45 protein-coding genes and 1 tRNA gene (1 of these 46 running past the window's edge) are annotated in these 57671 nt (G+C 68.9%); 17 read left to right on the forward strand and 29 right to left on the reverse strand.

Annotated elements, in window-relative coordinates; genetic code table 11:
• Both RCO38_RS05400 and RCO38_RS05405 read left to right on the forward strand, forming a co-directional pair.
• Positions 1–898: the 3' end of an ATP-binding cassette domain-containing protein gene (locus RCO38_RS05400; protein ID WP_308327244.1), read on the forward strand. It extends 1004 nt beyond the left edge of the window; 898 of the gene's 1902 nt are visible here — the last part of the coding sequence; its start codon lies beyond the left edge, outside the window; its stop codon occupies positions 896–898.
• Positions 899–933: 35 nt separating this feature from the next.
• Entirely contained in the window at positions 934–3096 is a 2163-nt protein-coding gene (locus RCO38_RS05405; protein ID WP_308327245.1) for an ATP-binding protein, read from the forward strand.
• Here RCO38_RS05405 and RCO38_RS05410 read toward each other — a convergent pair.
• Positions 3074–4489, reverse strand: coding sequence for an aminotransferase-like domain-containing protein (locus tag RCO38_RS05410; protein ID WP_308327246.1), 1416 nt, complete (start codon positions 4487–4489; stop codon positions 3074–3076). The genes RCO38_RS05405 and RCO38_RS05410 overlap by 23 nt on opposite strands.
• A 167-nt stretch (positions 4490–4656) precedes the next feature.
• On the opposite strand from RCO38_RS05410, the gene RCO38_RS05415 reads away from it, so the two are divergent.
• Genes RCO38_RS05415 through RCO38_RS05440 form a run of 6 tightly spaced genes read left to right on the forward strand, consistent with a single transcriptional unit; the run spans position 4657 to position 9930 of the window.
• Positions 4657–5310, forward strand: coding sequence for a LysE family translocator (locus tag RCO38_RS05415; RefSeq protein ID WP_308327247.1), 654 nt, complete (start codon positions 4657–4659; stop codon positions 5308–5310).
• Entirely contained in the window at positions 5307–6251 is a 945-nt protein-coding gene (locus RCO38_RS05420) for a DMT family transporter (protein WP_308327248.1), read from the forward strand. The genes RCO38_RS05415 and RCO38_RS05420 overlap by 4 nt, the downstream gene beginning before the upstream one ends.
• A 59-nt stretch (positions 6252–6310) precedes the next feature.
• Positions 6311–7447: an aminotransferase-like domain-containing protein gene (locus RCO38_RS05425; protein ID WP_308327339.1), complete on the forward strand. Its 1137-nt coding sequence runs from the start codon at positions 6311–6313 to the stop codon at positions 7445–7447.
• Between the two features lie 4 nt (positions 7448–7451).
• Positions 7452–8069 carry a glutathione S-transferase family protein gene (locus RCO38_RS05430; protein ID WP_308327250.1) on the forward strand — a complete coding sequence of 206 codons (618 nt, stop codon included), beginning with the start codon at positions 7452–7454 and terminating at the stop codon, positions 8067–8069.
• 17 nt (positions 8070–8086) lie between these two features.
• A complete protein-coding gene (locus RCO38_RS05435) occupies positions 8087–8962 on the forward strand; it encodes a PhzF family phenazine biosynthesis protein (RefSeq protein WP_308327251.1) in 876 nt (291 codons plus the stop codon).
• Positions 8962–9930: a threonine dehydratase gene (locus RCO38_RS05440; protein ID WP_308327252.1), complete on the forward strand. Its 969-nt coding sequence runs from the start codon at positions 8962–8964 to the stop codon at positions 9928–9930. Before RCO38_RS05435 ends, RCO38_RS05440 begins: the two co-directional genes overlap by 1 nt.
• Positions 9931–9935: 5 nt before the next feature.
• Here RCO38_RS05440 and RCO38_RS05445 read toward each other — a convergent pair whose 3' ends face one another.
• Positions 9936–12230, reverse strand: a complete 2295-nt coding sequence (locus RCO38_RS05445) for a hybrid sensor histidine kinase/response regulator (RefSeq protein ID WP_308327253.1) — start codon at positions 12228–12230, stop codon at positions 9936–9938.
• A gap of 192 nt (positions 12231–12422) precedes the next feature.
• On the opposite strand from RCO38_RS05445, the gene RCO38_RS05450 reads away from it, so the two are divergent.
• Entirely contained in the window at positions 12423–13106 is a 684-nt protein-coding gene (locus RCO38_RS05450; protein WP_308327254.1) for a histidine phosphatase family protein, read from the forward strand.
• An 86-nt stretch (positions 13107–13192) separates the two neighbouring features.
• Here the strand turns inward: RCO38_RS05450 and RCO38_RS05455 are convergent, their stop codons facing one another.
• On the reverse strand, positions 13193–14026 hold the full coding sequence (locus tag RCO38_RS05455; protein ID WP_308327255.1) for a creatininase family protein: 834 nt from the start codon (positions 14024–14026) through the stop codon (positions 13193–13195).
• 25 nt (positions 14027–14051) lie between these two features.
• Positions 14052–15266, reverse strand: a complete 1215-nt coding sequence (locus RCO38_RS05460) for a cyclopropane-fatty-acyl-phospholipid synthase family protein (RefSeq protein ID WP_308327256.1) — start codon at positions 15264–15266, stop codon at positions 14052–14054.
• 168 nt (positions 15267–15434) lie between these two features.
• Here RCO38_RS05460 and RCO38_RS05465 point away from each other — a divergent pair, with 168 nt between their 5' ends.
• Positions 15435–17642 (forward strand): protein-disulfide reductase DsbD family protein, encoded by a 2208-nt coding sequence (locus RCO38_RS05465; protein ID WP_374694510.1) that lies wholly within the window; start codon positions 15435–15437, stop codon positions 17640–17642.
• An 11-nt stretch (positions 17643–17653) separates the two neighbouring features.
• On the opposite strand, the gene RCO38_RS05470 is transcribed toward RCO38_RS05465, so the two are convergent.
• The 4 genes from RCO38_RS05470 to RCO38_RS05485 all read right to left on the reverse strand — a co-directional run bounded on the left by RCO38_RS05470 (position 17654) and on the right by RCO38_RS05485 (position 19262).
• A complete protein-coding gene (locus RCO38_RS05470) occupies positions 17654–17929 on the reverse strand; it encodes a DUF2164 domain-containing protein (protein WP_308327257.1) in 276 nt (91 codons plus the stop codon).
• A 13-nt stretch (positions 17930–17942) separates the two neighbouring features.
• Entirely contained in the window at positions 17943–18434 is a 492-nt protein-coding gene (locus RCO38_RS05475; RefSeq protein ID WP_308327258.1) for a CYTH domain-containing protein, read from the reverse strand.
• A 15-nt stretch (positions 18435–18449) separates the two neighbouring features.
• The gene (locus tag RCO38_RS05480; RefSeq protein WP_308327259.1) at positions 18450–18662 is read right to left on the reverse strand and encodes a DUF4287 domain-containing protein; all 213 of its coding nucleotides are present in this window, start codon (positions 18660–18662) and stop codon (positions 18450–18452) included.
• Between the two features lie 183 nt (positions 18663–18845).
• Positions 18846–19262, reverse strand: coding sequence for an SRPBCC family protein (locus RCO38_RS05485; RefSeq protein ID WP_308327260.1), 417 nt, complete (start codon positions 19260–19262; stop codon positions 18846–18848).
• Positions 19263–19515: 253 nt separating this feature from the next.
• Here RCO38_RS05485 and hemE point away from each other — a divergent pair, with 253 nt between their 5' ends.
• A complete protein-coding gene (gene hemE, locus RCO38_RS05490; RefSeq protein WP_308327261.1) occupies positions 19516–20613 on the forward strand; it encodes a uroporphyrinogen decarboxylase in 1098 nt (365 codons plus the stop codon).
• A 390-nt stretch (positions 20614–21003) separates the two neighbouring features.
• Positions 21004–23115 carry a replication restart helicase PriA gene (priA, locus tag RCO38_RS05495; protein WP_308327262.1) on the forward strand — a complete coding sequence of 704 codons (2112 nt, stop codon included), beginning with the start codon at positions 21004–21006 and terminating at the stop codon, positions 23113–23115.
• A gap of 1 nt (position 23116) precedes the next feature.
• On the opposite strand, the gene RCO38_RS05500 is transcribed toward priA, so the two are convergent.
• The 5 genes from RCO38_RS05500 to peaA all read right to left on the reverse strand — a co-directional run bounded on the left by RCO38_RS05500 (position 23117) and on the right by peaA (position 28255).
• Positions 23117–23674, reverse strand: coding sequence for a histidine phosphatase family protein (locus tag RCO38_RS05500; protein ID WP_308327264.1), 558 nt, complete (start codon positions 23672–23674; stop codon positions 23117–23119).
• Between the two features lie 72 nt (positions 23675–23746).
• Positions 23747–24874 (reverse strand): quinohemoprotein amine dehydrogenase subunit beta, encoded by a 1128-nt coding sequence (gene peaD / locus RCO38_RS05505; protein ID WP_308327265.1) that lies wholly within the window; start codon positions 24872–24874, stop codon positions 23747–23749.
• 20 nt (positions 24875–24894) lie between these two features.
• Positions 24895–25215: a quinohemoprotein amine dehydrogenase subunit gamma gene (gene qhpC / locus RCO38_RS05510; protein ID WP_308327266.1), complete on the reverse strand. Its 321-nt coding sequence runs from the start codon at positions 25213–25215 to the stop codon at positions 24895–24897.
• Position 25216: 1 nt separating this feature from the next.
• Positions 25217–26647, reverse strand: a complete 1431-nt coding sequence (peaB, locus tag RCO38_RS05515) for a quinohemoprotein amine dehydrogenase maturation protein (RefSeq protein ID WP_308327267.1) — start codon at positions 26645–26647, stop codon at positions 25217–25219.
• Positions 26648–26671: 24 nt separating this feature from the next.
• Positions 26672–28255, reverse strand: coding sequence for a quinohemoprotein amine dehydrogenase subunit alpha (gene peaA / locus RCO38_RS05520; protein WP_308327268.1), 1584 nt, complete (start codon positions 28253–28255; stop codon positions 26672–26674).
• A 188-nt stretch (positions 28256–28443) separates the two neighbouring features.
• Here peaA and RCO38_RS05525 point away from each other — a divergent pair, with 188 nt between their 5' ends.
• On the forward strand, positions 28444–29439 hold the full coding sequence (locus RCO38_RS05525) for a helix-turn-helix domain-containing protein (protein ID WP_308327269.1): 996 nt from the start codon (positions 28444–28446) through the stop codon (positions 29437–29439).
• An 18-nt stretch (positions 29440–29457) separates the two neighbouring features.
• Here the strand turns inward: RCO38_RS05525 and qhpG are convergent, their stop codons facing one another.
• The 4 genes from qhpG to katG all read right to left on the reverse strand — a co-directional run bounded on the left by qhpG (position 29458) and on the right by katG (position 35570).
• Positions 29458–30816: a flavin-dependent monooxygenase QhpG gene (gene qhpG / locus RCO38_RS05530; RefSeq protein WP_308327270.1), complete on the reverse strand. Its 1359-nt coding sequence runs from the start codon at positions 30814–30816 to the stop codon at positions 29458–29460.
• Positions 30813–31475 carry a subtilisin-like serine protease QhpE gene (gene qhpE, locus RCO38_RS05535; protein WP_308327271.1) on the reverse strand — a complete coding sequence of 221 codons (663 nt, stop codon included), beginning with the start codon at positions 31473–31475 and terminating at the stop codon, positions 30813–30815. Before qhpE ends, qhpG begins: the two co-directional genes overlap by 4 nt.
• Positions 31468–33207 carry an ABC transporter ATP-binding protein gene (locus RCO38_RS05540; RefSeq protein WP_308327272.1) on the reverse strand — a complete coding sequence of 580 codons (1740 nt, stop codon included), beginning with the start codon at positions 33205–33207 and terminating at the stop codon, positions 31468–31470. Before RCO38_RS05540 ends, qhpE begins: the two co-directional genes overlap by 8 nt.
• 167 nt (positions 33208–33374) lie before the next feature.
• Positions 33375–35570: a catalase/peroxidase HPI gene (gene katG / locus RCO38_RS05545; RefSeq protein WP_308327273.1), complete on the reverse strand. Its 2196-nt coding sequence runs from the start codon at positions 35568–35570 to the stop codon at positions 33375–33377.
• A 325-nt stretch (positions 35571–35895) separates the two neighbouring features.
• Here katG and RCO38_RS05550 point away from each other — a divergent pair, with 325 nt between their 5' ends.
• A complete protein-coding gene (locus RCO38_RS05550; RefSeq protein WP_308327274.1) occupies positions 35896–36411 on the forward strand; it encodes a hypothetical protein in 516 nt (171 codons plus the stop codon).
• Between the two features lie 10 nt (positions 36412–36421).
• Positions 36422–37759 carry a hypothetical protein gene (locus RCO38_RS05555; protein WP_308327275.1) on the forward strand — a complete coding sequence of 446 codons (1338 nt, stop codon included), beginning with the start codon at positions 36422–36424 and terminating at the stop codon, positions 37757–37759.
• Positions 37760–37769: 10 nt separating this feature from the next.
• Here RCO38_RS05555 and RCO38_RS05560 read toward each other — a convergent pair whose 3' ends face one another.
• The gene (locus RCO38_RS05560) at positions 37770–38732 is read right to left on the reverse strand and encodes an AEC family transporter (protein ID WP_308327276.1); all 963 of its coding nucleotides are present in this window, start codon (positions 38730–38732) and stop codon (positions 37770–37772) included.
• 113 nt (positions 38733–38845) lie between these two features.
• Here RCO38_RS05560 and RCO38_RS05565 point away from each other — a divergent pair, with 113 nt between their 5' ends.
• Both RCO38_RS05565 and RCO38_RS05570 read left to right on the forward strand, forming a co-directional pair.
• Positions 38846–40918 (forward strand): ATP-dependent helicase, encoded by a 2073-nt coding sequence (locus RCO38_RS05565; RefSeq protein WP_308327277.1) that lies wholly within the window; start codon positions 38846–38848, stop codon positions 40916–40918.
• Complete coding sequence (locus tag RCO38_RS05570) at positions 40915–41403, forward strand: hypothetical protein (protein WP_308327278.1); 489 nt, start codon at positions 40915–40917, stop codon at positions 41401–41403. The genes RCO38_RS05565 and RCO38_RS05570 overlap by 4 nt, the downstream gene beginning before the upstream one ends.
• A 12-nt stretch (positions 41404–41415) precedes the next feature.
• On the opposite strand, the gene RCO38_RS05575 is transcribed toward RCO38_RS05570, so the two are convergent.
• The 11 genes from RCO38_RS05575 to rpoB form a co-directional block, all read right to left on the reverse strand.
• Entirely contained in the window at positions 41416–41814 is a 399-nt protein-coding gene (locus RCO38_RS05575; protein ID WP_308327279.1) for a hypothetical protein, read from the reverse strand.
• The gene (locus RCO38_RS05580) at positions 41804–42229 is read right to left on the reverse strand and encodes a YkgJ family cysteine cluster protein (RefSeq protein WP_308327280.1); all 426 of its coding nucleotides are present in this window, start codon (positions 42227–42229) and stop codon (positions 41804–41806) included. The genes RCO38_RS05575 and RCO38_RS05580 overlap by 11 nt, the downstream gene beginning before the upstream one ends.
• 53 nt (positions 42230–42282) lie before the next feature.
• Positions 42283–42358: transfer RNA gene (locus RCO38_RS05585), tRNA-Phe, on the reverse strand.
• A 41-nt stretch (positions 42359–42399) separates the two neighbouring features.
• The gene (locus RCO38_RS05590) at positions 42400–43092 is read right to left on the reverse strand and encodes a response regulator (RefSeq protein WP_308327281.1); all 693 of its coding nucleotides are present in this window, start codon (positions 43090–43092) and stop codon (positions 42400–42402) included.
• A gap of 30 nt (positions 43093–43122) precedes the next feature.
• Entirely contained in the window at positions 43123–45375 is a 2253-nt protein-coding gene (locus tag RCO38_RS05595; protein WP_308327282.1) for a sensor histidine kinase, read from the reverse strand.
• Positions 45376–45395: 20 nt separating this feature from the next.
• Positions 45396–46046, reverse strand: coding sequence for a DUF4390 domain-containing protein (locus RCO38_RS05600; protein ID WP_308327283.1), 651 nt, complete (start codon positions 46044–46046; stop codon positions 45396–45398).
• Positions 46047–46065: 19 nt separating this feature from the next.
• Positions 46066–47403 (reverse strand): 16S rRNA (cytosine(967)-C(5))-methyltransferase RsmB, encoded by a 1338-nt coding sequence (gene rsmB / locus RCO38_RS05605; RefSeq protein ID WP_374694511.1) that lies wholly within the window; start codon positions 47401–47403, stop codon positions 46066–46068.
• Between the two features lie 4 nt (positions 47404–47407).
• Complete coding sequence (locus tag RCO38_RS05610) at positions 47408–48391, reverse strand: M48 family metalloprotease (RefSeq protein WP_308327284.1); 984 nt, start codon at positions 48389–48391, stop codon at positions 47408–47410.
• A gap of 19 nt (positions 48392–48410) precedes the next feature.
• On the reverse strand, positions 48411–49004 hold the full coding sequence (locus RCO38_RS05615) for a LemA family protein (RefSeq protein ID WP_308327285.1): 594 nt from the start codon (positions 49002–49004) through the stop codon (positions 48411–48413).
• Between the two features lie 161 nt (positions 49005–49165).
• Complete coding sequence (rpoC, locus tag RCO38_RS05620; protein WP_308327286.1) at positions 49166–53380, reverse strand: DNA-directed RNA polymerase subunit beta'; 4215 nt, start codon at positions 53378–53380, stop codon at positions 49166–49168.
• Positions 53381–53406: 26 nt separating this feature from the next.
• Complete coding sequence (rpoB, locus tag RCO38_RS05625) at positions 53407–57531, reverse strand: DNA-directed RNA polymerase subunit beta (RefSeq protein ID WP_308327287.1); 4125 nt, start codon at positions 57529–57531, stop codon at positions 53407–53409.
• Positions 57532–57671: the final 140 nt, after the last annotated feature.

Genomic DNA, 57671 nt, shown 5'->3' on the forward strand with positions numbered 1-57671 from the left:
CACCATCCTGCGCGGAGACAAGGTGGGCCTCATCGGCCCCAATGGCGCCGGCAAGACCACACTGCTCAAGATGATCCTCGGTGAGCTTCCCCCAGACACCGGAACGGTGCGTCAGGGCAGCCAGATCAGCGTGGCCTATTTCGATCAACTCCGCGACCAGGTGAACCTGGACGCCACGCTGGAGGATTTCATCAGCCCGGGCAGTGAGTGGATCGAGATCGGCAACCGCCGCACCCATGTCAAGAGCTACCTGAACGACTTCCTGTTCTCCCCTGCCCGGGCCAACGCCCCGGTACGCACGCTCTCGGGAGGCGAGCGCAACCGCCTGCTGCTGGCGCGCCTGTTCGCGCGACCGGCCAACGTGCTGGTGCTGGACGAGCCGACCAACGACCTCGACATCGACACCCTGGAGCTGCTGGAAGAACTGCTGCAACAGTACGAAGGCACGGTGTTCCTGGTCAGTCACGACCGCCGCTTCCTGGACAACGTGGTCACCAGCACCATCGTCAGCGAAGGAAACGGTGTCTGGCGCGAGTACGTGGGCGACGTGCAGGACTGGCTCACCCAGTCGGCGCGCGCCCAGGAGTTGCAGCGCCAGCGGGCCCCTGAACCCGTGGCCAAGCCCCAGGAAGCGGCGGCACCTGTCCCGGCCCCCACCAGCGCCCCAGCCTTGGGCAAACGCAAGCTCAGCTACAGGGAACAGCGCGAGTTCGACGCTCTGCCCGCGAAGATCCAGGCACTGGAGGACGAACAGGCCGAAATCGACAAGGTCCTTGCCGGCGGTCAGCTGTTCGCGACCGACGCAGCCCGCGCGACTCAACTGAGCGCCCGCCATGCCGAAATAGAAGAAGAGTGGATGCAGGCCCTGGAGCGCTGGCAGGCGCTGGGCGGCACCTGAACACCCGGGCGACCGGCCGTCGCCCCAGCAACAACATGCCCGACATTCCCCAACGCCTCGCCCTGGACCTGCAGCGCGCGCAGCAGGACCTCCAGCGCGAACGCGAGCGCACGCAGAAGCTGCTGGCGGAACTGGACCGCCAGAACGCCGAGCTCGACCGCCTGCGCAGTTCGGTGCACCGCGAGTCGAACAGCCGCCTGCTGGCCGAAGAGGCGCTGGACGAGACCCGCGACCGGCTGCAGCTGGCCGTTGAGGCGGCCCGGCTGGCACTCTGGGACTGGCAACTGCCCACACCCCAGGTGTTCCTGACAGCGCGCTGGGGCGAGATGTTGGCCGATGTCGCCATGGAGGGCAACTGGAGCATGGCCGACCTGCAGGCCCGCATCCACCCCGACGACCGCAAAGCCTTCGATGACCTGCACCGGACGCTGCTGTCCAACGAGCGGCGGCACGCGGTGTCGCAATACCGCGTGCGCACCAGCGACGGCTGGCTGTGGGTCGAGAACCACGCGATGGTGGCCGAGCACGATGCCCGCGGCCGGCCGCTGCGCCTGATGGGCACGCTGGCCGACATCGGCGAGCGCAAACGCGCCGAGGCCGAGGGCGAGCGGGCGCGCCAGCTGGCCGAGCAGGCGAGCCGGGCCAAGAGCGAGTTCCTGGCCAACATCAGCCACGAGGTGCGCACGCCGCTGAACGCCCTGATGGGCCTGACCCGGCTGTTGATGGACTCGCCGCTGAACCCGGAGCAGAAGAACTGGCTGGAGCTGATGGACAGCTCGGCCCATGCCCTGCTGGGCCTGCTCAACGACGTGTTGGACCTCTCGCGCATCGAGGCCGGCAAGCTCAGCATCGAGCGGGTGCGTTTCGACCTGCGCCAGGTGCTGCAGGACGTGGGCGCGCTGTACGCCGAACAGGCCCGCGCCAAGCCGCTGGACTGGTCGCTGGACATGGCGCCCGGCCTGCCCCAGCACATGCAGGGCGACCCGGGGCGGTTGCGACAGGTGCTGTCCAACCTGCTGTCGAACGCCCTGAAGTTCACCCCGCGCGGCGGGTGCATCCATGTCACCGCCGACGTCGTGCATCAGGGCGCCGTCTCCCGGCTGCGCCTGCAGGTGCAGGACAGCGGAGTCGGCATCTCGCCCAAGCAGCAGGTCACCATTTTCGACGCCTTCACACAGGCCGACGCCTCGACGGCACGCCGTTTCGGCGGCAGCGGCCTGGGTCTGGCGATCTGCTCGCGCCTGGTGCGGCTGATGGGCGGCGAGATCGGCCTGCAGAGTGCGCTGGGTCAGGGCAGCACCTTCACGGTGACCCTGCCGCTGAACGACACAACCGCCACCGAGAACGCCACGCTGACCGCGCCCACCGAACTGGACGAGATGGCACAGGTCGGTGACCGCTTCGCCGGTCTGCGGGTGCTGGTGGCCGAAGACCATCCGGTCAACGAGCTGCTGATGCGCCAGCTGCTGCAGCGCCTGGGCTGTACCGTGCTGCTGGCGCGCGACGGCGAACAGGCGGTGGAGCAGTGGTCGCACGGCGGGATCGATCTGGTGCTGATGGATGTGCAGATGCCCGGCACCAACGGCCTGCAGGCGACCCACCGCATCCGCGAGCTGGAGAAGACGCTTGGGCGGCCACACACCCCCATCGTGGCGGTGACCGCCAACGCCATGAACGGTGACCGGGAAGCCTGCCTCGCGGCGGGCATGGACGGGTACACCCCCAAACCTGTGGGTCCGAAGGCGCTGATGCGAGCCTTGGACGAGGCGCTGCGTGTCCCGGGCCAACCGGTGCCGCCGGTCGCTCCGCGCGACGAACCTGCACCGGAACCGCACACACCTTCGGCGGCCGGTGCGCTGGACGTGGCCAAGCTGCGCCGCAGGCTGGATGGTGACGAAGAGACCCTGCGCCAGCTGGCCCAGGCCATGCGAACCGACCTGTCCCAGCGACTGCGGCAACTGGACGGGGCGCTGCAGACGCAGGATGCCGACCGGGCGGTGGCCCACGCCCACGGCCTCAAGGGTTCACTGGGCAGTATGACGGCCGAGCGAGGTGCGCGGCTGGCCAAGGGCCTGGAGCTGGCGGCACTGGCCCGCGACTGGCACCTGTTCGAGCGCGCCCTGCCACTGATGCAGGCCGAGGCCCAGGCGCTGGACAAGGCCCTCGCGGCGCTGCTCAGCTCGCCACCAGGCGCCTGAACACCTTCCAGAACGCCGCGTCCTGCGTGGTCGCGAAGTTGATGCGCATCAGCGTGCTGGGCGCGCGCGCCGCGTGGAACAGCGCGCCGGGCGCGATCAGGTAGTCCTCGTCCAGCATGCGCTGCGCCAGCGCCTCGGTGTCCACGCCGGTGTCGACCCAGCCGAACAGGCCAGAGGGCTCGGCCACGAAGCGGCAGCCCGACGCCTGTGCCAGCTTCACGCTTCGGGTGCGCGCGGCGTCCAGCCGGGTGCGGATGCGCTCGGCGTGGCGACGCAGCTGGCCGCTCTCGATGCAGTGCGCCAGCGCGCGCTCCAGCAGGCTGGGCGTGGTCAGCGTGGCCAGCAGCTTGGTGTCCAGCAGGCGCTCGGTCAGCTCGGGCGGCGCCACCAGGTAGCCCACGCGCCAGTTGGGCGCCAGGATCTTGGCGAAACCGCTGACATAGATGGTGCGCCGCAGGCCGTCGAGCACGCTCATACGGGTGGCGTGTTCGGGTGCGATGTGGCTGTAGGTATCGTCCTCGACGATGTGGAAGTCGTGCTGCTGGGCCAGCTGCAGCACGCGGTGCGCACTGGCGGGCGAGAGGCAGTAACCCGTGGGGTTGTGCAGCACGCTCACGCTGACGAAGAGCTTGGGCGCGTGGGCCTCGCAGTAGCGCGCCATCACCGCCAGGTCCGGCCCGGCCGGGCCGCGCGGCACCGGCAGGATGCGCATGCCCAGCGCGTCGAGCCGGGCGAACTCCACCGCCCAGCCCGGTTCCTCCACCATCACGGCATCGCCCGGCTTGAGCAGGGTGCGGCTGACGATGTCCAGCGCGTGGGTGGCGCCCACGGTGGTGATGATCTGCGCCGGATCCGCTGGCAGGCCCAGGCCCTGCAGCCGCGCGGCCAGCACGCGGCGCAGGTGGCCATCGCCCATGGGCTCGCCGTAGCGCAGCGAGCTTTCGGCCAGCGCCTTCTGGCCGCTGACCTTGCGCACCGCGGCGGGCATGAAGGTCGATTCGAGCCATTCGGGCGGCAGCACGCCCATGCCGGGCTGCGGCAAGCTGCCGCCGGGGTGGAACATGCCGCGGATCAGCGTGGCGGCCGACAGCGGCGCCGCCATCCGCGGGGTGGCCGGCGCCACCGGTGCCGCGCCGCCGGCGTCGCGCAAGGGCGCCCGCTCGCGCACGAAGAAGCCCCGGTGCGGCCGCGCCTCCACCAGTCCCTGGGCCAGCAGCAGGTCGTAGGCCGCCACCACGGTGGACGGATTCAGGCCATGCTGGGCCGCGCACTGGCGCACGCTGGGCAAGCGCGCGCCGGGCGCCAGCAGGCGGTCACGGATGCGGGCGGCAAATCGCTCGGCCAGCTGTTCGGTGAGGGTCTGCGCAGCGGTTCGCGTGAGTGATGCGACCACGGCAGTGTCCGGCGCGGTGTCTCTGGAATCCTTGCTATGGAACATGCGGTGTATGGCCCTCATGAACCACACAGATTCATTCCGTGACCCGGCCATCTGTATGGTTTGTGTATGGCCCGCAAGGATAAAGTGCATCGCATGTCCCCACAAGCCCCCACGGTGAAGCCATGACCGCCGGCGAGTTCAGCGCCCTGCTGGTGCTGGCCACGGCCACCAGTTTCACGCCCGGACCCAACACCACGCTGTCCACCGCGCTGGCGGCCAACGGCGGGCTGCCGCGCGCGCTGCGCTTCATCGCCGCGGTGCCGGTGGGCTGGGGCCTGCTGTTCACGCTGTGCGCCGCGGGCGTGGGGTCGCTGGTGGTGGCCGTGCCGGCGCTGCGCTGGGCCATCCTGCTGGGCGGCACGGTCTACCTGCTGTGGCTGGCGCGGCGGCTCTGGGGCAGCCGCTCGCTCAGTTCGGTGGACAGCGCACGGCTGAACGTGGGCTTCTGGCAGGGCGTGGGCCTGCAGTTCCTCAACATCAAGGCCTGGATGCTGGCGCTGTCCATCGTCGCAGGCTGGATCGCCGGCCAGGCCGACGCGCAGCAGCGCTTTGTGGCCGTGCTGCCGGTGCTGCTGGCCTTCGCCTTCGTCAGCAACCTCAGCTACGCGCTGGTCGGCTCCCTGCTGCGCCACTGGCTGGCCGGACCGGTGGTGGACGGCCAGCCCACGGGCGCGCGCCTGCTGATGTTCAACCGGCTGATGGCGCTGGCCCTGGTGCTGACCTCGGCATGGATGCTGTTGGGGGGCGCGGGCCTCTCGTTCGGGAGTGCCTCATGAGCCACAGCACCACACTGCCCTCCACGCGCATGAGCGACACCACCCTCGGCCTCTGGCTGGGCCTGGTCGGCGTCGTCGTGTTCGCGCTCACGCTGCCGATGACGCGCCTGGCCACCGGCACCGCCGACGCACCGCAGCTCTCACCCTGGTTCGTGACCTGGGCCCGCGCCGCACTGGCCGGCGGCCTGTCGGCGGCCTACCTGCTGGCCACGCGCTCGCGCCTGCCGACGGCGGCCGAACGCGGGCCGCTGCTGCTCTCGCTGGCGGGCAACGCCATCGGCTACCCGTTGCTGCTCGGCTGGGCGCTGCGCCACGTCACGGCCAGCCACGCCGCCGTCATCACCGCCCTGCTGCCGCTGGCCACCGCCGCGGTCGCCGCCTGGCTGATGCACCAGCGCGCGCGCCTGGGCTTCTGGCTGTTTGCGGTGCTGGGCAGCGCGCTGGTGGTGGCCTACAGCCTGATCCGCGCGGCGCAGGTGGGCCATGGTTTCGGCCTCACATGGGCCGACGCGCTGCTGGTCGGTGCGGTGCTGGCCGCGGCGCTGGGCTATGTGGGCGGCGCCAAGGCAACGCCTTCGCTGGGCGCCGAGCGCGTGATCAGCTGGGTCTGCGTGTTGGCCCTGCCACTGTCGGTGCCCGGCGCGCTGCTGACCTGGCCCGAGCAGCCGATTGCGCTGTCCGCCTGGCTGGCGCTGGGCTACGTGGGCGTGTTTTCCATGTGGGCCGGCTTCTTCGCCTGGTTCCGCGGCCTGGCCCTGGGCGGCGCACTGCGCGTGAGCCAGACCCAGCTGCTGCAACCCTTCGTCAGCATCCTGGCCGCCGTGCCACTGCTGGGAGAATCGCTGGACGCGATCACGCTGGGCTTTGCCCTCGCCGTGGTCGCCACCGTGTTCATGGGCCGGCGCATGGCCGCCCCCACCCCATCCCCCGCCAAGTCCTGATTGAGGAGACTGCCTTGACCACCACCACCACCTGGACGCTCGCGCAACGCGCCCACAAGATGAACCCTTCGGTGATCCGCGAGATCCTCAAGGTCACAGAGAAGCCCGGCATCATCAGCTTTGCCGGGGGTCTCCCTTCGCCCAAGACCTTCCCGGTCGACGCCTTTGCCGCCGCCTGTGCCGCCGTGCTCAGGACCGATGGCGCCGCCGCGCTGCAGTACGCCGCCAGCGAGGGCCTGCCGGCCCTGCGCGAGTGGATCGCGAAGCAGCTGCCCTGGGACGTCAGCCCCGACCAGGTGCTGATCACCACCGGCAGCCAGCAGGGCCTGGACCTGGTGGCCAAGGTGCTGATCGACGAAGGCAGCACGGTGCTGGTGGAGACACCCACCTACCTGGGCGCGCTGCAGGCCTTCACGCCGATGGAGCCCAAGATCGTCAGCGTGGACAGCGACGACGAGGGCATCGACGTCGGCGACCTGAAGCAGAAAGCGCCGGGCGCGCGCTTCCTGTACGTGCTGCCCAACTTCCAGAACCCCACCGGTCGCACCATGAGCGAGGCGCGCCGCCAGGCCCTGGTGGACGCAGCCCAGGCCGCGGGTCTGCCCATCGTGGAAGACAACCCCTACGGCGACCTGTGGTTCGACCAGCCGCCGCCCCCGCCGCTGACCGCGCGCCGTCCCGAAGGTTGCATCTACCTGGGTTCGTTCTCCAAGGTGCTGGCGCCCGGCCTGCGCCTGGGCTACGTGGTCGCCCCCAAGGCCATCATGCCCAAACTGCTGCAGGCCAAGCAGGCGGCCGACCTGCACAGCCCCAGCTTCAACCAGCGCATGGTGGCCGAGGTGCTCAAGGACGGCTTCATCGACCGCCACGTGCCCACCATCCGCGCGCTCTACAAACACCAGTGCGAGGTGATGCTGGCGGCGCTGAAGACGGAAATGGCCGACCTGGACGTGCAGTGGAACTCGCCCGTGGGCGGCATGTTCCTGTGGGCGCGCCTGCCCGAGGGTGTCAACGCCGTCGAGCTGCTGCCCCAGGCGGTGGACAAGGGCGTGGCCTTCGTGCCCGGCGCGGCGTTCTACGCCGACCACGGCGACCCGCGCACGCTGCGCCTGTCGTTCGTGACCGCGAGCGAAGAACAGATCCGCATCGGCATCCGCGCGCTGGCGGACGCCATCCGCGACGCCATCAAGGGTTGAGATCATGCTGCGCGTCTGGGGCCGCATCAGTTCGATCAACGTGCGCAAGGTGGTGCTGTGCGCGCAGGTGCTGGGACTCGAATTCGAGCGCATCGACGCCGGCCTGTCCTACGGCGTGGTGAACACGCCCGACTACCGCGCCAAGAACCCCAACGGCCTGGTGCCGCTGCTCGAAGACGGCGACTTCACGCTGTGGGAGTCGAACGCCATCGTTCGGTATCTCTGCGCACGTGAGGGATCGCTGCTTTATCCGCAAGACCTTCAGCGCCGCGCCGACGCCGAGCGCTGGATGGACTGGCAGCAGACCACGCTCAACCCGGCCGGCAGCCCCGGCTTCAAGCAGCTGATCCGCACACCCGAGGCGCAGCGCGACCCGGCCGTCGTCGCCGCTTCGGTGGCGGCCACCGAAGCGCTGTTCGCCCAGCTGGACGAACACCTCGCACGCCAGCCCTTCATGGCCGGCGACGCGCTGACCATGGCCGACATCCCGATCGCCTGCGAGGTGCACCGCTGGTGGGGCCTGCCGTTGCCGCGCCCGGCCTGGCCGCATCTGGAGCGCTGGTACGCACAGTGGCTGGCCATGCCCGCCAGCCGCGGCGTGCTGGACCTGCCCCTGTCCTGACCTCACGGAGAACCTTCATGCAGCAACGCCCGTTCAAACAGGTCGACGTGTTCACCACCACCCCCTACCGCGGCAACCCGCTGGCGGTGGTGCTCGACGGCAGCGGCCTGTCGACCGAGGCGATGCAGCACTTCACGAACTGGACCAACCTGTCGGAGTGCACCTTCCTGCTGCCGCCCACGCCCGAGGGCGCCGCCGCCGGTGCCGACTACCGCGTGCGCATCTTCTGCCCGGGCCGCGAGCTGCCGTTCGCCGGCCACCCCACGCTGGGCAGCTGCCACGCCTGGCTGGAGGCGGGTGGCGTGCCGCGGGGGGAATACGTGGTGCAGGAATGCGGGGTGGGGCTGGTAAGGATCCAACGCGACGGCGAGCGCCTCGCGTTCGCTGCGCCGCCCCTCATCAAGAGCGGTCCCCTGGACGAAGCCGACGTGCAACTCATCGCCCGCGGTCTGGGCGTGGCGCGCGCCGACATCACCGCCCACGCCTGGTGCGACAACGGCCCCAACTGGCGCGGCGTGATGCTGCGCAGCGCCGAACAGGTGCTGGCGCTGCGTCCCGACGCCACCGTGCTGGCGGGGCTGGACATCGGCGTGGTGGGCCCACGCGGCAAGGTGGGCGTGGTCGGCCCGCAGGACGCGGGCGACACGCAGTTCGAGGTGCGCGCCTTCTTCCCTGGCAACAACGGCATGGCCGAAGACCCGGTGACCGGCAGCCTGAACGCCGCGCTGGCGCAATGGCTGATCGGTGCCGGCCTGGCACCCGAACGCTACGTGGCCGCCCAGGGCACGGCCCTGGCGCGCGAGGGCCGCGTGCACATCGAGCGCGCGACGGACGACACGATCTGGGTCGGCGGTGCCAGCGTCACCTGCATCGACGGGACGGTGCAGCTGTGATGCACCTGCCCACCCTCGCCGACATCGAGGCCGCCGCCCAGGTGGTCTACCGCAGCTTCCCGCCCACACCCCAGTACCGCTGGGGCTTGCTGAGCGAACGGCTGGGCACCGACTGCTGGCTCAAGCACGAGAACCACACGCCCGTCGGCGCGTTCAAGATCCGCGGCGGCCTGACCTATTTCGAGCAGCTCAGGCAGCGCGGCGAACTGCCGCGCGAGGTGATCAGCGCCACGCGCGGCAACCACGGCCAGAGCATCGGCTGGGCGGCGCGGGAACACGGCGTGCGCTGCACCATCGTCGTGCCGCGCGGCAACTCGGTGGAGAAGAACGCCGCCATGCGCGCGCTCGGCGTCGACCTGATCGAACATGGCGACGACTTTCAGGAGAGCCGCGAGCACGCGATGCGGCTGGCGGCCGAGCGTGGCGCCCACATGGTGCCCAGCTTCCACAAAGACCTGCTGCGCGGCGTGAGCACCTACTGGTGGGAATTCCTGCGCGCAATACCTCAGCTGGACGTGGTCTACGTGCCCATCGGCCAGGGTTCGGGCGCGTGTTCGGCCATCGCCGCAAAACAGGCCCTGGGTCACCGCGCACGCATCGTCGGCGTGGTCAGCGCCCACGCCACGACCTACGCCGATTCGATCGCCGCGGGCCGGGTGGTGGAAGCGCCGGTCACCACCGCGCTGGCCGACGGCATGGCCTGCCGCGTCGCCGACGCCGAGGCGCTGGCCATCCTCGCGCCGGCGCTGGACCACATCGTGAAGGTCACCGACGAGGACGTGGCGCAGGCCATGCGCGCCCTCTTCGCGGACACCCACAACGTGGCCGAAGGCGCGGGCGCCGCCGCGTTCGCAGCCGCGATGCAGGAAAAAGAAACGCTGGGCGGCCTGGCCGTGGGCCTCAGCCTCAGCGGCGGCAACGTGGACAGCGCCACCTTTGCCAAGGTCCTGGCCGGCGCGAGTGTCTGAATCGATCAGTTTTTTGGGGACACCAACCGCGCGACGACCTCGCAGAACGCCTCGACCGCATCCGTCTTGAACACCACCTCGGTCACGCCCGCCGCCTGGGCCTCCGACTGCAGCTCGTCGCTGATGTAACCCGAGGCCACGGCCACGGGCAGTGCCGGGTTGATCGCCAGCACCTCGCGCGCCACGTCGATGCCCGACATGCCGGGCATGTTGTAGTCCGTCATCAGCAGCTGGAAGCCCTGCGGCTGGGCGCGCACCGCGTCGATCGCCTCCTGCTGGTCGCAGACCGCCGTGACCCTGTAACCCCGGCGCTCCAGCAACCGGCGCACCAGGAACACCAGGGTGTCGTCGTCGTCCAGGTACAGGATGTGGGCGGGGGCGGCGCTCGGCTCGTCGGACATGGCTGGGGACTCCACTGAAAAAGTAGCGGTCGGGGGCGGCCCGCCGCTTTGTATGGGGGCCATTGTGCCGTTATCCACGAAGACCACCTCCGGTTCAAGTGCCGGAGGCTTGTCGGCGGTGGCCGGGAAATACAGGGTGAAGGTGGTGCCTTCGCCGAGCCGGCTGTCGACCGTGATCGCGCCGCCATGGGCCTCGACGATGCCCAGCACCATCGGCAGGCCCAGGCCCGTGCCCTGCCCGACCCCCTTGGTGGTGAAGAAGGGCTCGAAGATGCGCGCCCGAGTGGCGTCGTCCATGCCGCAGCCATCGTCGTTCACCGCGATGCGCACTGCGCCCAGGCCGCTGCGCCGGCCGGCCTCCACCAGCGCAGGCGGCAGCCCGGGGTCGTCCAGGTCCACGGTGTCGATGCGGTAGGCGATCCGGCCGGGCCGCCCCTGCAGCGCGTGCACGGCGTTGGTCCCCAGGTTGAGCAGGACCTGCCCGAGACGGGTCGGGTCGGCCAGGATGGCGAGGCCATTCGGCGCCACCTCCTTGACCAGCTGGACGTTGGGTGCGATGGCGGTGCGCAGCAGGCTGCAGGTTTCGGTGACGATGGCATCGGGACAGACCGGTGTGCGCGCCAGCGGCTGCTGGCGACTGAAGGCCAGAATCTGGCGCACCAGTTCGCGCCCGCGCCGCGCCGCGCTGCTGATCTCGTGCAGGCTCTGGCGCGCCGGTGCGCCCGGCGGAAGGTCCTGGCGCGCCAGGTCGGCGTTGCCCAGGATCGCGGCCAGGATGTTGTTGAAATCGTGCGCCACGCCGCCGGCCAGCGTGCCCAGCGCCTCCATCTTCTGCGACTGCGCCAGCTGCTGCTCCAGCGCGCGCTGCTGCTGCTGCATCTGGCGCAGCGCCGTGATGTCGACGAAGGTGAAGACCACATGGCGCAAGCCGCCCAACGCGTCGTTCTCGGGGTAGGCGTTGCACAGCGCCCAGCGGATCTCGCCGGCGATGTGGATGCCCACCACCACATCGGACACCGGCTGCCCGGTGGCCAACACGCGCTCGAACGGCATTTCGTGCCGGGGCAGGCGCTGTCCGTCGGGAGCGAGCAGGGGCCACGCACCGGTCGCAGGCGGCCGCCCGCCCTCCGGCCAGGCCAGGAAACGCTGGGCGGCGGCGTTGATCCGGGCCACGGACCGGTCGGGGCCGAGCACGAGTACCCCGGCGCCCAGGTTGTCCACCAGCGCCCGGGACTCGGCCTCCCGCTCGGCCATGCCCTGCCGGGTCTGTTCCACCTCCTGGCGCAGGCGCAGCGACACCAGGGTACTGAACACGAGAACCCGCAGGAACTTGGACAGCAGGAAAAACAGCATGAACCGGGCGGCGACGGTGTCCAGCGCCTGGCCGCCCCCCAGCAGCCACGCGCTCAGGGCCGTCAGCGCCAGCAGTTCGCTCGCCGTCAAGGCCGCCAGCACGCGGTACTCGGGCTGGCTGCGCTGCGAACGAAGGCCCAGCAGGTCGTGCAGCACGCACAGCGCCATCGCGCCCATCACCAGCAGGTACACGAGCTGCACATGCAGCGCGCTGGGCCCCACGGCGGCCAGCACCACCAGCAGGCTCACCAGCGTGACCAGCATGCCGCTCAGCACCCGCCAGGGCAGCGGCAGCTGCAGGTAGCGGCGCAGCCCCAGCCAGCCGCAGGCGTGGGAGCCGAACAGCAGCACGAGGGCCAATCCGGCCAGCAGCGGCCCCTCGCTGGACAGGCGCCACAGCAGGACAACCGACCCCGCGATGCTCAGCACCCCGCTCAGCGACCACCAGCCCGGGCCGCCAATGGCGGGATAGCGCCGCATCTGCCACCAGAAGGCGACGGCGATGAGCACGTCCAGCCCCAGCCGCACGAGCAGAAGCGTGGTCATGTCAGGCAGCATGGGCCATTGTCGGGAAAGACATGCGCTTCATTGAAGCACGGCCGGGGCCGCGAAGGTCGTGTCAAAACGAGCAAAAAAGGCCGCTATTTCCGGATTGCACCGAATGGCGTGGCGCCTGCGCGACCTGCAGTCGCTGCCGGGACAAAGTCGGCGCGGGCCCAGCGAACAGAATCCCGCCCCATGGGAATCCTCTACCTTGTCCGTCACGGCCAGGCCTCGTTCGGGGCCGCCGACTACGACCAGCTCAGCGAGCTGGGTCAGCGCCAGAGCGAGCGCCTGGGCCGGCACTGGGCCGAACGCGGGCTGCGCTTCGACGCCGCCCTCACCGGCACGCTGCGCCGCCACGCCCAGACCTGGGCCGGCATCGCGCGCGGTGCCGGGCTGGAGCTGTCGCCGCTGGAATGGCCGGGACTCAACGAATACGACAGCGGGGCGGTGATCCGCGCCATCCTGCCGCGCGGGCAGGAGGATGCGCTGGGCGATCCGCACAGCCCCGAGGGCTACAAGGCGCATTTCCGGCTGCTGCGCGACGGCCTGCGGCAATGGATGGCCGGCACCATCAGCCCCGAGGGCATGCCCGCCTACACCGACTTCGTGCACGGCGTGACCAGCGCGCTGGAGCACGTGCGTGCGCACCACGCGGGCCAGAACGTGCTGCTGGTCTCCAGCGGCGGGCCGATTGCGACCGCGGTGGGCCATGTGCTGGGCCTGAGCCCGGACGCCACCATCGACCTGAACATGCGCATCCGCAACAGCGCGGTGACCGAGTTCCAGTTCAACCCCAAGCGCCACCACCTGCTGACCTACAACACGCTGCCGCACCTGGACAGCGCTGCACATCGGGATTGGGTGACCTACGCCTGATCAGCCGGGACTGCCGCCGGGCCGCCCCAAGGCAGGCCCAGCCCACTCGGGGGGCAGCGACCCGCACAGCGGCGGAGCGTGGGGGCTCAATTGAACGCGGTCTGCTCGCGCAGGGTGTCGGGCGGCAGCCGGTCGATTTCCACCAGCGCCTGGGCCAGCGCCCGGCCGGCCGCGTCCAGCAGCACGCGGCCCTTTTCGGCCGTGGCCGCTGCGGCGTGGCCCACCGCGCCCTGCGGGTTGTAGTCCTGCATCATCCAGCCCAGCTTGGCGCTCTTGCCATTGCCCAGCGTGGCAAAACGTTCGGCGCGGTCCTGCGAACTCGAACGGAAGTACTCGGCCTTGTCCATGCGCACGCGCTCCGGCCGCAGCGCCAGCATCATCGAGGTCTCGATCTCGCCGGCGTGGATGCCGAAGCGGTGTTCGTCGGCGCTGAACAGCGCGTTCACGTCGTTCCCGGCCGCATCGCGCAGCGGCAGGTTGAACCAGCTGATGCTGTAGACCAGCATCCCGAGCCGCGCCCGCAGGTCGCGCGCCACCAGGTCCAGCGCGCCCACCTGGCCGCCGTGGCTGTTGAGCAGCACCAGCTTTTTCACGCCGCTGGCCGCCACGGCCTCGCCAATTTCGGTCCAGATCCGCACCAGGGTCTCGGCCTTCAGCGTGAGCGTGCCGGCGAAGCGCGTGTGTTCGGGCGAGAAGCCGATGGCCTGCGCCGGCAGGAACAGCGCCGGCAGGTCGGCCGGCAGGTGGGGCAGCGCCGCCGCCACCACGCCGCCCACGATGTCCGTGTCCACCGACAGCGGCAGGTGCGGACCGTGCTGCTCGGTCGCGGCCACCGGCAGCACCGCGATGGCGCGATCTCGGTTCAGCGCGGCGAAGTCGGCGGTGGACAGGTCGGACCAGTGGCGGATCGGGGCGTTCATGTGCCGGAGTGTAGGCCCGGCCGTTTCACGGGTACATCCAGCGCCGCGACCAGGGCAGGCCCTGTGCCGACTGGCCCGCCGGCCGGCACAGCACCTGGTAGAGCGCCACCTCGTCGTGCTCGAAGGCCCAGGCGCAACCGGCCAGGTAGATGCGCCAGATGCGCCAGCGCGTCTCGTCCACCAGCGGCCGGATCTGCGCTGCGCGGGCCTCGAAGGCCTCGCTCCACAGCTGGGTGGTGCGCTGGTAATGGCGGCGCAGGTTCTCCACGTCCAGCGCCTCCAGCCCGCCCTCCTGCAGCGTGCGCAGCACGGTGCCGATGTGCGGCAGCTCACCGCGCGGAAACACGTAGCGGTGGATGAACTGGCCGCCGCCGTGGCGCGTCTCGCCGTCGCGCGCGTCGGTGCTGGTGATGCCGTGGTTCATGGCCCAGCCGTCGGGCTGCAGCAGTTCGCGGATGCGGGCGAAGTACGCCGCCAGGTGGTCCAGCCCCACGTGCTCGAACATGCCCACGCTGGTGATGCGGTCGAACGGACCGTCGGCCACGTCGCGGTAGTCCTGCAGCCGGATCTCGACCCGGTCCTGCAGCCCGGCGGCGCGCACCCGCTCGGAGGCCAGGTCGAACTGGTTCTGCGACAGCGTCACGCCGACGCAGCGCGCGCCGAACTGCTGCGCCGCGCGCAGCACCAGGGCGCCCCAGCCGCAGCCGATGTCCAGCAGGCGCTGGCCCGGCGCCAGCCGGATCTTGCGCAGGATGTGGTCGATCTTCTGCTGCTGCGCCTGGTCCAGCGTCTCGTCGCCCTGTTCGAAATAGGCACACGAATAGACCATGCCCTCGCCCAGCCAGGGGCGGTAGAAGTCGTTGGACACGTCGTAGTGGTACTGGATCGCCTCGCTGTCGCTCTCGCGCGTGTGGCCGAAGCGGCGGCGGATGCGACCGAGCAGCCCGCTGCTGGGCTGGGCGCTGGCGGCGAGCCCGTGGGCCACGCCGATGATGTCCGGCAGCCGCCCGTCCACATCGACGAGCCCCTCGACGTAGGCCTGGCCCAGTGTGTCGAGCCCGGGTTCGATCAGCAGCGGCCAGGCCGCCGCCCCGTGCACCCGGATCTCGACCGTCGGCGCCTCGCCCAGCGCGAGCGTCGACGCCCCGTCCGCCCCCCAGCGCAGGCGCACCGGCACGTTGGCCTCGCGCCGCACCCGCTCGGCCCAGCCCTGCAGTGCCCGCTCCAGCATCGATCCCATGGCGTCTCCCTTCACGAAGCCCTGGGCGGGTTGTACCCAATCGGCGCCGCGCTGGGAACCCACGGCGGACAATCGCCTCCATGAAACCAGGGGCACCGGCCCCGGACCGCGATTCGATAGTGGTCACTTATATTCATGCACCGCCCCAGTTTTTCGCCGCCCGTTGCCATGCCGCTTCCGCCCGCCCGCCCCGCCGTCCTTCGTCCGCTGATCGCCGCGGGGGCTCTGGCGCTGCTGCTGCCCTTGGCCGCCTCTGCCCAGGGCCTGCTCGGCGGCGACGCCACCGTGGTGAAGACCGACCAGGTGCGCGCCGAGCTGATGGCCCACGCACCCGAAGGCGCCACGCCCGGCGCGAAGGTCTGGGTCGGCCTGCAACTCACCCATGCGCCCGAGTGGCACACCTACTGGAAGAATTCGGGAGACTCCGGCCTGCCGACCGATCTGCGGTGGAACCTGCCGCCCGGCGTCACTGCGGGCGAAATCGCCTGGCCGACGCCTCGCAAGTTCCCCATCGGGCCGCTGGCCAACTACGGCTACAACGGCACGGTGCTGCTGCCGGTGCCGCTGACCGTCTCACCCGAATTCCAGGGCCAGCAGCTGGAGGTGAAGCTGCAGGCGTCCTGGCTGGTCTGCCGCAAGGAGTGCATCCCGGAAGAAGGCCAGTTCTCGCTGCGCATCCCGGCCATGGGCTCGACCGGCCTGAACGGCGCCGCCTTCGACGCCGCCTTCCAGGCCGCACCCAAGGACCAGCCGCCTGCCGCCAGCGCGCTGACGCCCGAGGCCGGGTTCCTGAACGTCTCGCTCGACGCCCTGCCGGCCGCCTGGAAGGGCCGGAAGCTGGAGTTCTACCCCGAGCCTGCCGGCCTGATCGACCCCGGCGCGCCCTGGACCCAGGCCTGGGACGGCGCGCGCTGGACCGCGAAACTGCCGCTCTCCGCCCAGCGCGGCGACAGCCCGGCCGAAATGGCGCTGGTGGTGGCGCAGGCCGATGCACCCGGCGAAGGCCCGGGCCTGCCCGGCGTGCGCATGACGGTGCCGGTGCAGGGCGCCTGGCCACCGGTGGCGGCCCTGCCGGCGGCCGGCGTCTCGCCCGCGCTGCAGGCCGCGCTGGATGCCAACGCCGCGCGCGCCGCCGCCGCCCCGGCGGCCGGCGCTTCCTCGCTGGCGCTGGGCGCCGCGCTGCTGGGCGCGCTGATCGGCGGCCTGATCCTCAACCTCATGCCCTGCGTGTTCCCGGTGCTGGCGATCAAGGTGCTGGCGTTTGCGAAACATGCCGACGACCGCGCCGCGCACCGCCGTTCGGGCCTGGCCTACACCGCCGGTGTCGTGCTGTCCTTCCTGGCGCTGGGCGGCCTGCTGCTGGCGCTGCGCGCCGCCGGCGAGCAGCTGGGCTGGGGCTTCCAGCTGCAGAGCCCGGCCGTGGTCGCGGGGCTGGCGGTGCTGTTCACGCTGATCGGCCTGAACCTGGCCGGCCTGTTCGAGTTCGGCCATGTGCTGCCGTCCGGTCTGGCCAGCCTGCAGGCCAGGAACCCGACCGCCGACGCCTTCCTGACCGGCGTGCTTGCGGTCGCTGTCGCCTCGCCCTGCACCGCGCCGTTCATGGGCGCCTCGCTCGGCCTGGCCGCCACGCTGCCCGCCGCCCAGGCGCTGGCGGTGTTCGGCGTGCTCGGCCTGGGCATGGCCCTGCCCTACCTGGCCGCCAGCTGGTGGCCCGCCATCGCGCGTGCGCTGCCGCGGCCCGGTGCCTGGATGGCACGCTTCCGCCAGTTCATGGCCTTCCCGATGTTTGCCACCGTGGTCTGGCTGCTCTGGGTGCTGGGGCAGCAGAGCGGCATCGACGGCGCCGCCGCTCTGCTGCTGCTGCTGCTGGCGATGGCGCTGCTGGCCTGGTCGCTTGGCCTCTCAGGCAAGGGGCGTCTGGTGCTGGGCGGACTGTCGGCGGCGGCCCTGGTCTGGCTGGGTGTGGCGGTCGGGCCGAACGTGACACGGCTGCAGGACAGCGGCACGGCCATGGCATCGGAAACGGCCGTGCAGGGCGTGAGCTGGCAACCCTGGAGCCCCGACAAACTGGCGGCACTGCAGGCCGAAGGCCGCCCGGTCTTTGTCGACTTCACCGCCGCCTGGTGCGTCACCTGCCAGTTCAACAAGCGCAACGCCCTGGCCGACGAAGGCCTGCTGCAGGAGATGGCGGCAAAACGAGTCGCCTTGCTGCGCGCCGACTGGACACGCCGCGACCCGGCCGTGACCGCGGCGCTGGCGCAGCTCGGCCGCAACGGCGTGCCGGTGTACGCGATCTACAAGAACGGCCAGCCGCCGGTGGTGCTGACCGAGATATTGAGCGTGGCCGAGGTCCGCTCGACCCTGCAAGGCCTGTAGCGGGCCGCAGGCTACTTTCTTCCGCGAGCGCCGCGCTCGTACTTGCGCCAGTAGGCGAACTCGTCCTCGTGGACCTCCAGGTCCAGTTCGGACACCCGCTGCTGCAGCCGCTCCTGCACGTCGGCCACCGCCTGGTTGTAGACCGCCGGGCCGATCTCTTCGAGGAAAAAGCCCAGCAGGCCGCCCGCGGCGATGTTGCCAATCGGTTCGTCCATGTGTTCGCGGAAATAGCGCTCGATGGACTGGATCGCCTGGGCGCGCTGGTCCTTGGTCAGTTCGATGGGCATGGCTGGGTCTCGTTCAGTCGCGGGCACCGGCCGCATCGCGCGCATCGCGCCATTGGCTGAACGGGCGGGTGGCCAGATTGGAATTGAAGTAGCGGTGATCGTGCGTCACCTCCTCGCCCACCCACGGGGGCAGATCGACGGCCTGGTCCTCGCTCGCCAGCTCCACCTCGGCCACCACCAGCCCCGCGTTGTCGCCCAGGAACTCGTCCACTTCCCACAGCAGGCCGCCAAAGGCCACCCGGTGGCGGACCTTGTCGATCAGCGGCCCGTCGCACAGGCCCAGCAGGGCCTCGGCGTCGGCCAGCGGGACCGGGTACTCGAACTCGGCGCGGGTGGCGCCGCTCGTCGCACCCTTGATGGTCAGGAACGCCCGCGGCCCGGCGATGCGCACCCGCACCGTGCGCGCCTTGTCGCGGTTGAGATAACCCTGAACGATGCGCTGCCCTTCTGGGCTGCGCCAGGCGGTGCCGGTGACGAGGAATTTGCGTTCGATTTCAACAGGCATGGCGGTTGTCGGGCGCTACTTTTTCTGGGCCAGGTGCCAGGCCACCAGCGCGTTGGCGTGCCCGTGACCCATGGCGTGGTCGGTCTTGAGCAGTGCGACCAGCTCCATGTGCCTGCGATCGCCCGCCTGCGCGAGGATGTTCAACCAGTGTTCGATCGGCTGGCCGTACTTCTTCTCGATGGAAGGAAAGTACGAGGCCGGACCTTTGACGCTTGTTTCGGTGGCCATCGGTGTCTCCTGTGAGTGGGCGTCCCTGCACAAAAAAAAGATGAAGAAACCTCGCTTCTGAACACGGCTTTGCCCTTTTCGTGGGCGCGGATGTACCGAAGATTCGGGTGTGCCTTCGCAGATGGCCGAGCGGATCCGAGCCATTCGGGTTCCACACTGGCCACACGGCGGGCCCGGCAGCAGCTATCCCTTGCCGCAGCGGGCCAGCACGTGCCGACCGAAGCTGTCCAGGATTGCCTGCCATCCTTCGCGCTGCTGCTCTTCGGAGTGCGTTTCTTCAGCGTCAAATGTCACCTCCACGGTGACTCCGGCCGGGCCATCCGAGAACTCGACTCGGCCGACCCGGCCACCGAACTCGTATTCGATGAGCTTGTGCTCCTCGACCCTGGTGTACCGACCTTCAAAGTCGAAACCGAACGAGCCGTCCTTGGCTTCCATGCGCGACGAGAACGTGCCTCCAACGCGAAGGTCCACCATCGACGCGGTGGTGTGCCAGTCCGGCGATGCGGAGTTCCACATCTTGATGTCTTCTGGCGAGTTGTACAGGCGCCAGACCTCTGAGATAGGGGCTGCGATGGTAGTGGACACAGTGATTTTCATGGACGCCCCGAGATGGGAAGGAATTCGCTCTGTACGTTTCGTACCAAGCGGCAACACGCCGGATACCCGCCACCGCTGCCGTGAAACGATGTCTCATGCTGCATTACAGCCTACAGACCGAGAAGGTCCACGTCTACCGGACCAGGGCATCTGTTTTGTGGGCCACCCGCAAGGGCGGGGCATGGGGTCGCGGCGGCGAAGTCCACGCGGGATAATCCCGGCTTCCTCCTGAAGCCCCGCACCGGACACCCCCATGAGCTTTGCCCCCCTGCAGAACGACACCTTCCTGCGCGCCTGTCTGCGCCAGTCCACCGACCACACGCCGGTGTGGCTGATGCGCCAGGCCGGGCGCTACCTGCCCGAATACTGCGCCACGCGCGCCAAGGCTGGTTCGTTCATGGGGCTGGCCACGAATGTGGACTACGCCACCGAGGTGACGCTGCAGCCGCTGGAGCGTTATGCGCTGGATGCAGCCATCCTCTTCTCCGACATCCTCACCGTGCCGGACGCGATGGGTCTGGGCCTCTCGTTTGCGCAGGGCGAAGGCCCGAAGTTCGCGCGCAACATCCGCACCGAGGCCGATGTGGCCACGCTGGCCGTGCCCGACATGAACCAGCTGCGCTATGTGTTCGACGCGGTGACCAGCATCCGCAAGGCGCTCAACGGCCGGGTGCCGCTGATTGGCTTTTCGGGCAGCCCCTGGACGCTGGCCTGCTACATGGTCGAAGGCGGCGGCAGTGACGACTACCGCGCGGTCAAGAGCCTGATGTACAGCCGCCCGGACCTGATGCACCGCATCCTGGCCATCAACGCCGATTCGGTGGCGGCCTACCTGAACGCTCAGATCGATGCCGGCGCGCAGGCGGTGATGGTGTTCGACAGCTGGGGCGGCGTGCTGGCCGACGGCAAGTTCCAGGAGTTTTCGCTGGCCTACACGAAGCGCGTGCTGGCGCAGCTCAAGCGCACGGACGCCACCGGCGCCGTCGTTCCGCGCATCGTCTTCACCAAGGGCGGCGGTCTGTGGCTGGCCGACATGAAGGGCCTGGACTGCGAGGCCCTGGGCCTGGACTGGACGGTGAACCTGGGCGCGGCGCGCGCGCTGGTGGGCGACAGCAAGGCCCTGCAGGGCAACATCGACCCGAACGTGCTGTTCGCGCCGCCCGAGGCGATCGAGCGCGAAGTGGCGGCCGTGCTGGAGAGTTTCGGCACGCCGCACCAAGGCGCGGGCACGGGTCCGACGCACATCTTCAACCTGGGCCACGGCATCAGCCAGTTCACGCCGCCCGAGCACGTGAAGGTGCTGGTGGACGCGGTGCATGCGCACTCGAAGCGCCTGCGCGTGCAGTCTTAAGACTCCATCGGCCCGGAACCCGCGCCGGGCCTAGCGGAGCGCCGCCACGCCCCCGTGTCAAGCCACCCAGCGCAAATTTTTCTGGAAAACAGCGCTTGACAGGCCTTGGTTATGCACAAATTCTTTGCTGCGGTGCAGAAGGTACATTGCATCACCATCGCCGCCTACCCTGTTCATGTGAGTTTTGCAAGTTGTTGATTTCATTGAACTTTGTGGTTTGCCGTTTTTCCGGGCAATTTAAGAAAGCCCTTGATTTACAAGGGTTCCCGGGCCCGAAAACACAGCTATCAACAAAGTTATCCACAGAAAGTCTGGACAGTTGTGGAAGCCATGACAAATCAATGACTTACCCGGTTTTTCGACAGTTCAACTGAGGAAAAAGCGCCAAATATGCCTACCTGGTCCAGCGTGGTCGTTGCGGCCCCGGCCCACAGCGGTCTCGGTCCGGCGCTGAGTTACCGAAGTGAGTTGTCGCTCGCGCCGGGAACGCTGGTGCGCGTGCCGCTGGGCGCGCGCGAGGTACTGGGCGTGGTGTGGGACGGGCCGGACGAACCTCCCCCGGGACTGGACCCGGCGCTGGCCAAATCGGTCATCGGGGTGCTCGAAGGCCTGCCGCCGTTGAGCGTCACCTGGCAACAGTTGGTCACATTTTCGGCGCGCTACTACCAGCGCAGCCTGGGCGAGGTGGCGCTGGCGGCGCTGCCGCCGCAGCTGCGCGAACTGGACGCGGCGCAGCTGGCGCGGCGTCTCAAGCGCCGTGCGAAGACGGTGGCCCCGGCCGGGGGGAACGGAGGCCTCGCAAATGCGGCGCCCCCGTCGAGCGAGGAGCAGGCGGCGGTGCTGACGGCCCTGCCGACGGCCACCGAGCCGGTGCTGCTGTATGGCGCCACCGGCAGCGGCAAGACCGAGGTCTACCTGCGCGCGACCGAAGACGCACTGGCCGCCGACACCGCGGCGCAAGTGCTGGTGATGGTGCCGGAGATCAACCTCACGCCGCAGCTCGAAGCGCGCTTCCGCGAGCGTTTTGCGCCCCTGTACGGCGAGGGCGCGGTGGTGTCCATGCACAGCGGCATGACGCCCGCGCAGCGGCTGGCGAGCTGGCTGGCGGCGCACAGCGGGCAGGCGCGCATCGTGCTGGGCACGCGCATGGCGGTGTTCGCCAGCCTGCCGGGCCTGCGCCTGATCGTGGTCGATGAAGAACACGACCCGAGCTACAAAAGCCAGGACGGCGCGCGTTATTCGGCGCGCGATCTCGCGGTCTACCGCGCCAAGGTGGAGAGCGAGGCGCTGGCAGCCCGCGGCCAGCGCTGCCAGGTGATCCTGGGCTCGGCCACGCCCTCGCTGGAGAGCTGGCACGCCGCCGACCAGGGCCGCTACAAACGGCTGGAGATGCCCGCGCGCATCGGCGGCGGCGCCCTGCCCCGGCTGCGGCTGGTGGACATGAACCACCAGCCCAAGGGCGCGAGCATCGCGCCGCCGCTGCTGGCGGCGATGGAGGCGCGCATCGCCCGCGGCGAGCAGTGCCTGGTGCTGCTCAACCGCCGCGGTTATGCACCCGTGCTCTCGTGCGACGCCTGTGCCTGGAAGAGCCAGTGCCCGCATTGCAGCACCTTCCGCGTGTTCCACAAGCTCGACCGCACGCTGCGCTGCCACCACTGCGGCTTCAGCTCGCGCGTGCCGCGGTCTTGCCCCGACTGCGGCAACCTGGACATCGCACCGGTGGGGCGCGGCACCGAGCAGATCGAGGAACAGCTGGCCGGGCTGCTCTCGGGCGTGAAGCGGCCCGACGGGCAGCCGGCCAAGGTCGCGCGCATGGACGCCGACACCACGCGGCTCAAGGGCAGTCTGGAGCAGCAGCTGGCCGCGCTGCACAGCGGCGAGGTGGACGTGCTGGTGGGCACGCAGATGGTGGCCAAGGGCCACGACTTCCGCCGCATCACCCTGGTGGCGAGCATCAACGCCGACGCGGCCCTGTTTGCGAGCGACCACCGCGCGCCCGAGCGGCTGTTCGCGTTGCTGATGCAGGCCGCGGGCCGGGCCGGGCGCGACGCGACGCAGGCCGGCGCGAGCGAGATGTGGGTGCAGACCTGGCACCCGGAACACCCGCTGTTCGCGTCCCTGCGCAAGTACGACTTCCCCGGCTTCGCCGCCGCGCAGCTGGCCGAGCGCGAGGCCGCGGGCATGCCGCCCTTCGGCGCCCAGGCGCTGCTGCGCGCCGACGCCCGCACACAGGAAGCGGCGCAGGCGTTTCTCAACGCCGCGGCCGGGGCCGCCGAGGGCCTGCCGCACCGGGACGAGGTGACGCTCTACCCGGCCGTGCCGCTGACCATCCAGCGCGTGGCCAATGTCGAGCGCGCACAGCTGCTGGTGGAAAGCCCCTCGCGCGCGGCGCTGCAGCGCTTCCTTGCGGCCTGGCAACCGCTGCTGCTGGACGGCCGCAGCGTGCCCGGCGCGCGCGGCCTGATCCGCTTCGCGGTGGACGTGGACCCCCTCTCGATCTGAGTCACAGCGTCCGCGTCAGGAAGTGGCCGTTGGGAATGCGGGCGGCCGTGAAGAACTCGGCCTCGGGCACGCCGTCGATCAGGTGGCGCAGACAGCGCACCACGAAGCCGTGCGACACCAGCAGCACGGTCTGGCCCGCGTGCCGTTCGCGCAGGCGATGCAGGCCGCGCGCCACGCGCTCGACCACGGCGCGCGTGGGCTCGGCGCCGGGCGGCTCCAGGTCCCAGCGGTAGGCGGCGTTGCGTGCCGCGAGCTCGGGGAACTGCGCCGCAGCCTCGGCGTCGGTCAGGCCGTCGAAGACGCCGAAGTCGCGCTCACGGAAGTCGGCGTCGAAAGCGATGGGCAGGCCCAGGCGGGCTGCGGCGGGTTCGGCGGTCTGGCGCGCGCGCTGCATGGGCGAGGCCACGATGACCCCGATGCCGGACGGGAGCTGGTCGGCCAGGCGCTGCGCCTGCGCCAGGCCGGCACCGTTCAGCGGCGCGTCGATGCGGCCCTGCCAGCGCTCTTCGGTGTTGAGGTCGGTCTCGCCATGGCGGGCCAGCAGCAGGGTCTGGGGCATGGAACGCGGGAATGAAAAAGAGGTGCCGGCAAGCTTACCGGACACCCCGTTCCGAGAGACCGCGCGCCCAACTCAGCGCGTGAAGGTCTGCGGCGCGGCCGCCCCCATGTCGCCGCCCGGCAGCGCGAGCGTGCTCAGCGGCTTGAGCTCGGCCGCGTCGTACACCGCCAGGTTGTTCCAGGTGCCGCCCAGGTACACCTTGCTGCCGTCCCGGTTCATCGAGATCGTGTAGTGCGAGTGCGGGATCTCCGCCGCCTTGATCAGCTTCTTCTGCTTGATGTCGTATTTCGCCAGCCGGTTGAGCACGCCGAACATCAGGTTCGGGTCCTTGGGCGAGCGCACGCCGGTGAAGTAGATCTCGGTGAAGGGCGCGAAGTCGCGGGTCTCGGTCTGGCCGGTCCTGAGGTTGATGTTGAAGTAGCCGTAGATCCAGTCGGCCGTGGCCGGGTCGTCGGTCTTGCCTTTGAACCTGGCCGTGGTGTAGAGGATGGTGAAGTCGTCCGCGGCGTTCTTCAGCGGCCAGACGCTGAGCACGTCGGGCGGCGCGTAGCGCGGTCGCTTCCAGTTGCGCGACGGGATCGCGACGGTGTGCTGGCCGGTCTGCGGATCGAACTTGTAGATGTCGGGCCCGACCATGTAGAGCGAGCCGTCGTGGCCGGTGGCCATCACCGTCACCTGGCGCGGCGCGGGCAGGGTGCGCAGCGGCCTGGCGCCCTCGCCGGCCAGCGCGTCGTACACCGCCAGCCGCGGCTGGCCGACGCGGTAGTGGTCGGGGTGGAGCGTGGTCGGCGTCTGGATGACGTACAGCTGCTTGCTGTCGTTGCTCAGCGCGAGCGCAAACAGCGCCTTGGCACGCTCGTCGGCCTTCTGCGACATCTTCGCCTGGAACACCAGCTTGCAGCTGTCGAGCGCGATGCCGTGCACCTCGTCGAAGCGGTTGGTGACCAGGTAGGCCGTGGCCTTGTCGGGCGACATGACCAGGGTGGCGGGGCCGACCGAGCCGGGCACGGCGCAGGTCTTGAACAGGCTGTCGGTCTTGAGGTCGACGACGTGCAGGTTGTCGGGGTAGTTGCCGACCACCAGGTACTCGTCGCCCTTGACCAGGGGCTTGTCGGCGTTGAGCGGCGCGGCCAGGGCGGCGGCGGGTGCGAGAGCGGCCAGCGCGAGGGCGCGCCACGCGGGAGCGAATGTGTGGTTCATGCGGGTTCTCCGGTCGCGGGTCACTCGTTGGGGAAGACGGAGCCGAGGTTGCGCCAGTCGTCCTTGGTGCTGGCGGTTTTCTTGCCCCAGTCCGGGTAGGTGTTCATGGTGTCCGGCACCTGGGCCGGCCACCAGCAGGGGTCGGCGCAGCCGTAGAGGTCGGCCTCCATGGGCTGGCACAGCGAGGCGACGCCACCGAAGGCGTCGACCTCCCAGCCGGGGTCGAAGGTGGCGGTGCAGCCGGCCACGCTCTGCATGGCGACCACGTCCTCAACCTGGTTCTGTTCGGCCGCCTGGTCCAGCAGCTGGGCCTTCTGGTTGATGGCTTGGAGGTGTTTCATGTCAGTGCACCTTTCGGGGGGAAATGAAGCGGTCGATGAAGGACGGGTTCTTGGCCATGATTTCGCTGTAGACGCCGATGCCGAAGTCCACCCAGTCGCGCATGAGTTCGCAGTAGTGGTAGGTCGGGTGGATCGGGTCCTGGTAGCGGGCGTAGCTCTCGTGGTAGCAGCCGCCGGCGCAGAAGTTGCGGATGCGGCAGGTCTCGCAGCCGGTGCCCGAGCGGTCCAGCCGCTGGTCGAGAAACTCGCCCAGCGCCTGTTTCTCGATGCCGGTCTTGACGTCGCCGAAGGTCGGCAGCGAGGAGCCGGTGAAGCGGTGGCAGAGGTTGAGGCCGCCTTCGTGGTCCACCGCCAGCATCTTCAGCCCCGCGCCGCAGGGCAGCGCCTTGCGCTGACCTTCGTGCAGGTCGGTGATGAGCTGGTGCAGGTTGGAAAAGCCGGTGGTGCGGCCCTGAAGGGCTTCGCTGAGGTACCGCTCACCGAGCCGCTTGAAGCCGGCGAAGACCTCGTGCAACTCGTCCACCGAGAGGTTGAAGGTGTCGATGTCGCCCGAGGTGACGGGCGCAAAACCAACCTCGGCAAAGCCCAGCTCGTTGAACAGGTGGTCCCAGATGCGCTCGACCTCGGTGGTGCCGTGCGTGAGCGTGACGCGGGCACCGACGGGCCGCGCGTGGTAGCGGGCCAGCAGCTTGCGTGCCTTGTCGCTCACCGTGCGGTAGGTGCCCTTGCCGCCGACGGTGCGCCGATTGCGGTCGTGGATCGCCTCGGGGCCGTCCATGCTGATCGAGAGGCCGAAGCGGTGCTCGTCCAGCCAGTCCACGATCTCGTCGGTCAGCAGCGTGGCGTTGGTGGTCATGACGAAGTCGACCTGCTTGCCCAGCTGGGCGAAGCGGGCCTCGCAGTAGTCGACCACCGCGCGGATCAGCTTGAGGTTGGACAGCGGCTCACCGCCGAAGAAGACCACGCTGAAGCGCTTCTCGTTGGGCGACTCGGCCAGCATCAGCTCGATCGACTGCTGCGCGGTCTCCAGCGACATGCGCCGGCCCTTGTCGGGCGTGTCGAGGTCTTCCTTGTAGCAGTAGGTGCAGCTGAGGTTGCAGCCGGTGTTGACGTTCAGCACCACGGTGTTGATCGCCAGGTGGCCCAGCGTGGTCACCGGCTTGGCGGCGGGCTTGAGGCGGCCGTCGCTCAGCAGGTCCAGCGTCAGCAGCTCGCCGACGGTCTCGCGCAGGTCCTGCTCGTCGAACCGGCCGCGCAGTTGCTGCACCAGCTGGTCGGCCGAGAGGGATTCGGCGCGCACCCGTTCCAGCACGGTGTCGGTCATCTCGTCGATGCCGTACAGCGCATTGGTCGGGATGTGCAGCATCATGGTGCGCTCGCCCACCCGCACCTTGTGCAGGTTGTGTTCGCGCAGGCTCAGGATGTCACTCATGTCTGTGCTCCTTGTGGTGTGCGCTCAGGGCAGCGGCGGGTTGTTCCAGCGCTGCACGGTCACGATGAAGTGGCCCTTGCCGGTCAGCGTCTTCCTGCCTTCGGTCACCGTCGCCACCGCGTTCAGGTTGCCGGCGTTGTTGGTGCTCATGCGGCGCTTCGGGTTGGGGCCGGCGCCGGCCGGCGTGAAGATGCCGGTGTCGGCGTCCATCAGGCCCGCGAACTCGGCGTCGCGGTCCTCCTTGGCCACCTCGTTGAAGGGCTCGACCGACCACTTGGCGGGCACCGGACCGATGGCCCAGTCGTCCTTGGTGCCCTTCTTGCCGTCGCGCCCCACCGAGTGGGCGATGGCCTCGAAGCGGCCCTGCACCACCGGCGTCGAACCACCGTTGCCACCGATGCGGCCCACCGCGTACTCGGGCGCCACCTTCACGTAGTCGATGCGGTCGAACACCGCCAGCGGGCTGCTCGCCGCGCCGACCTGGAGCGTCTTCACGCCTTTGGCCGCCGACTTCGCCGCCGCGACCTTGAGCACCAGCTGGTTCGCATCGCGCGAGACGGTCTCGGCCACGCTCAGGGCCTTGGGCAGCTTCACCTCGCCATCGAGCCCGGTGCCGACGATGCGCAGCGTGGCAGTCTCACCCGCACGGATGAGGGCCGGCTGCACCGCCAGCACCACCGCACCCTTGCCCTGCCGGGCCGCGTTCAGGTCGCCGCCGCTGGCGTCCTGCTCACGCTCGTACATGCGGCCGCTGGCCCGGTCGCCGTCCAGCGCCAGCACCTGGCGCATCTTCACGCCACCCACGTCGAGGTCGGCGCGCCACTCGTAACCGGTGTAGACCAGGGCCGTGCCGCTGCCCTTGAGCGGACTGCCATCGGCCCAGGCGCCGTCGAGACCCACCGTGTAGCGGTCGGTGCCGCTGCCGGCGGCGACCGTCATCACGCCCGCGTAGTCGCCCCTGCCGGGCCAGCGGCCGGCCACCGTCCAGGCGCCCACGGGGCTCACCGGCGCCTTGGCCTTCCAGTCGTCCCAGGCCTTGGACTCGTAGGGGTAGGTCTTGGCGAGGTAGGGCACCATCTCTTTCAGGGCAATGCCCAGCCAGTCGCGGTCGCGGCCACCGGCCTGGTATTCGGTGGTCGGGAACTGGCCCAGGTGGAAGTGCACCAGGTGCTCCCACTCGGCCATCGGCCGGCGCTGCAGCTCGACCCGCGCACCGGAGTGGCAGCGCGCGCACATCTGGCCGAACAGTTCGGTCTTGTGCTGCTCGATGGTGTTCAGGCGCCGCTCCATCGCGAAGCGCGCGCCCTGGGTTTCGGATGGTGCCAGGCCCTGCGTGTCGGCCAGGTGTTTCACCACGGTGCGCACCTCCTCGGTCGAGAGCGGCGCGTTGTGCATGGTGCGCATGCGCGTGACCGTCATCAGCCAGCCCTCGGGCGACTTGCGCTGCTGCAGGCGGTTGACCTGGTCACCCACCTTGGTGTGGCAGGTGACGCACTTGCTGTTGATGATCTCCTGCGCAGTGGCGGCGCCCGCGGCCGGCGTTGCCGCCAGCCACGCCAGCGCCGCGCCCAGCGGCAGCAGCGACCTGAGTGTCTGTGTCCAGTTCATGGGGGTTCTCTCCTCGCAAAGTCACCGCCTTCTGGCGGCGTGCGATTCACTTTAGGGAGATTCCCGATGGCGCCGTATCCACTTTTGGCAAACGCTTGCGCACCTGCCCGGCGGCATGTTTTTTGCACCGCAGCACAGGCGCGCACCACCCGCGTGCAGATTCCGCCCCACGAATTGCGAGTCGCCCCATGAACCGGTTCCTAGGACATCCCACCCCGCGCAGCGCCGGCGCCGACGCGGTGGACGTGCGCGTGAGCGACACGCACGACGCGGACGAGCAGGCCGCCTGCCTGACCGACTGGGGCCAGTGCTACGAGCAGATGAGCCACGGCAGCTTCGACGGCCACTTCGAGTCTTACCGCTTCGACGGCATCGAGATCTTCCGCGAAGACACCAACCAGGTGGTGCAGCAGTACGGCCAGCCCCAGGCCGGCACCATGACGCTGGCGGCACTGCTGGACACCAGCGAGGACGGGCGCTTCTGCGGCACGCCGGTCACCCCCGACCACTACTTCTTCCTGCGCGGCGGCAAGGAGTTCCACTTCCGCACGCCGCAGCGCGTGACGCTGGCCGCGGTGACGGTGGACCTGGAGCGCTTCGGCGCCTACTGCCAGCGCGTGGGCGAACTGCCGCCGCCCGGCGCCTGTGTGGACAACGGCCTGATCCGCAAGGGTGTGCAGGACGAGCTGGGGGGCGTGCTCACCAGCCTGATGCAGAGCATCCGCCACTCGCCCGACATGCTGCGCCACGACACCCTGCGCCGCTGCCTGGCCGAGGGCCTGCACAGCACCGTGTTGGGTCTGTGCGGGCCGACGGAGAACACCAGCAAGGACCTGACCGCCTGCACGCGGCAGTACGTGGTGAACAAGGCGCGCGACTACATGCGCGAGCATGTGGACGAGCCGATCACGGTGAGCGACCTGTGCGCGCACATCCGCGTCTCGCGCCGCACGCTGCAGTACTCGTTCCAGGACGTACTGGGCACCAACCCGGCGCGCTACCTGCGCAACATGCGCCTGAACGGCGCCCGGCGCGAGATCCGCCGCCAGACCGACGAGCGCGCGCCGCTGGCCGACATCGCGGCGCGCTGGGGCTTCTGGCATCCCTCGCGGTTCGCCTCGGAATACAAGTCGCTGTTCGGCGAACTGCCCTCGGCCACGCTCAAGGCCGCGGTGCGGCACTGAGCGGCCGCTGGCCGGCGGCTACAGCCCGCCCTGCGCGCGCAGCCAGCGCAGCGCCGACTGGGCCTTCTCCAACGATCCGCCCAGCAGCGGCGCCAGCGCCTCCACCTCTCGCCCCGGCGCGGACTGGGCGGCGCGCCACAGCGGCGCCACCTCGACCCCGTCCACGTGCCAGATGCCCAGCGGCTGGTCGGCCGTGACCAGCGCCTCGGCCAGGCGGATGCGGTCGCGGTCCACCACCGGCCGTTGTTCGATGCGCGGTGGTCCGTCGCCTTCGGCAGCATGGGCGGGCTGCGCGTCGGGCCAGGCGCGGCGCGCCGCCCAGAAGGGTTGACCGGCCCAGCGCTGCTCCTGCGCATAGAAGTCGCGCCCGATGCGCGCGAAGCGCTGGAACAGGCCCTGCACCCGCTCGGTGTGGAAGCGCCGCGCGTGCGGCGCATCGGCCGGGTGTTTCAGCAGGGTGTGGACCACCATCGGCGCCTGCAGCGCGGACGAGAGCGACTGGAAGATGCCGTTGCCCGAGAGCGGGTCGGCCGCCATGGCCGCGTCTCCCACGCGCAGCCAGGTGGCGCCACAGACTTCGGGCGCCAGCACCGCGCCGCTGGTGCGCGCCAGCGCGTGCACCTCGGTGGCCGCGGTATCCAGAAACGGCAAGGCCGCTTCGACCGTGGACAGCCGTTCGCGGACGAAGGCGCCGAGTTGAGCGCGCGGCGGCAGCGCGATGGCCGACGGATCGACCGTGAGCTGCAGCGCCACGGCGCCGCCCGGCAGCCGCGCGCACCAGGCCCAGCCGCCGGGCAGGCTTTCCACCGCCGACCCCGCCTTGCCGCCCGCCGCGCCCTGGCCGCGCCAGAGCAGGGCCACGGTCTCGGGTCCACGGGTCACGCCCTGCGGCGGGTGCGGCGCCAGGCGGCCTCGCGCCTCGACCACGAAGCGGGCGCGCAGGGTCGTCGGCTGCGTCTCGTCGGGGCGCTGGATCTGCAGCGTGTGGCCGACTTCGCCGTGCTTGTCGTGCTCGCCGGATTGCCAGCGCAGCACGCGCGCGGCGATGCACTCGACGCCGTGCTCCTGCAGTTCCTGCCAGAGCAGGCGGTCGAACGCCGCGCGGTCGACCAGTCGTTCGCTGTTGAGCGCAGTGGTCGCACCGGCCCAGGTCGCGCGTCGCGGCGAGGGTTCGGCGATGGCCGCCAGCGCCGCCTCGATGCCCACACCACGCAGGCCGGCGACCACCCGGTCGGACACGCCCTCGATGGCGTCGAAGGCGCGCGGCACGCCGAGCACGGTGACGGCGTGGCCCAGCCGGCGCAGACCCAGCGCGACGGCGGCGCCGGCCGGCCCCGCGCCCAGCACCACGATGCCGCGCTCGGTCACAGGGCTCATGCGCTGCGCCGCTCAGGGCCGTGGAAGGCGGCGCTGGCCACCAGCGCCTGCCACACCGCATCACGCGTGGGCGCCACGCCCGCCGCCAGCAGCGCCGCCACGCGCCCGCTCAGGTGGGCACAGCCCAGGCTGGCCCCGGCGTGGGCGCGGTCACCGTCGGGCGGCAGCACGCAGGCGCCGAAGTCGGCATGGGGCAAGCCCAGCGCCGAATGCTGGCCGGGCGCGCAGCGCGCGTCGCCCATCACGCGAATCACACCCGGGTAGGCCGCGGGAAACACCGGCCCGCCGCGCGCGGGGGTGGACGCGACCAGCAGGCAGCCGCGGGCCATCGCGCGTTCGCAGGCCGCTCGCAGCGGCGGATGGTCCTGCCGCACGCCGAGGCTGAGGTTGATGAGCGCCGCGCCCTCGTCCACCAGCCACTCCACCGCACGCGCGACCGTCGCCATGTCGGTGCGCAGCGCGTCGCCGAACACCTGGGCCACCACGAAGCCGGCCTGCGGCGCCAGCGCGGCCATGGCCTGCAGCGTGCGCGTGCCGTGGCCCAGGCGGTCCATCGCGTCGCCGCCGCCCACCACAAAGCACCGCGCCGCGAACACACGGTCTTCCAGCGCCAGTGGCCAGCCGCTGTCCACCACGCCGACGCGCACCGGCTCAGGCATGCGCGGCCTCCGCGCCCTCGCGCGCCTGCACCTCGATGCGCCCGCCGGCCAGGTGCAGGCGCAGCGAACAGCCCGCCCAGGCGCTGGGCCGGTGGCTGACGATCAGGCGCGTGCGGCCGGCGAAGCAGGCGTCGATCTGCGCCAGGATCTGCGCCTCCATGGCCTCGTCCACCGCCGAGGTCGCTTCGTCGAGGATCAGCACCGCCGGGTCCTGCAGCAGCGCGCGCGCGATCGCGATGCGCTGGCGCTGGCCGCCCGAGAGGGTCTGGCCGCGCTCGCCGACGGTGGTGTGCAGGCCCTCGGGCAGCGAGGCGATCCAGTCCGACAACCCGGCGCGCTGCGCCGCCTGCGCCACCGCCGCCTCGTCGGCGTCCGGGCAGGCGTAGCGCAGGTTCTCCAGCAGCGGCGCGCGGAACAGCACGATGTCCTGGCTCACCACCGCCACCGCGCGGCGCAGCTCGGCCAGGGCGAGCTGGCGCAGGTCCACGCCGTCGAGCGTGACCGCGCCGGCCTGCGGGTCGTGGTGGCGCAGCAGCAGGTCGATCAGCGTGCTCTTGCCCGCACCCGAGGCGCCTGTCAGGGCCACACAGGCGCCGGCGGGAATCACGGCGCTCGCACCCGCCAGCACCGGCTCGCCCCCGCCAGGATGGGCGAACACCACACCGTCGAGCCGCAGCTCGCCGCGCGGCGGCGACGGCAGCGGCATCGGATCGGCCGGTTCGCTCACGGTCACCGGCTCGTCGCGCAGCCCGGCCACGCGCTCCAGGCTCACGCGCACCTTCTGCAGCCCCACGTACCAGCCCAGCAGGCTGTTGACCGGGCCGCTCGCCATGCCGAGGTAGGTGGAGAAAGCGACCAGCGAACCCAGCGCCCACTGGCCATCGATGACCCAGGCGCCGCCAATCAGAAAGGCCAGCGCGCGCGTCCAGGCGGTGAGCTGGCCGGGCACGGCGTGAGTGGTGAACTCGATGATCTGCAGCCGCAGCAGCGACGACAGGTAACCCGCGTGCAGCCCGTCCAGGCGCCGCGCCTCGCGCGCCTCCTGCCGGCTGGCCTGCACGAACTTGAGTGCCGGCAGCACCTCGACGAAGAAGCTGGACACATCGCCCGAGCGCTCGCGCAGCGCGCGCGTGCCCTCGGCCACGCGCGGGCGCATGCGCCGCAGCCACCACCACTCCAGCGGCAGCAACAGCGCCACCAGCAGGGTCAGTTCCCACGACAGCCAGAGCATCCAGCCCACCGCGCCCACCAGGCCCAGCAGGTTGGAGAGCACAGCGAACAGGCTGTCGACCGCGAAGCGCTGGATCTCGGCCATGTCGCCGTCCAGCCGAGACATCACGTCGCCGGTGCGCCAGCGCGCCCAGAACGAGGGCGAGAGCCGCTGCAGATGGGCGAACACGTCGTGCCGCAGGTCGAACAGCACCGCGGCCGAGAGCTTCGTGTGCAGGTAGCGGTTCAGTCCCGCCAGCAGCGTGGCGACCAGACCGGCCAGCAGCATGAAGAGCGCGGTGGTCCAGAGCACCTCGTGGCTGCGCGCGATCAGCCCGTCGTCGATCAGCCGCTTGACCAGCAGCGGCTGCAGCAGCACCAGGGCCGAGGCAATGACCGACAGCGCCAGCACGCCGCCCATGGCGCGTGCGCGCGGCCGCACGAAACCGAACAGCCACGCCCAGTGCCGGCGCTCGCCTTCAGGGCGCCGCCGGGCCAGCAGCGGAGCGAGCAGGCCGAACATGGCGGCATGGTGGCACAGGCGCTTCGATGCACCAATGCGGTTGTCGCGGACAGACAGCAACCGGAACGGTTTGCCAAAAACGGCTACCCCAGAAACAGAAAACTCCCGCCAGAGGGGGAGTCTTTCGAGGGCACCCGAGGAAGCGGCGTCAGCCGCGCAGGGGGTGCTTACAGACTCATCACCTTGTTCCAGGCCGCCACGAAGTCCTTCACGAACTTATTGCCGTTGTCGCTCTGCGCATAGACCTCGGCGATCGCCCGCAGCTGCGAGTTGGAACCGAAGGCCAAGTCGACGCGGGTCGCGGTCCACTTCACCGCGCCGGTCTGGCGGTCGCGGCCTTCGTAGGCGTTGTCACCCGTCGGCTTCCAGGCGGTGGACATGTCGACCAGATTCACGAAGAAGTCGTTCGTCAGCTGGCCCGGGCGCTGGGTGAACACGCCGTGCTTCGATCCGCCGTGGTTGGCGCCGAGCACGCGCAGGCCGCCGACCAGCACCGTCATTTCGGGCGCGGACAGCGTGAGCAGCTGCGCCTTGTCGAGCAGCATCTCTTCGGGCGAGACGCGGAAGGCCTGCTGGCGGTAGTTGCGGAAGCCGTCGACCACCGGTTCGAGCACGGCGAAGGACTCCACATCGGTCTGCTCGGCCGTGGCGTCGGTGCGGCCGGGGGTGAAGGGCACCTCCACCGGGTGGCCCGCGGCCTTGGCCGCCGACTCCACACCGGCGTTGCCGGCCAGCACGATCAGGTCGGCCAGGCTGAGCTGCTTGCCGCCCGCGGCACCGGCGTTGAAGCCGCGCCGGATCTCTTCCAGCACCGCGAGCACCTTGGCCAGCTGGGCCGGCTGGTTGGCCTCCCAGTCTTTCTGCGGCGCCAGGCGGACGCGGGCGCCGTTGCTGCCGCCGCGCCGGTCGGAACCGCGGTAGGTGGAGGCCGAGGCCCAGGCGGTGGAGACCAGCTCGCTCACCGAGAGGCCGCTGGCCAGCACGCGGGCCTTGAGCTCGCTGGCGTCGGCGGCGTCGATCAGCGCATGGGTGACTGGCGGCACCGGGTCCTGCCAGATCAGGTCTTCGGCCGGAACCTCGGGGCCGAGATAGCGGGCCTTGGGGCCCATGTCGCGGTGGGTCAGCTTGAACCAGGCGCGGGCGTAGGCGTCGGCGAATTCCTCGGGGTTCGCCAGGAAGTGGCGCGAGATCTTTTCGTAGGCCGGGTCGAAGCGCAGCGAGAGGTCGGCCGTGGTCATCACGGGCGGGTGCTTCTTGCTCGGGTCGTGCGCGTCGACCACCATGTCCTCGGGCGCGACGTTCTTGGCGCGCCACTGGATGGCGCCGGCCGCGGTGGTCATCTGCTCCCACTCGTATTTGAAGAGCACCTTGAAGTAGCCCATGTCCCACTGCGTGGGGTTGGGTTTCCAGGCGCCTTCGAAGCCGCTGGTGGTGGTGTCACCGCCCTTGCCGCTGCCGTGTGCGTTGATCCAGCCCAGGCCCATTTCCTCGACGGGTGCGGCCTCCGGCTCGGGGCCGACCAGCATCGAATCACCCGCACCGTGCATCTTGCCGAAGGTGTGGCCGCCGGCCACCAGGGCCACGGTTTCGTAGTCGTTCATGGCCATGCGGGCGAAGGTCTCGCGCACGTCGCGGCCCGACGCCACCGGGTCGGGCTTGCCGTCGGGGCCCTGCGGGTTCACGTAGATCAGGCCCATCTGCACAGCCGCCAGCGGGTTCTCCAGCTCGCGCTCGCCGCTGTAGCGGCTGTTCGGCTTGTCGCTGGTGGCCAGCCATTCCTTCTCGGCGCCCCAGTAGATGTCTTCTTCGGGCGCCCAGATGTCTTCGCGGCCGCCGCCGAAACCGAAGGTCTTGAAACCCATGGTCTCCATGGCCACGTTGCCGGCCAGGACGAACAGGTCGGCCCACGAAATGGCGTTGCCGTACTTCTGCTTGATCGGCCACAGCAGGCGGCGGCCCTTGTCGAGGTTGCCGTTGTCGGGCCAGCTGTTGAGCGGGGCGAAGCGCTGGTTGCCGGTGTTGGCGCCGCCGCGGCCGTCGGCCGTGCGGTAGGTGCCGGCGGCGTGCCAGGCCAGGCGGATCATTAGGCCGCCGTAGTGGCCGTAGTCGGCGGGCCACCAGTCCTGGCTCTGGGTCATGAGGTCGGCCAGGTCTTTCTTCAGCGCCTTGAAATCCAGCTTCTGGAAGGCTTCGGCGTAGTCGAAGTCCGGGTCCATCGGGTTGGACACCGGCTGGTGCTGGTGCAGGATGGACAGGTTGAGCTGGTTGGGCCACCAGTCGGCGTTGGACTGGACGCCGTGCGTGGCGCGGGCTCCGCCGGCGGCGTGGAAGGGGCACTTGGCTTCGGTGGTCGGATGGCTCATGCGGATCTCCTTGGATAAGTGGTTCGGCCGGAAAACGGACTCAGTGCGAAGCAGCCAGCGCCGCCAGCGCTTCAATCCAGTCGCTGTGAACGGTGGGGGACGATGAGGACGGCTTCATGACGGGCTCCGGTGTCGTTGAGGAGCCACGACTTTAGAAGCTCACTATTGAGATGTCGATTCAATTGATTGAATCAATTTCATAGGGATTGCCAATGCGGCGGAGCAGCACGGCGGAACTGGCAAGCCCTGCAAGGGGGATGGAGGCCGGGCCTCCGGACGTGCTCCAATGCGCGCCGGAGTGCAATCAACCTGGGGAGGAAAGAAGATGAAGACGATTCAGACCACGTTCCAGCGCCTGTGGCGGACATGGATGGCTCTGGCGCTGCTGGTGGTTTTGGCGGGATGTGCGACGGGACAGAAGCTCGTGTCGCACTCCTTCAACTACGACGGCTTCTACGACAAGTGGGCCGACCAGGTTGATCTGCTGGCGTACAGCTATGGCAACACGTACTACAAGCTCAACGACAAGGCTGACCCAGGCAGCACCTTGGGTGCGCAAAACAACGTCAACGGCCCCATTCCGGTCGGTGAGTTCCTGTATGTGCAGTGGCGCCTCAAGGCCACTGGCGAGGTGCTGGAGCAGCGGGTCGAGCTGCGTGATCGATTGCCTCGAGACATGACGGATCACGAGCTGACCTTCCTGATGGATGGCCGGCAGTTGTACGTGTATGTCGTGACGCCTCGCCGCAAGAAGTCGTATGACGAACCCCCGATCCTCAAGACGTGGCGATCAGAGTTTGCCCACGCCTACGAGATCTTCCCCACCCTGCGCAAGCCTTGAGGAACGACCCATGGGCACCTCAAACGTACGACAGCTCAATGACGAAGAAATGGCGCGGCTGCCACTGGCCAGAGCAGCCATGGAGGAAGCAGGGAAATACGGCACCTCCAGCCGTTTCAACTTCTTCGCCGCCTTCGACGGCACCAACAACGACCAAGGCAACCTAGAGCTGTCTGGGGACCCTTATCCGACCAATATTGGCAATCTGGATAAGCAAGCCAACCGATCCGTCAGCGGCACCTTCAGGCGAAACTACTACCCTGGCGTCGGTACCGGCGGCGACCAAGGCAATGCCATCAATGCCGGTCCCAACCCAACACCCGCCATCGACGCCGCCGCAGAAAAGGCCTACCGGGACTTCAGCGACGCCGCGCAGACCTACCTGAGAGACCACCCCGGCGCCACCCCCGCCGACCTCGGCGCCTCCGTCACCGGCTTCAGTCGCGGCTGCGCCGCCGCCGTGCGCTTCTCCCAGCTGGTCAACGACCGCGGTCTGGTCGCTCCCGACGGCACCGTGGTCGCCCCACCCGGCAGCATCCCCATCACCGGCATGGCGCTGATGGACCCGGTGGCCACCGGCGTCAAGGGCGAACTGGGCCTTCCGCCCAACGTCCGGGGTCAGGTGCTGGTGGTGCAGGCCGAGCACGAAAGCCGCAGCTGGTTCCGCCCGCTGGACTACAGCGACGACCCGCGCGTGACCACGGTGAAACACCCGGGCAACCACGTCGGCGTGGGCGGCGGCTACGACCGCCAAGGCACCGCGGCCAACGTGCACGAGGGCGTGACCGCCTACTTCCAGCGCCGCGGCGTGCCGCTGGCCGACGTGCCCGCGGAACAGCGCCACAACCCGGGGCAGCGCGCCATGATCCGCACGGAGAACTACCAGACCGCGCGCAACGGCGACGTGCTGGAGTATGAAGACGGCCGCAAGCAGCTGCGCTGGCCGCTGGACGACGACACCAGGCCCCGCATCACCGTCAAACCGCGGATCTCCGAGCAGACCAAGGCCCATCTGCGCCACTCCTACACCGAGCTGGCGCCCGGCCTGAAAGCGCGCGGTCTGGACAGCGGCCAGTGCCTGCAGGTCAGCGCCGCCTGCTTGGCCAAGGCGGCCGAACACCCGGACTGGGGCGATCCGAAGCGCTACCTGCTCAGCCGGAACGGCGAACAGGTGGCGGTGCAGCACCAGAACGGGCGCTTCGACGAGGTCCGCGTGGACGAGGCACTCCGGAGCAGCGCGAATGTGCATCTGGACCGCGCACAGGCCCTGCAGCAGAGCCCGGGCACGCCGGCCGCGCAGCCCGAGCGTGCCGCACCGGTCCAGGCCGAGCCAGCCCTGGCGCGCTGAGCCCGCCGGCTCAGGTCAGCAGCGACACCGCCGCCGAAAAACTCAGGAAGGACGCGGCGGTCGTCACCAGGATGATGCGGGCGATGCGCCCGTTGTCCGCGCCCAGGCGCTCGGCCAGCAGCGACACATTGCTGGCACTCGGCAGTGCGGCCACCAGCACGATCACGGTCAGCGCAAAGCCGTCCAGCGGCACGCCGAGCCGACGCACCGCCAGACCCACCGCCAGCACCAGCAGCGGGTGCAGCAGCAGCTTCATCAGCGCAACCGGCAGGTAGTCGCTCACCGGCATCGGGTGGCTGGACTGGATCTGCGAGCGCGCCAGCACCGCGCCGATGGTGAACAGCGCCACCGGCGAGGCGGCGTCGGCCAGCAGCCAAGCGGTCTTCTCCACCGGGCCGGGTAACCGGAACTGCAGGTACGAGGCGAGAGCGCCCAGAAGAATGGCCCAGGGCATGGGGTTGGCGGCCACGCCCCTGAGCGCCTTCTTGCCGGCGTCGACCATGGCCTCGCGGCCGTGGCCCTCGGCCTCGTCCAGCCGGGACAGCGCCACGCACAGCGAGCTGGTGACCACCATGTCCACCAGCATGGTCAGGATGGCCGGGCCCGCCGCCGCGGGCCCCAGCAGGGCCACCAGCAGCGGCACCCCCATGAAGCCGGAGTTGGGGAACGCCGCCACCAGCGCACCCAAGGAGGCGTCGTTCCAGCGGATGCGGTGGTCCATGGTCCAGACCACGGCGAACGCCACCATCACCAGCGCACACAGCAGGTAGACGCCCGCCACGGTGGCATCCAGCAACTGCGCGATCGGCGTGGTCGAGCCGAAGCGGTAGAGCATGCAGGGCAGCGCAAAGAACAGCACGAAGCCGTTGAGCCCGGGGATCGCCTCCAGCGGCAGCATGCGCCGGTGGGCGGCAAGAAAACCCGCGGCGACGAGCGCAAAGAATGGAAAAGTGACGATCAGGATGTTCAGCACAGGGGGCGATTGTCTCAGGGCATACCAACCGTGGCCGGGCGAGGGTGTCGCGCCGGCGCGGCAGCCTCCCGCCGGTATCATTCGCCGCTTCGCCCTGCGCCGACCTCCCCGCCATGTCTTCTCCCGGCCCCGGCCTCAACCTTGCCCAGCTCGACGCCGTGAACCACCTGGGTGGCCCCAGCCTGGTGCTGGCCGGCGCCGGCTCAGGCAAGACGCGGGTGATCACGCACAAGATCGGCCGGCTGATCCAGGCCGGGCTGGCGGCCGACCGCATCGCGGCCATCACATTCACCAACAAGGCCGCCGCCGAAATGCGCGAGCGCGCGGCCCAGCTGGTCGGGCGCGACGCGCGCAAGGTGCTGATCTGCACCTTCCACGCGCTGGGCGTGCGACTGCTGCGCGAGGACGGCCAGGTGCTGGGTCTCAAGCCCCAGTTCTCCATCCTCGACACCGACGACATCACCAGCCTGCTCAAGGACTGCGGCGGCACCACCGATGCCAATACCGCGCGTGCGTGGCAGTGGACCATCAGCAGCTGGAAGGGGGAAGGCCTGACCGCCGCCGAGGCGCTCAAGCGCGCCAAGGACGAGAACGAGCGCGTGACCGCGACCATCATGGCGCGCTACGAAGAGCGCCTGACGGCCTACCAGAGCGTGGACTTCGACGACCTGATCCGCCTGCCGCTCAAGCTGCTGGGCGATCACGCCGAGGTGCGCGAGAAGTGGCAGAAGAAGCTGGGCCATGTGCTGGTGGACGAGTACCAGGACACCAACGCCACGCAGTACGAGCTGCTCAAGCTGCTGGTGGGCGAGCGCGCGCGCTTCACCGCCGTGGGCGACGACGACCAGTCGATCTACGGCTGGCGCGGCGCCACGCTGGACAACCTCAAGAAGCTGCCGGTGGACTTTCCGCAGCTGCGCGTGATCAAGCTGGAGCAGAACTACCGCTCGACCAGCGCCATCCTGCGCGCGGCCAACAACGTCATCGGCCCCAACCCCAAGCTGTTCCCCAAGACGCTGTGGAGCGATCTGGGCGAAGGCGAACCGGTGCGCGTGGTGGACGCCGACAACGAGGAGCACGAGGCCGAGCGCGCGGTGGCGCGCATCCAGAGCCTGCGTGCGAACTCGGCGCACAAGGAGTGGCGCGACTTCGCCATCCTCTACCGCGCCAACCACATGGCGCGTTCATTCGAGCAGGCGCTGCGGCGCGCGCAGATCCCCTACAAGGTCTCGGGCGGCCAGAGCTTTTTCGACAAGGCCGAAATCCGCGACCTCTGCGCCTGGCTGCGCCTGCTGGTCAACAACAACGACGACCCGGCCTTCCTGCGCTCGGCCACCACGCCCAAGCGCGGCATCGGCCATACCACGCTGGGCCAGCTGGGCGTGTTCGCCACGCAGTACAAGCTCAGCCTGTTCGAGGCCCTGTTCTCGCATTCGCTGCCCAGCGCGGTCAGCAGCCGCGCCATCACCACGCTGCACGAGTTCGGCCGGGCGGTGAACGACCTCGAATACCGCGCCCGCCACACCGTGGGCCACGAAGCGGCGCGCACGTTCCTCACCGACTGGCTCAAGGACATCGGCTACGAGCAGCACCTCTACGACAGCGAAGAGAACGAGAAGATCGCCGCCGCGCGCTGGACCAATGTGATGGACTTCGTCGACTGGGTGGCCGGGCGTTGTGGCGGCAAGATGGAAGACGACGGAGCGGGCGCGCAGGTCGAAAGCGAGCGCAAGAGCCTGCTCGAAGTCGTGCAGACCATCGCACTGATCTCCACCCTGTCCGAGCGCGAGCAGGACCAGAACGTGGTCACGCTCTCCACCCTGCACGCGTCCAAGGGTCTGGAGTGGCCGCACGTGGTGCTGGTCGGCGTCAACGAAGGCCTGCTGCCCTTCAAGACCGACGACGCCGACAGCGACCTCAGCGCCGAACTGCTGGCCCTGCGCGTGCAGGAAGAGCGTCGCCTGATGTACGTGGGCATCACCCGCGCGCAGCGCACGCTGGCGGTGAGCTGGCTCAAGCGCCGCAAGAAAGGCCGCGAAAGCGTGCCGGGCACGCCCAGCCGCTTCATCAAGGAAATGGCCCTGGACCAGGCCACGGTGAAGGAAGACCCGCGCGAGAAGCTGCGCGCGCTGCGGGCCGAGTTTGCGCAGCGCGCCGCGGCAGCCCCCAAGCCGGAGGCGAGATGAGGAGGCGACGCTCTTCCGCGGCCCTCGCCCTGGCGCTGATGGGACTGGCCCCTGCCGCCAGTGCCCAGTCCGGGCCGGCGCCGCGTGCGGACCATTGCCGATCCGCCACCGAGCTCCGGGCGCAGGACCTCCATGGGCTCTGGCAGCTGGTGCTGTGGACCGGCGGCGGCAGCGAACGGGCCCCGGCCTCCACCGGTGCCATGCTCTTTGGCCCGCATCCCGAATACCCGGACAGCGTGCGCGGGCGGCTGCGGCGCTCCGGCCCGGGGGCCGACCTCGAAGCCGAGGTGGCGGGCGATGTGGGCGACGACGGCGAGTTCAACCTCGACGAATCGGCCGATGGCGTGGCCATGGACGCCGTCTGGAACGGCCAGCCCTCGGACTGCGGCCGGACCATCCGCGGCCTGCGCCGCCCTGCCGAAGGCCGACCGGACGCTGGTCCGGCGCTGCAGTTCCTGTTGCAGCGGGCGCCCGCGGGACACTGAGTCGAAGGGCCCTCAGGGCTGGGCGTCGTCCAGCAGCTCCGCGCCCAGTTCGCGAATGCGCTGGTCCTCGTAGTAGCCGCCGTATTCGGTGTAGCGCAGGAATGGCCGCGCGCAGGCTCTGCAGACCCACACATCGCAGCGGTTGTAGGGGAAAAAGGCCGGGGCGATCGGCGCGTCGGGCGACCAGGTGTGCGTACCGCGCGGATGGTGTTCCAGCAGCGTGGGCTCGTCGATCTGCCCATCGCGCATCGTGCCGACACACCGCAAGGTGGACAGGTCGAAGGTGGCCGGCACCGAGTCCCAGCCTGCGCCCACCAGCGGCGCACAGGCCGCACAGCGCCCGGGCTGTCTCGCCGCTGCCAACGCGCGCAGGTCGTCGGCCAGCAGGCGTGGCAAGGGCTCAGCGGTCATGACCCGCAGACCCCGCTTGACGCTTCGCGCCGTAGGGGCAGTGGTGGGGACGCGGGCTCATCGCCTGCGGGTGTTTGCGGCAGATCTCGGGGCGCTGTTCATAGACCGTGCAGCGGCGCGTCTTCGCGTCGAGGAAGTGGCAATCGCCGCTGGCCCGCCTTGCAACGGTGAAGACCTCGCGCTTGAAATTGAAGTGCTCGATGAGCCCCGCCTTCTCCAGCCGGCGTGCGATCTGCTTCGGTGCCTCATGTTCGGCCTCGAAGGCGTCGACGATCCCCAGACGCACCAGATCGGGCAATCGCACTTCCAGCGGCATCGTGCAGCAATTGGCCTGACAGCTGTCGCACATCCCGGCGCGGTAGCGCGTCCAGGTCTCGGTGCGGTCGACATCGACGATGTGGATCGAGGATCTCACGGAGGGTCTGCCACAAAGCAGAACGCCCAGCGGGTGCTGGGCGTTCTGGAGTTTGGTGGCCTGGGGCGGAATCGAACCACCGACACGCGGATTTTCAATCCGCTGCTCTACCAACTGAGCTACCGGGCCAAGAGCTCTCGATTATAGCAGGACTTTGGGGCTGCACCCGCTCACAACGCGTTTCGCTTGCTTCGCGCCAGGTCCACCCCCAGTTGCTTGAGCTTTCGGTAGAGGTGGGTGCGCTCCAGCCCGGTCTTTTCGGCCACACGGGTCATGGAACCAGACTCTTTGGCCAGGTGGTACTCGAAATAGGCTTTCTCGAACTCGTCCCGCGCCTCGCGCAACGGTCCGTCGAGATTGAACGACTGCTGGGACTGCGGTCCGATGTCCAGCACCATCTCGGGCAGGGTGCCGCCGGTCATGGCCGCTTCCACCGTGAGGTCGGCGGGGGCGAGGGTCAACCCAGGCTTGTGCATCACCGGGGCCGCCGGCTTGTGCACGGACTTGTTCAGGCCGACGTCGACCGCCTTGAGCAGCTTCTGCAGCGTGATGGGTTTTTCAAGAAAGGCGGTGGCGCCGATGCGCGTGGCCTCGACCGCCGTGTCGATGGTGGCGTGGCCGCTCATCATGATCACCGGCATGGTCAGCAGGCCGGTGCTGGCCCACTCCTTGAGCAGCGTCACACCGTCGGTGTCGGGCATCCAGATGTCCAGCAGCACGAGATCGGGTCGGAGCTGGGAGCGGACACTGCGCGCCTGGGCGGCGTTCTCCGCCAGTTCGACGGTGTGTCCTTCGTCGTTGAGAATTTCGGACAGCAGGTCGCGGATGCCCAGCTCGTCGTCTACTACCAGAATAGTTGCCATGGTCCGGAATGTGCCCCTCGGTATCTGTTGTCAATTCGCAACTGCGAATGATAACGACACTTGCGCCCCTGTCACTTTCTGCCCGGCCATGCGGTTGCCGATGTCCACCCGGCCTCCGTGCTCTTCCATGATCTTCTTGACCACGGCCAGCCCCAGCCCGGTGCCTTTGGACTTGGTGGTCACGTAGGGCTCGAAGGCCCGCTTGAGGATGTGTTCGGCAAAGCCCGGCCCCTGGTCGATCACCGCCAGCCGAACCCAGGGCCCGCTGTCGGACCGGCGGGTGCGCAGCAGCACAAAGGCATCCGTCTGACCGGCCATGGCGTCCTGCGCGTTCTGGACCAGGTTGTGCACGATCTGGCGCACCTGCTGCGGGTCCGCCATCACAGGTGGCAGCTGCTCGGCCAGCTCGGTGCGCACCGGAATCGCCGCATGGTCGTAGAGCACCAGGATGTCCTTGATCAGGGCATTGAGGTCGGTCGGCGCCAGGTGCGCGGCCGGCAGGCGGGCGTAGTCGCGGAACTCGTTGACCAGTCGCTTCATCGCGTCCACCTGGTCGACGATGGTGCGTACGGACTTGTTCAGGATGGTCTGCTCAGCAGGCTGCACCTTGCCTTCAAGCTTCATCGCCAGCCGCTCGGCCGAGAGCTGGATCGGTGTCAGCGGGTTCTTGATCTCGTGCGCCAGACGGCGTGCGACGTCGCCCCAGGCCTGCGCACGCTGGGCCGACACCATCTCGGAGACGTCGTCGAACACCAGCAGTCGTTCGTTGTTGGGCAGCAGGGCGCCACGGGCGATCAGGGTGATGCTGCCCTCGACGGGCAGGCGGTCGTGCTCCCCCAGCTCAAACGACTGCTGCCAGTGGCCGCCCCCGTGGGGCGTGTCGTCCGACAGAAATCGCTCGAACTGCTGCATCACGCCCTGACCGAAGGCCTCCAGCCCGGGCACCTCGGCCAGCGGATGCCCCAGATGAAGAGCCAGCGGCGTGCGCAGGATGCGCGAGGCGCCGGGGTTGACACTGCGCAGCCGCCCCTGCTCGTCCAGCACCGCCACGCCCGCGGTAAGGTTGTCCAGGATCGTCTGCAGGTTGTCGCGCGCGGCGTCCACCTGCTGCATGCTGCGCTGCACCGTCTCGCGCGCATCGGCCAGCTCCTGGGTCATGCGGGCGAAGGTGCGCGTGAGTCCGGCCAGCTCATCGCGCGAAGCCATGGCCGCCTTGGGCGAGAGGTCGCCCTGCGCCACCTCGCGCATGCCCTCGGCCAGCACGAGCAGCGGCCGCACCATCTGGTTGCCCAGCACCACAGCCAGCAGCACGGCGCCGAACACCGACAGGAACAGCGCCAGGGTCAGGGTACCGATGTACATGCGCCGCAGGCCTTCGCGGCCCAGCGCACGCTCCTGGTATTCGCGGTTGGCCACCTGCACGGCCAGGGCGTCCGTGACCAGGGCCTCCGACAGCGGCACCACCACCTGCAGGTAGCGCGGCTCGTCGTCCAGGTCGAAACCCGGTGCGCTGACCAGGGCCAGCACCTTGATGCGGGCCTGGCCGAGCGCCAGCCCTTCGATGTCGCCTTCTCCGGCGTCCCGCTCCTCCAGCCCCTCCACCTGGGCCACCACCCGCTTGGCACGCACCGTGCGCAGCACGGCCAGCGGCGGCCGGTTGGGCGTGAAGTCGAAACGAGATGCCCCCGCCGTGGCCAGCGCCTGCCCGGACGCGCTCCAGAGCACCATGTCGCTGGCCCCCAGCCGGGTGCGCAGTCGCTCCATGGCCAGCAGGGCCGACGACCGGGGCTGGCGGGCCAGTTCTTCGGCCACCATGCGGGTTTTCTCGCCGAGGTCGGCGCTCATGGTGTCCAGTGTGGTGCGGCCCAGGTTCAGGCCGGCGGCCAGGGCCGATTCCACGCGCACGTCGAACCAGCTTTCGATGGAGCGCGACACGAACTGGTAGGACACGGTGTAGATGAGCACCCCCGGCAGCACCCCCACCAGTCCGATGATGGCGGCCAGCTTGAGCAGCAGCCGGCTGCCGAAGCGCCCGAGCCGGAACCGCATGTAGAGGCGTACGGCCAGCCACACGATGATCAGCGCCAGCAGAACCGCCACCGCCACGTTCACCATGGCCAGCCAGCCGAAGTTCTGTTCGTAGAAGGCGCGGTTGCGGGTGGCCAGCGTGAGCAGGAACATCAGCACCAGGCCCAGCCCGGCCATGAACACCAGCGCGACCAGCAGCGCCCAGCGACGCCGCCGCGAGGCCTTGGGGTCGAGCTTGGGGTCGTCCCGGTTCACTGGTGCGGTTTCACGGCGGGTCAGCGGGCTTCTGCCGCAGCAGTGGCAGGCGCGCCATCGGCCTCGTTGCGGGTCGGCAGGTCGAAGCTGCGCTGCACCTCGATCAGCCATTCGGGCTGGTTGGCCATGCCGATCTGGAACGGACGTGGCAACAGGGACAGGTCCAGCCTGAAGCGCCACTGCGCGCGGTAGTCGACCCCCTCCTCCAGGCGCCCGGGCTCCACGATTGTCCAGCCCGCCACCCGGCTGACGGAGGCCAGGGCTTCGTCCAGGTCGTCGAAATTCTGGTGCAGCGCATATTGCAGCCCCGCGGCATTCGGGGCGCCATCGGCGGACACGCTGACACGCCAGCGGCGGGTCAGGGGCTGGTAGGCCAGGCGGACGGTGCGGGTGGCCGAACCCATGCGCTTGTCGGTCCAGTACCAGCGTTCCCGGACCACGTCGGCCTGCCAGACGAAATAGAGCGGCACGCCCTTGAGCAGGGCGTCCTCCACCGCCGGCGAGGCCTCCAGGGTCAGCCGCACGGACAGCCGGGCACCGTCGGCGCTGCGCTGGACAGTGCTCTGCAGCACCTCCGGCTCACGGGCCATGGCCGGCGCCGCCAGCAGCAGGCACCCCAGCAGCACGCCGGCCAGCACACAGGTCCACACCCGTCGCCACGGCCGGATCATCGGTCCGGCCGCCACGGGATCAAGGCCGCGCCTTGTCCATGCGGGCGTAGAAAAATCCGTCGTATCCACCCGGGTCATTGTCGTTGAACTCCCCATTGGCGACGACAGTTCCGGGACGCAAATGCCCCGGGGAAGGGAGCGCGAGGGCGTCGGTGTGGCGCTCAAGGAACGCATCGACCTGGTCCTGCCCTTCGGCGCGGAAGACCGAACAGGTGCAGTACACCAGCCGCCCGCCCGGTTTCAGCAGCGGCCACAGGGTCTCCAGCAGACGCTGCTGAGTGGCCACCAGCTGGCCGACATCGCCCGGACGGCGCAGCCAGCGCACGTCCGGGTGGCGCCGCACGATGCCCGACGCGGTGCAGGGCGCATCCAGCAGGATGGCGTCGAAGGGACGGCCGTCCCACCAGCCCGCGGGCTCCCCGGCGTCGGCGGCCCGCACCTCGGCCTGCAGGCCCAGCCGCTGAAGGTTCTGGTGGATGCGCTCGCAGCGCCGCGTGTCCACGTCCAGCGCCAGCAGGTCCAGGTCGGCGCGCTCCAGCAGGTGGGCGGTCTTGCCACCGGGCGCGGCGCAGGCGTCCAGCACCCGGGCGCCAGCCCTCCATTCGCGACCGTCCAGCAGCAGACCGGCCGCCAGCTGGGCCGCACCGTCCTGCACCGAACACAGCCCCTGCTCGAAGCCGGGCAGGCGCTCGACCGGTTGCGGCGACGCCAGCAGCAGTCCGTCGTCGCCGAGCGGCGCCGCCGCGATGCCCTGCTCGGCCAGCTGCGCCGCATACGCCTCACGCGCCACACGGCGGCGGTTCACCCGCAACACCATGGGGCCGGGCAGGTTGCTTGCCGCCAGGATGGCCTCCCAGTGACCGGGATGGTCACGCCGCACGCGCTCGACCCACCAGGCAGGGTGATTCCAGAGCGCGGCCGGGTCCTGGCGCGCCTGCGCCAGCAAGACCGTCGATTCGCGCAGGTAGCGCCGCAGACAGGCATTGAGGAAGCCCGATTGCATGCGCGTGTCGCGCCCTCGCTTGGCGGCATCGACCGCCTGGTCGACCAGGGTATGGGGCGGGTAGGACGCGCCCTGCCCGTCGCCGATCAGCAGGGCCAGCGCCGTGTGCAGCAGCGCCAGCACGGCGGGGGCCGGCGGGCGGCGGGCCAGCAGCCGCGCCACCGCGCGGGCGGTGCCCAGGTGCCGGAGCACCTGGAACGTCAGCGACTGCACACCGGGACGCAGCCCCGCCGGCACCTGCGGCAGGACCTCGGTCAGCGAACGCCCCTGTTCGACCGCCAGCACGCAGCGCGCCACTTCGTGCAACTGGTCGCTCAGGCGGGGCGCCTGGCGTGGAGCAATAGCGTCGTTCAAGGGATCAGGCCTGGTTCAGGGGCAAAGGGGCCATGCGCCGTCCGTAGACGCGGCGCACACGCTCTTCAAGAGAGGGATGGGAGTCGAACCAGTGTGCCATGCGTCCCTCCTCGGTGCCGACCAGCAGCATGTGCTGCACCATCGACCCGATGCGGCGCGACTGCACACCTTCGTGCCGCTGGCTCATCACCTTGCGCAGCACGCCACCGATGCCGTCGCGGCTGCGCGTCCACTGCACCGAGCGGGCGTCGGCCAGGAACTCGCGCTGGCGCGAGACCGCGGCCTGCAGCGCGTGGCCCGCCATCCAGCCCAGCCAGCCGGCGCCCATCAGGGCCAGCCCGAGCAGGGTGGCCAGGGTGCGGTGCTCGCGGATGTCGGGCTCGGCCAGGTCCTGCCCCATGCGAAACAACATTTCCAGCCCGAACACCATGCCCACCAGCCGCATGTTCAGGCGCGTGTCGCCCTCGCGGATGTGGCTGAACTCGTGCGCCACCAGCCCTTGCAGCTCGTCTCGGCTGAGGTGCTCCAGCGCTCCGCTGGTCACCGCCACCACCGCATCGTCCTCGTCCCAGCCGGCGGCGAAGGCGTTGATGCCCTCGTCGCGTGCCATCACCATCGCGACCGGCCGCTTCATGCCCGAAGAGATGGCCATCTCGTCGACGATGTTGGCAAAACGCTGCTCCGCGAAGTCACCCGAGTGCACCAGCCGGGCGCCCATCTGCTCGGCCAGCGCCTGGCCACCGCTCGACAGGCGCGAGGTTTCCAGCCACCAGCCACCCAGCACGAACAGCAGGGTCACAGCGGTGTTGACTTCGAAGAAATAGCGCGGGTAGGCAGCGCCCGGCACCCAGAAGCTCCAGGTCAGCCCCCAGGCCAGGGCCAGCGCCGCATTGACCAGAACGACCAGCAGCAGCACCGCCACACCAAAGGCCACCAGCAGCCGCAGCGTGCGGACGCGCGCCTCTCGCTGCGACTCGAAGATCAGCACGGGCTGCGGACAGCGTCGGTCAGAGGGACACCTTGACCGGCTGGCGCTCGGCCTCGCTGGTGGTCGAGGCCAGCATGGCCTGGGTCTGGAAGTTGAACAGGCGCGCGATGACCAGGGACGGGAACTGCGCCGCCGCGTCGTTGAACTCCAGCACGTGGTCGTTGTAGGCCTGGCGCGCGAAGCCGATGCGGTTCTCGGTGCTGGCCAGTTCCTCGCTGAGTTCGCGCATGGTCTGGTCGGCCTTGAGCTCGGGGTAGGCCTCGGCCACCGCCATTAGACGACCGAGCGCGCCACCGAGCACCTGCTCCGCGCCCGCAAGCGCGCCAATGGCGCCCGCGTTCAGCGGGCTGGCTGCGGCCGACTGTTCGGCGCTGCGGGCCTGGTTGCGGGCCGCGATCACGGCCTCCAGCGTCTGCGCTTCGTGGGCCAGGTACTTGCGCGCGACCTCGACCAGATTGGGGATCAGGTCGTAGCGGCGCTTGAGCTGCACGTCAATCTGCCCGAAGGCGTTGGCGATCGCATTTTTCAGGCGGGTCAGGCGGTTGAAGGCCCCGATGGCCCAGAACACCACCAGCAGAGCGACGGCCAGCAGGATCCATGACACAGGCGACATCTCGAACGCTCCTTCGCAAGGCGCCGGGACCACCCCGGCGGGCGTGCGCAATATAGCCCAAGCCCCTGTTCACCGCGGTGTGGAGCGCCCATGAAAAACGCCCCCGGCCTGACGGCCGGGGGCGTTGAGGGATTGGACGGCGATTCCGTCCTGGCGCCGGCTTATTCCGAGGCTTCGCCGGAACCGGCCGCTTCGGCCTGGTCCGCGGCCAGCGACAGCGCGTCGGCTTCGGCGATGGCGCGGCGCTCTTCGTCGTCCATCTTTTCCTTGACCTTGCGGGCTTCGTGATAAGCCATGCCGGTGCCCGCGGGGATCAGGCGGCCGACGATGACGTTTTCCTTCAGGCCGCGCAGCTCGTCCTTCTTGCCCATGATCGCGGCTTCGGTGAGCACGCGGGTCGTTTCCTGGAAGGAAGCGGCCGAGATGAACGAGTCGGTCGACAGCGAGGCCTTGGTGATGCCCAGCAGCACGTTGGAGTAGGTCGCAGGGATCTTGCCGTCGGCGCGCAGGGCGTCGTTGGTGTTGAGGATCTCCGAACGCTCCACCTGCTCACCGGCGATGTAGGACGAATCGCCCGGGTTCTCGACCACGACACGGCGCAGCATCTGGCGAACGATCACCTCGATGTGCTTGTCGTTGATCTTCACACCCTGCAGTCGGTAGACGTCCTGCACTTCGTCGACGATGTAGCGCGAGAGCTCCTCGATGCCCAGCAGGCGCAGGATGTCCTGCGGATCGGCCGGACCGTCGACCACGCTCTCGCCCTTGTTGACCACCTGGCCTTCGTGCACCAGGATGTTCTTTTCCTTGGGGATGAGCTCGTCCCAGACCTTGCCTTCCGGATCGGTGATCTGCAGGCGGACCTTGCCCTTGGTTTCCTTGCCGAACGACACGGTACCGGTCATCTCGGCCAGCATGCCCTTGTCCTTGGGCGAGCGGGCTTCGAACAGCTCGGCCACCCGCGGCAGACCGCCGGTGATGTCGCGGGTCTTCTGGCCTTCGACCGGAATGCGCGCCAGCACGTGGCCGGGGCCCACTTCCTGGCCGTCGCGCACTTCCAGCAGGGCGCCGATCTGGAAGCCCACCGTCACCGAGTGGTCGGTGCCGGGGATCTTCACTTCGTGGCCCTGGCCGTCGAGCAGCTTGACCAGCGGACGCACCACCTTGGCGGAACCGCGGTGCTTCGGATCGATCACCACCAGCGAGGACAGACCGGTCACGTCGTTGACCTGCTTGGCCACCGTCAGACCTTCTTCCACATTCTCGAACTTCACCGTACCGGCGAATTCCGTGATGATGGGTCGGGTCAGCGGGTCCCAGTTGGCCAGGATGGCGCCGGCCTTGATCTGCTGGTCGGCCTTGACCGACAGCGTGGCGCCGTACGGCACCTTGTGGCGCTCGCGCTCACGGCCGTGTTCGTCGTGGATGATGATTTCGCCGGAACGCGCGATCACCACCAGCTCGCCCTTGGTGTTGGTCACGTAGCGCATCGTGGCGTTGAAGCCGATCACGCCCGAGGACTTGGCTTCCACGCTGGAGGCCACGGCCGCGCGCGAGGCGGCACCCCCGATGTGGAAGGTGCGCATGGTCAGCTGCGTGCCGGGTTCACCGATCGACTGCGCGGCGATCACGCCGACCGCTTCGCCGATGTTCACCAGACCGCCACGGCCCAGGTCGCGGCCGTAGCACTTGGCGCAGATGCCGAAGCGGGTCTCGCAGGTCAGGGCCGTGCGAACCTTCACTTCGTCCACGCCCGCGGCCTCGAGGTCGTCGAGCATGTCTTCGTCCAGCAGCACGCCGGCCTGGATCAGCACCTTGCGGGTCTCGGGGTGGATCACTTCCTCGGCCGTGGTGCGGCCCAGGATCCGGTCGCGCAGCGACTCGATCACTTCACCGCCCTCGACGATGGCGCGCATCAGCGTGCCATTGGTCGTGCCGCAGTCTTCCTGGTTCACCACCAGATCCTGCGTCACGTCCACCAGTCGGCGGGTCAGGTAACCGGAGTTCGCGGTCTTCAGCGCCGTGTCGGCCAGACCCTTCCGGGCGCCGTGGGTGGAGATGAAGTACTGCAGCACGTTCAGACCTTCACGGAAGTTCGCCGTGATGGGGGTCTCGATGATGGAGCCGTCCGGCTTGGCCATCAGGCCGCGCATGCCGGCCAGCTGGCGGATCTGGGCCGCGGAACCACGGGCGCCCGAGTCGGCCATCATGTAGATCGAGTTGAACGACTCCTGGTCGACTTCCTTGCCCGACGCGTCGATGGTCTTCTGCTTGGCCAGCTGGGCCATCATGACCTTGGAGATTTCGTCGCCGGCCTTGCCCCAGATGTCCACCACCTTGTTGTAGCGCTCGCCGGCGGTCACCAGACCGGAGGCGTACTGCTGGGCGATTTCCTTCACCTCGGCCTCGGCGCGCTCGATCACGCCGGCCTTTTCCTTGGGCACCAGCATGTCGTCCACGCAGATCGAGATGCCGGCGCGGGTGGCCAGGCGGAAACCGTTCTGCAGCAGCTTGTCGGCGAAGACCACGGTCTCCTTCAGACCGCACTTGCGGAAGGAGGCGTTGATCAGCTTGGAGATTTCCTTCTTCTTCAGTGCCTTGTTCAGCACCTCGAAGGCCAGGCCCTTGGGCAGGATTTCGGATAGCAGGGCACGGCCCACGGTCGTGTCCACCAGTTTGGTGGAGGGCACGAACTCGCCGGTGTCCTTGTTCTTGGTCCACTCGGTCAGGCGCACGCTGATCTTGGCGGTGATCTCGACCACGCCGTTGTCCAGCGCGCGCTGCAGCTCGGCCAGGTCGGCGAAGACCATGCCTTCGCCCTTGCCGTTGATGCGCTCGCGGGTGGCGTAGTACAGACCCAGCACCACGTCCTGCGACGGCACGATGGAGGGTTCACCGTTGGCCGGGAACAGCACGTTGTTGGAGGCCAGCATCAGGGTGCGGGCTTCCAGCTGGGCTTCCACCGACAGCGGCACGTGAACGGCCATCTGGTCGCCGTCGAAGTCGGCGTTGAAGGCCGCGCAGACGAGGGGGTGCAGCTGGATGGCCTTGCCTTCGATCAGGATGGGTTCGAAGGCCTGGATGCCGAGGCGGTGCAGCGTCGGGGCGCGGTTCAGCAGAACCGGGTGCTCCTTGATGACCTCTTCCAGGATGTCCCACACCACCGGCGTGCCGGACTCGACTTCCTTCTTCGCCGCCTTGATGGTGGTGGCGATGCCCATGGCTTCCAGGCGCGAGAAGATGAAGGGCTTGAACAGCTCCAGGGCCATCAGCTTGGGCAGACCGCACTGGTGCAGCTTGAGGGTCGGGCCCACGGTGATGACGGAACGACCGGAGTAGTCCACGCGCTTGCCCAGCAGGTTCTGGCGGAAACGGCCGGACTTGCCCTTGATCATGTCGGCCAGCGACTTGAGCGCGCGCTTGTTGGCGCCGGTCATGGCCTTGCCACGGCGGCCGTTGTCCAGCAGCGAGTCCACGGCTTCTTGCAGCATGCGCTTTTCGTTGCGCGCGATGATTTCAGGGGCCTTGAGTTCGAGCAGGCGGCGCAGACGGCTGTTGCGGTTGATGACGCGGCGGTACAGGTCGTTCAGGTCGGAGGTCGCGAAGCGGCCGCCGTCCAGCGGCACCAGCGGACGCAGGTCCGGCGGCAGCACGGGCAGCACGTCCAGCACCATCCACTCGGGCTTGATGCCCGACTTCTTGAAGGCTTCCAGCACCTTCAGGCGCTTGGCGTTCTTCTTGATCTTCAGTTCGGAGCCGGTCAGGTCGTTGCGCAGCTTCTCGATCTCGATGTCGAGGTCGATGGCCTGCAGCAGTTCCTTGATGCCCTCGGCGCCCATCTTGGCGATGAACTCGTCGCCGTATTCCTTGCGCTTGGCGTCGTAGTCGTCCTCCGACATGATTGCGAATTTCTTCAGCGGGGTCATGCCCGGGTCGACGATCACATAGGCTTCGAAGTACAGCACGCGTTCGATGTCGCGCAGCGTCATGTCCAGGATCAGACCCAGACGCGAGGGCAGCGACTTCAGGAACCAGATGTGGGCGCAGGGCGCGGCCAGGTCGATGTGACCCATGCGCTCGCGGCGCACCTTGGTCTGCGTGACTTCAACGCCGCACTTCTCGCAGATCACGCCACGGTGCTTCAGGCGCTTGTACTTGCCGCACAGGCATTCGTAGTCCTTGATGGGACCAAAAATCTTGGCGCAGAACAGGCCGTCGCGTTCGGGTTTGAACGTGCGGTAGTTGATGGTCTCGGGCTTCTTGACTTCACCGAAGGACCAGGAGCGGATTTTTTCCGGCGAGGCCAGACCGATGCGGATGGCATCGAAGTGCTCGTCGGGCGTGAACTGCTTGAACAGGTCGAGCAAGGATTTCATGGGTTGCTTTCCTTTTCTTCAGTGAATCAGGAGCGGTCCAGCTCGATGTCGATACCGAGCGAACGGATTTCCTTGACCAGCACGTTGAACGACTCGGGCATGCCCGCATCGATCGAATGCTCGCCTTTGACGATGGACTCGTACACCTTGGTGCGGCCCTGCACGTCGTCGGACTTGACGGTGAGCATTTCCTGCAGGATGTAGGAAGCGCCATAGGCCTCCAGCGCCCACACTTCCATCTCACCGAAACGCTGACCACCGAACTGGGCCTTACCGCCCAGCGGCTGCTGCGTGACCAGCGAGTACGGACCGGTGGAGCGGGCGTGCATCTTGTCGTCGACCAGGTGGTGCAGCTTGAGGTAGTGCATGTAGCCCACGGTGGTCTTGCGCTCGAAGGCTTCGCCGGTGCGGCCGTCGTAGAGCTGCGCCTGGGTGCGGGACTCGGTCAGGCCCTTGGCCTTGGCGATGTCGTCCGGGTAGGCCAGCTTGAGCATGTCCATGATTTCCTGTTCGGACGCACCGTCGAACACGGGCGAGGCGAACGGGACGCCGTTGGTCAGCTCCTGCGCCATCACGCGCAGCTCGTCGTCGGACAGCTGGGACAGGTCTTCCTTGCGGCCGGTGACGTTGTAGATCTGGTCCAGGAACGCGCGGACTTCGGACATGGCGGCTTCGCGCTGCAGCATGTCGCCGATGCGCTGGCCCAGGCCCTTGCCGGCCCAGCCCAGGTGGACTTCGAGCACCTGACCGATGTTCATGCGCGAAGGCACGCCCAGCGGGTTCAGCACGATGTCGACCGGGGTGCCGTCGGCCAGGTGGGGCATGTCTTCCACCGGGGTGATCTTGGAGACCACACCCTTGTTGCCGTGGCGGCCGGCCATCTTGTCGCCGGGCTGCAGGCGGCGCTTGACGGCCAGGTACACCTTGACCATCTTCAGCACGCCGGCCGGCAGCTCGTCACCCTGGGTGAGCTTCTTGCGCTTTTCTTCGAAGGCCAGGTCGAAGCTGTGGCGGGTCTGCTCCATGGAGTTCTTGATCGACTCCAGCTGGGCGGCCACATCGTCTTCCGCCGGGCGGATGTCGAACCAGTGGTACTTCTCGACCTCGTCCAGATAGGCCTTGTCGATCTTGGTGCCCTTGGCCAGCTTCTTCGGGCCGCCGTTGGCGACCTTGCCGATCAGCAGCTTCTCGATACGGTCGAAGGCGTCGGCCTCGACGATGCGCAGCTGGTCGTTCAGGTCCAGGCGGAAGCGCTTGAGCTCGTCGTCGATGATCTGCTGGGCGCGCTTGTCGCGCTGGATGCCTTCGCGGGTGAAGACCTGCACGTCGATCACGGTGCCCTGCGAGCCCTGGTCCACACGCAGCGAGGTGTCCTTCACGTCGGAGGCCTTCTCGCCGAAGATCGCGCGCAGCAGCTTCTCTTCCGGGGTCAGCGTGGTCTCGCCCTTCGGGGTCACCTTGCCAACCAGCACATCGCCGGGCTGCACTTCGGCACCCACGTAGATGATGCCGGAGTCGTCCAGGCGGTTGAGCTGCTGCTCGGCCAGGTTCGGGATGTCGCGGGTGATTTCTTCGGCGCCCAGCTTGGTGTCGCGCGCCATCACCACCAGTTCCTCGATGTGGATCGAGGTGTAGCGGTCGTCGGCGACCACACGTTCGCTGATCAGGATCGAGTCCTCGAAGTTGTAGCCGTTCCAGGGCATGAAGGCGATCAGCATGTTCTGGCCGATCGAGATCTCGCCCAGGTCGGTCGATGCGCCGTCGGCGATCACGTCACCCTTGGCCAGCTTGTCGCCCTTCTTGACGATGGGGCGCTGGTGGATGTTGGTGTTCTGGTTGGAACGCTGGTACTTGATCAGGTTGTAGATGTCCACGCCGACTTCGCCGGCCACGGCCTCGTCGTCGTTGACCCGGATCACGATGCGGGTCGCATCCACGTAGTCCACCACACCACCGCGGCGCGCGGTCACCACGGTGCCGGAGTCGATCGCGGCCACACGCTCGATGCCGGTGCCGACCAGCGGCTTCTCGGGGCGCAGCGTGGGCACGGCCTGGCGCGACATGTTGGCGCCCATCAGGGCGCGGTTCGCGTCGTCGTGCTCCAGGAAGGGCACCAGCGAAGCGGCCACCGACACGATCTGCGCGGGCGACACGTCCATGTACTGGATGGTGTCGGCCGGGGTCAGGATGGATTCACCCTTTTCACGGGCGGAGATCAGGTCGCCGGTGAGGCGGCCGTCCTTGTCCAGCGCCGCGTTGGCCTGGGCGATGACGTACTTGCCTTCCTCGATGGCCGACAGGTAGTCGATCTGGTTGGTCACCTTGCCGTCCACCACGCGGCGGTACGGGGTCTCGATGAAACCGTACTCGTTCAGGCGCGCGTAAAGGGCCAGCGAATTGATCAGGCCGATGTTCGGGCCTTCCGGCGTTTCGATCGGGCAGACGCGGCCGTAGTGGGTCACGTGCACGTCGCGCACTTCGAAGCCAGCGCGCTCGCGGGTCAGACCGCCCGGGCCAAGAGCCGACACGCGGCGCTTGTGGGTGATCTCGGCCAGCGGGTTGGTCTGGTCCATGAACTGCGACAGCTGGGACGCGCCGAAGAACTCCTTGAGGGCCGCGGAAATCGGCTTGGAGTTGATCAGGTCGTGTGGCATCAGCGGCTCTTGCTCGGCCTGGCCCAGACGCTCCTTCACGGCCTTCTCGATGCGGGCCAGACCGGTGCGGTACTGGTTCTCGGCGAGTTCACCGACGCAGCGCACGCGGCGGTTGCCCAGGTGGTCGATGTCGTCGACTTCACCACGACCATTGCGCAGGTCGACCAGGATCTTGACCACGGCCAGGATGTCGTCGTTGGACAGCACCATCGGGCCGGTGGCTTCGTCGCGGCCCACGCGGGCGTTGAACTTCATGCGGCCCACGCGCGACAGATCGTACGTGTCCGGGTTGTAGAACAGGCGGTGGAACAGGGCCTGCACGGCGTCTTCGGTCGGCGGCTCACCGGGGCGCATCATGCGGTAGATGGCCACGCGGGCAGCGAACTCGTCGACGGTTTCGTCGGTGCGCAGGGTCTGGCTGATGTAGGCGCCCTGGTCCAATTCGTTGGTGTAGATGCAGGGCAGTTCCTGCACGCCGGCCGAGCGCAGCTTCTTCAGCAGCGCTTCGGTCAGTTCGTCGTTGGCTTTGGCGATGATCTCGCCGGTGTCCGGATCGACGATGTTCTTGGCCACCACGCGGCCGATCAGGAAGTCTTCCGGCACGCTGATGTGCGTGGTGCCCGACTGCTCCAGCTCACGGGTGTGGCGCGCGGTGATGCGCTTGTCCTTGGCCACGACCACCTTGCCCGACTTGTCGGTGATGTCGAAACGGGCCACCTCGCCGCGCAGGCGCTCGGACACGAACGCCATCTGGGCGCCGCTGTCCATCAGGCGGAAGTGGTCGTTGACGAAGAAGTTCGCCAGGATGGTTTCCGGCGTCAGGCCGATGGCCTTGAGCAGGATGGTGACCGGCATCTTGCGGCGGCGGTCGACGCGGAAGAACAGGATGTCCTTGGGGTCGAATTCGAAGTCCAGCCAGGAGCCGCGGTAGGGAATGATGCGGGCCGAGAACAGCAGCTTGCCCGAGCTGTGCGTCTTGCCCTTGTCGTGTTCGAAGAAGACGCCGGGCGAGCGGTGCAGCTGCGACACGATGACGCGCTCGGTGCCGTTGATGATGAAGGAGCCCTTGTCGGTCATCAGGGGCACTTCGCCCATGTAGACCTCCTGCTCCTTGACTTCCTTGACCACCTTGGACTGCGCGGTCGAGGACTCGCGGTCGTAGATGATCAGCTGCACGCGCGCGCGCACGGCGGAAGCGAACGTCAGGCCACGGGTTTGGCACTCGCGCACGTCGAACGCCGGCTTGGCCAGGTTGTATTCGACGAACTTCATCTCGACAAAACCGTTGTGCGAGACGATGGGGAAGGCGGCTTCGAAGGCGGCCTGCAACCCCTCGGGGGTGCGCTTCTTGGGTGCGGTGTCGGCCTGCAGGAATGCCGTGTAGGCGTCCTTCTGCATCTGCAGCAGGTAGGGAATCGCGAGCACGTTCTCGCGGCTGCCAAAGCTCTTGCGGATGCGCTTGCGTTCGGTGTAGGAATATGTCGATGCGGATGCCATGAGATCTCCGGGCTTGAGGTCTGCGGCGACTGATCAGCCAAACCGTCGCTCTCAAGGCGGCGGGTGACGGGCTTGGCGGCAGGCCACTACCTGCCGTTGGCGGACGACCTGCGCGTTGCACGCAGGCCCGGACCAAGTGG

The organism is Hydrogenophaga pseudoflava, assembly GCF_031020795.1.
In the GTDB taxonomy this organism is placed as follows: Bacteria; Pseudomonadota; Gammaproteobacteria; order Burkholderiales; family Burkholderiaceae_C; genus Hydrogenophaga; species Hydrogenophaga pseudoflava_A.

Excerpts from the sequence above, each read along its gene's own strand:
- RCO38_RS05405 (WP_308327245.1), top strand. The coding sequence starts at position 934 with ATGCCCGACATTCCCCAACGCCTCGCCCTGGACCTGCAGCGCGCGCAG.
- RCO38_RS05415 (WP_308327247.1), top strand. The coding sequence starts at position 4,657 with ATGACCGCCGGCGAGTTCAGCGCCCTGCTGGTGCTGGCCACGGCCACC.
- RCO38_RS05420 (WP_308327248.1), top strand. The coding sequence starts at position 5,307 with ATGAGCCACAGCACCACACTGCCCTCCACGCGCATGAGCGACACCACC.
- RCO38_RS05425 (WP_308327339.1), top strand. The coding sequence starts at position 6,311 with ATGAACCCTTCGGTGATCCGCGAGATCCTCAAGGTCACAGAGAAGCCC.
- RCO38_RS05430 (WP_308327250.1), top strand. The coding sequence starts at position 7,452 with ATGCTGCGCGTCTGGGGCCGCATCAGTTCGATCAACGTGCGCAAGGTG.
- RCO38_RS05435 (WP_308327251.1), top strand. The coding sequence starts at position 8,087 with ATGCAGCAACGCCCGTTCAAACAGGTCGACGTGTTCACCACCACCCCC.
- RCO38_RS05440 (WP_308327252.1), top strand. The coding sequence starts at position 8,962 with ATGCACCTGCCCACCCTCGCCGACATCGAGGCCGCCGCCCAGGTGGTC.
- RCO38_RS05445 (WP_308327253.1), bottom strand. The coding sequence starts at position 12,230 with ATGACCACGCTTCTGCTCGTGCGGCTGGGGCTGGACGTGCTCATCGCC.
- RCO38_RS05450 (WP_308327254.1), top strand. The coding sequence starts at position 12,423 with ATGGGAATCCTCTACCTTGTCCGTCACGGCCAGGCCTCGTTCGGGGCC.
- RCO38_RS05455 (WP_308327255.1), bottom strand. The coding sequence starts at position 14,026 with ATGAACGCCCCGATCCGCCACTGGTCCGACCTGTCCACCGCCGACTTC.
- RCO38_RS05460 (WP_308327256.1), bottom strand. The coding sequence starts at position 15,266 with ATGGGATCGATGCTGGAGCGGGCACTGCAGGGCTGGGCCGAGCGGGTG.
- RCO38_RS05465 (WP_374694510.1), top strand. The coding sequence starts at position 15,435 with ATGCCGCTTCCGCCCGCCCGCCCCGCCGTCCTTCGTCCGCTGATCGCC.
- RCO38_RS05470 (WP_308327257.1), bottom strand. The coding sequence starts at position 17,929 with ATGCCCATCGAACTGACCAAGGACCAGCGCGCCCAGGCGATCCAGTCC.
- RCO38_RS05475 (WP_308327258.1), bottom strand. The coding sequence starts at position 18,434 with ATGCCTGTTGAAATCGAACGCAAATTCCTCGTCACCGGCACCGCCTGG.
- RCO38_RS05480 (WP_308327259.1), bottom strand. The coding sequence starts at position 18,662 with ATGGCCACCGAAACAAGCGTCAAAGGTCCGGCCTCGTACTTTCCTTCC.
- RCO38_RS05485 (WP_308327260.1), bottom strand. The coding sequence starts at position 19,262 with ATGAAAATCACTGTGTCCACTACCATCGCAGCCCCTATCTCAGAGGTC.
- hemE (WP_308327261.1), top strand. The coding sequence starts at position 19,516 with ATGAGCTTTGCCCCCCTGCAGAACGACACCTTCCTGCGCGCCTGTCTG.
- priA (WP_308327262.1), top strand. The coding sequence starts at position 21,004 with ATGCCTACCTGGTCCAGCGTGGTCGTTGCGGCCCCGGCCCACAGCGGT.
- RCO38_RS05500 (WP_308327264.1), bottom strand. The coding sequence starts at position 23,674 with ATGCCCCAGACCCTGCTGCTGGCCCGCCATGGCGAGACCGACCTCAAC.
- peaD (WP_308327265.1), bottom strand. The coding sequence starts at position 24,874 with ATGAACCACACATTCGCTCCCGCGTGGCGCGCCCTCGCGCTGGCCGCT.
- qhpC (WP_308327266.1), bottom strand. The coding sequence starts at position 25,215 with ATGAAACACCTCCAAGCCATCAACCAGAAGGCCCAGCTGCTGGACCAG.
- peaB (WP_308327267.1), bottom strand. The coding sequence starts at position 26,647 with ATGAGTGACATCCTGAGCCTGCGCGAACACAACCTGCACAAGGTGCGG.
- peaA (WP_308327268.1), bottom strand. The coding sequence starts at position 28,255 with ATGAACTGGACACAGACACTCAGGTCGCTGCTGCCGCTGGGCGCGGCG.
- RCO38_RS05525 (WP_308327269.1), top strand. The coding sequence starts at position 28,444 with ATGAACCGGTTCCTAGGACATCCCACCCCGCGCAGCGCCGGCGCCGAC.
- qhpG (WP_308327270.1), bottom strand. The coding sequence starts at position 30,816 with ATGAGCCCTGTGACCGAGCGCGGCATCGTGGTGCTGGGCGCGGGGCCG.
- qhpE (WP_308327271.1), bottom strand. The coding sequence starts at position 31,475 with ATGCCTGAGCCGGTGCGCGTCGGCGTGGTGGACAGCGGCTGGCCACTG.
- RCO38_RS05540 (WP_308327272.1), bottom strand. The coding sequence starts at position 33,207 with ATGTTCGGCCTGCTCGCTCCGCTGCTGGCCCGGCGGCGCCCTGAAGGC.
- katG (WP_308327273.1), bottom strand. The coding sequence starts at position 35,570 with ATGAGCCATCCGACCACCGAAGCCAAGTGCCCCTTCCACGCCGCCGGC.
- RCO38_RS05550 (WP_308327274.1), top strand. The coding sequence starts at position 35,896 with ATGAAGACGATTCAGACCACGTTCCAGCGCCTGTGGCGGACATGGATG.
- RCO38_RS05555 (WP_308327275.1), top strand. The coding sequence starts at position 36,422 with ATGGGCACCTCAAACGTACGACAGCTCAATGACGAAGAAATGGCGCGG.
- RCO38_RS05565 (WP_308327277.1), top strand. The coding sequence starts at position 38,846 with ATGTCTTCTCCCGGCCCCGGCCTCAACCTTGCCCAGCTCGACGCCGTG.
- RCO38_RS05570 (WP_308327278.1), top strand. The coding sequence starts at position 40,915 with ATGAGGAGGCGACGCTCTTCCGCGGCCCTCGCCCTGGCGCTGATGGGA.
- RCO38_RS05575 (WP_308327279.1), bottom strand. The coding sequence starts at position 41,814 with ATGACCGCTGAGCCCTTGCCACGCCTGCTGGCCGACGACCTGCGCGCG.
- RCO38_RS05590 (WP_308327281.1), bottom strand. The coding sequence starts at position 43,092 with ATGGCAACTATTCTGGTAGTAGACGACGAGCTGGGCATCCGCGACCTG.
- RCO38_RS05600 (WP_308327283.1), bottom strand. The coding sequence starts at position 46,046 with ATGATCCGGCCGTGGCGACGGGTGTGGACCTGTGTGCTGGCCGGCGTG.
- RCO38_RS05615 (WP_308327285.1), bottom strand. The coding sequence starts at position 49,004 with ATGTCGCCTGTGTCATGGATCCTGCTGGCCGTCGCTCTGCTGGTGGTG.
- rpoC (WP_308327286.1), bottom strand. The coding sequence starts at position 53,380 with ATGAAATCCTTGCTCGACCTGTTCAAGCAGTTCACGCCCGACGAGCAC.
- rpoB (WP_308327287.1), bottom strand. The coding sequence starts at position 57,531 with ATGGCATCCGCATCGACATATTCCTACACCGAACGCAAGCGCATCCGC.